The following is a 46,137-nucleotide window of genomic DNA, read 5'->3' as shown; positions in this document are numbered from 1 at the left end:
CCTTCGCCAGTTCTTCAACCGCAGAAGAAGATATGACTTCTTTAATAGCCTCCGAAAAAGCAGCTAATTCTCGATGTAAATTCTTCATAAATAAATACTCCTTACTCTAAAATTCTGCATGGCAGAACTTTAGAGTAAGGAGAAAATTTACTTTCGTCGACTAATTTGCCTTAAGTTGATGGCTATGGTGACAGGCACTGCCTGTTTCACCAACCCGGTTTTTTGTTTGGTCTTATTTTTGGTTTTGGATGGAAGCGTTGATGAATTCACGGAACAACGGCTGCGGCCTTGTTGGTCTTGATGTGAATTCTGGGTGGAATTGAGATGCAACGAACCAAGGATGGTCTGCAAGCTCAATGACCTCTACAAGACGTCCGTCAGGGCTTGTCCCTGAGAATAGGAAGCCTGCATCTTCCATTTGCTGACGATAGTGGTTATTGAACTCATAGCGATGGCGGTGGCGCTCATAGACCACTTCTTCGTTGTACGCTTCAAATGCTTTTGTTCCTGGAGTCAGTTTGCATGGATACAAACCAAGTCTCAATGTTCCGCCCATATCCTCGATGTCCTTTTGTTCAGGAAGCAAATCGATCATTGGGTATGGAGTATCCGGCTGGATTTCTGCAGAATGTGCGCCCTCAAGGCCAAGTGCATGGCGTGCAAATTCAACTGTCGCCAGCTGCATGCCCAAGCAGATTCCAAGGAACGGAACTTTGTTCTCACGTGCATATTTAGTCGCAAGGATCTTCCCTTCGATTCCGCGGTCTCCGAATCCACCAGGAACAAGGATTCCGTCTGCATCACTCAAGTAATCTTGTACATTCTCAGCGGTCACATGCTCAGAGTTGATCCAGTTGATTTCAATATCGGCATCAAATGCATATCCTGCATGTTTCAATGCTTCAACGACAGAAATGTAGGCATCTTGAAGCTCTACATATTTCCCAACTAGCGCGATTGTTGTTTTGCCTTTAAGGTTTGTCACTTTCTCAACTAGCGCTTTCCACTCTGTCATGTCCGCTTCATGCGTTTCTAGCTTCAAATGATCGACAGTCAGCTGATCAAGGTGCTGCTCTTGAAGGGCAAGAGGGATGGAATATAGCGTATCCGCATCTTGGCACTCGATAACAGCATTCTTATCGATGTCGCAGAATAGAGCAATTTTATCCTTCATATCTTGGGATATCGGCATTTCTGTACGCACCACGATTACAGTTGGCTGGATGCCAAGACTGCGAAGTTCTTTAACACTGTGCTGAGTAGGCTTCGTTTTCATTTCCCCTGCCGCTTTGATGTAAGGAACGAGTGTACAGTGGATGTACATGACATTGTCGCGTCCAACATCGCTCTTGATTTGACGGATTGCTTCCAAGAAAGGAAGGGATTCGATATCTCCCACTGTTCCGCCGATTTCCGTGATAACTACATCTGCATTTGTTTCACGGCCTGCACGGAAAACGCGCTCCTTGATTTCATTGGTGATATGAGGAATGACTTGAACAGTTCCTCCCAAATAATCGCCGCGGCGCTCTTTCTTCAATACTGTGGAATAAATTTTACCAGTCGTTACACTGCTGTATTTCGTTAAGTTGATATCAACGAAACGCTCATAATGGCCAAGGTCAAGATCCGTTTCCGCACCATCATCTGTTACGAAAACTTCCCCATGCTGGTATGGGCTCATTGTCCCTGGATCCACGTTGATGTATGGATCGAATTTTTGGATTGTCACGCTCAAGCCGCGGTTTTTCAAAAGGCGCCCCAATGAAGCTGCGGTAATCCCTTTTCCTAGTGATGAAACTACACCGCCGGTTACGAAAATATATTTTGTCACGTCTGTTTCCCCTTCCTGTTGAGTCTTTCTGTTCTACATATAGAATCAGCAAAACTGATAATTCATAATCAATTTTTTGTTATAGGGGGTTAAAAAAAACAAAAACGCCCCACTGACAAAATGTAGTGGGAGCGTTATAGTCATCTCATTGTCCCTTTTTAGGGAGCCCAAATAAAATAGTAACTGCGTCTTGATTAGAAGTCAAGAGGATTATAAATCTTCCTTATCCTCTTCTTCGATCTCATCTTCAAGCTCTTCCTCTTCTTCTTCATCATCGCCAAGATCGAAGTCGTCGTCTTCAATTAAATCTTCTTCGATTTCTTCCTCTTCATCAATATCATCGAAGTCCTCATCGTCGTCGTCATCGTCATCTTCGTCGTCTTCGACAAGATCTTCTTCTTCGAAATCATCCAGATCATCGTAATCGAAATCTTCTTCTTCGATTTCTTCAATATCCTCTTCTTCGACTTTCTTCGCCTTTTTCTTACGAGGCTTGATTGTTGGAGCTGTTTCTTCTTCCTGCTGGTCAATCGGGTACCATTCACGAAGACCCCAGCGATTTTCACCAAGGGTAATGAAACTGCCTTCAACGTTCAAATCCGTATAAAATTGGACTAAACGTCCACGTGCAGCTTTTTTGTCTATTTCTAAAATGCTTGAAATTTCTTCAACCAAATCACTGAAAGCTACAGGTTGCTTTCTCTCTTTTAAAATTTCAAATGCCAATTCAATAAATGACATTTCTTTCTTTTCATCTTTGGACATTCCTTTCAAACTCAAATCCGGCACTTCCTTTCTCTATTTCACACTCTATTAATCAAAGGCTGTTTTCGATCGAAAAATCCCTAATCATAAGAGTAAAAGGGCATAATTCCGCAAATTCTTAGTAGAATACACATAATCCATTATAAACAAATGTAAAACATTTATGCTAGATTTATGTAGCATTTCCCATAAATTTTTCCTCGCGCCTTGGTTCAGGAAATTTGCTAGAAAAAACGATAGCCTTTGCTGCCGTTATGGAAAAGATGCCTTAGATGAAGGGAAAAGCGAAGAAACCGGTGTGGTTCTTCGCTTTCCTTCTTATCACATTTCTTCTTACATATTCCGTCTATACTGCCCGCCTACTTGGTAGAGTGCCTGCGTGATTTGGCCGAGGCTGGCTACTTTTACGGTTTCCATGAGTTCGGCGAAGATGTTGCCGCCTGTCATGGCTGTCTGTTTTAGTTTGTCGATGGCTGCCTGGGTTTCGTCCTTGTTGGCATCCTGGAAGGAACGAAGGTTTTGGATTTGTGTTTCTTTTTCTTCTTTGGTTGCACGTGCGAGTTCGATGTTGTTCATTTCTTCCTCGGACGGCGGGTTCGGGTTCAGGTATGTGTTGACGCCGATGATTGGAAGTTCGCCAGTGTGTTTCTTCATTTCATAGAACATGGATTCTTCCTGGATCTTTCCGCGCTGGTACTGTGTTTCCATCGCACCGAGGACGCCGCCGCGGTCGTTGATTCTTTCGAATTCCTGAAGGACCATTTCTTCTACGAGGTCTGTCAGTTCTTCTACGATGAAAGAGCCTTGCATCGGATTTTCGTTTTTGGACAATCCGTGCTCTTTTGTGATGATCATCTGGATGGCCATTGCACGGCGCACGGATTCTTCCGTCGGTGTTGTGATGGCTTCGTCATATGCATTTGTATGAAGGGAGTTGCAGTTATCCTGCAATGCCATCAATGCTTGAAGCGTTGTACGGATATCGTTGAAATCGATTTCCTGTGCATGCAGCGAGCGGCCGGATGTCTGGATGTGGTACTTCAGCTTTTGGCTGCGTTCGTTGGCGCCGTATTTGTTTTTCATGACAGTCGCCCAGATTCTGCGTGCGACGCGGCCGATTACAGTGTACTCCGGATCTAATCCATTCGAGAAGAAGAAGGATAGATTCGGCGCGAAGTCATCGATGTTCATGCCGCGGCTCAAGTAGTATTCCACGTATGTGAATCCATTGGCAAGCGTGAAGGCCAGCTGTGAAATCGGGTTGGCGCCAGCTTCTGCAATGTGATAGCCGGAAATGGACACGGAATAATAGTTTCGGACGCTGTTATGGATGAAGTAATCCTGGATATCACCCATCATGCGAAGGGCGAATTCAGTTGAGAAGATGCAAGTGTTCTGTCCTTGATCTTCTTTCAGGATATCGGCCTGCACCGTACCTCGGACTGTTTTCAGCGTCAATGCCTTCACTTCTTCGTATTCTTCAGCTGTCAATGAACGGCCGAGCTCTTCTTCCTTCTTTTCCACCTGCTGTTTGATGGCGGTATTCATGAACATGGCCAGGATGATCGGCGCCGGTCCATTAATGGTCATCGAAACGGATGTAGATGGATGGCAAAGGTCGAATCCGGCATAAAGCTTGTTCATATCTTCAAGGGTACAGATGCTGACGCCGCTCTCGCCGACTTTTCCGTAGATGTCCGGGCGGTAGTCAGGATCTTCACCGTAAAGCGTGACAGAGTCGAATGCGGTGCTCAAACGTTTCGCATCATCATCCTTCGATAGATAATGGAAGCGGCGGTTTGTTCTTTCCGGCGTTCCTTCTCCAGCAAATTGGCGCTTCGGATCTTCGCCTTGGCGTTTGAACGGGAATACCCCTGCTGTATATGGGAAGGATCCCGGCACGTTCTCTTTATAGACCCATTTCAGGATTTCGCCGTAGTCTTCATATTTCGGCAGCGCCACTTTTGGAATATCCAGTCCTGACAAGCTTTTGACAGTCAGTTCTGTGACGATTTCCTTGTCGCGGATTTTTGTAACGAATTGGGTGCCGCTGTATTTCTCGCGAAGCTCGCTCCATCCGCTCAAAACCTTTTTCGATTGAGGGGATAGTTTCTCTTCCACGTCTTTTTTCAATGCTTCAAGTGAAGTTAGAACCTCTTCATTTCTTTCTTTTTCAGTGACTGCAGCAATGGCGCCTTCCAATTGGAACAAGCGGCGTGCCAATCGCACCTGCTCTTCTGCTTCCTTATGATAGTTGCGGACAGTATCAGAGATTTCACGGAGGTAGTAGCGTCTATTGTTCGGAATGATGACATTCTGTTTTTCTACTTTGACGTTTTTCGAGAACGGAACATTCCAGTCCAGATTCATTTTTTCATTGATTTTTTCAACCAATGCAGCGAATAATGCGTTTGTTCCAGGATCGTTGAATTGGCTCGCAATTGTTCCGTAGACAGGCATTTCTGAAAGGTTTTTGTCAAAGAGTGTACGGCTGCGCTGATATTGCTTTTGCACTTGGCTCTTTGCATCCTCGGACCCTTTGCGCTCAAATTTATTGATGACGATCAAATCGGCAAAGTCGATCATATCGATTTTTTCAAGCTGGGAAGGTGCCCCGAATTCACTTGTCATAACGTACATGGAAAGATCGCAGATTTCTGTAATCTCTGCATCCCCCTGGCCGATTCCGCTTGTTTCAACGATGACCAGGTCATAGTTTGCGGCCTTTACTACATTGATAGCGTCTTTGATTGCCAAAGAAAGCTCTGACTTCGATCCGCGTGTCGCCAAGCTTCTCATGTAGATGCGCGGCGAGGAGATGGCATTCATGCGGATGCGGTCTCCAAGCAGGGCTCCGCCAGTTTTTTGCTTTGTTGGATCGACGGAAAGAACAGCGATTTTCTTTTCCGGAATTTCATTGATGAAGCGTCTGATCAGTTCATCCGTCAATGAACTTTTTCCTGCTCCGCCTGTTCCTGTGATTCCGACAACAGGAACGGAATTGGCCAGTGCACGGACCTTTGCGAAAATGCTCTCAGCAGTTGCTGCCGCTTCCTTGTTCTCGCCAATTTGATATTCTGCAAGAGTGATAAGCTTAGAAACGGTCGGGACATGGCCATCCTTCAATTTTTCGATGTCTTGGCGGATGGATTCTGTCACAGTCGGGTGGTCGCATTCTTCAAGCATTCTGTTGATCATCCCTTGAAGACCTAGACTCCGGCCGTCATCAGGTGAAAAGATGCCTGCGATTCCGTAGTCATGAAGCTCCTTAATTTCCCGAGGAATGATGACTCCGCCGCCGCCTCCGTAAATCTTGATATGGTCTGCGCCTTTTTCCTTCAGCAGGTCATACATATATTTGAAATATTCCACATGGCCGCCTTGGTATGAAGATATCGCAATCCCCTGCACATCTTCGTGGATCGCTGCCTGCACGACTTCTTCTACTGAACGATTGTGCCCTAAGTGAATGACTTCCGCTCCGCTGGACTGCAGGATCCTCCTCATGATATTAATTGAGGCATCATGGCCGTCGAATAAACTGGATGCTGTAACAAAGCGAATATGGTGCTTCGGTTTATAAACTTCTGTTTGATTCATCGTTCTCCCCCTGTTCCCACTGTTGTTTTGTACCCTTTGATTCCTGAGAATAATAGATCGGTTTGAATCGAGATGTATTCCTCGATGGTCCATTGCTTCCTGAGCGCCCATCTTCTGAAGCCCCACATCTGGCCTTGGACGAATATGTTATGGGCAAGCATGTGGACGTGATGTGAATCGATGTCGAGCTCGCCGTTTTCCTGGCATCTCATGATCAGCGTTTCGAACATTCCGACCATTTCCAATTCCTTTTTCAACACGTATGGAAGGGCGTCTTTTGTCAAAGACTTGACCTCCTGATACATGACGAGCACTTCATCCTGCATTTCGTCCATTATTTTAAAATAGTACGCGATGCCGAGTCGGAGGCTTTCAAGCGTCCCCTGGCTCGTATCCATTCCTTGAAGGCGGTCGCGCACCTGATCGTAGATGCTGTCGCACACCAGATAGAGGATATCTTCCTTCGTCCGGATATATTCGTAGAGCGTCCCGATGCTGAAGCCGGCCGCACTGGCTATTTCCCTTGTGGTGGTCCGGTGAAAGCCTTTCTTTTTAAAAAGGGCAACAGCTCCCCTGATCATCTGGTCCCTTCTTTTCATTACCAGCCGTTCATCCTTGACTGATGCATGGACTTCACGTTTTTTATTCAAAAACCTCCACCTCCCCTTTCGTTCGTTTTCCCCTTTGTTGAAGAAGACGAAGCTATGTTCACTCTTCGTCTTCCTTCTTTCTCTATTGGTCGATTCTCAATTATTTTGTCAGCATGCGGCTGATGACCAGACGCTGGATTTCCTGCGTTCCTTCATAGATTTGCGTGATTTTCGCATCTCTCATGTAGCGCTCCACCGGGTAGTCTTTTGTATAGCCGTAGCCTCCGAAGATTTGAACCGCTTCTGTCGTCACTTTCATCGCTGTGTCGCCTGCCATGAGTTTAGACATTGCAGATTCCTTTCCATATGGAAGGCCTTCGGATTCAAGCCATGCCGCTTGATACGTCAATAATCTGGATGCTTCGATGCCTGTTGCCATATCCGCAAGTTTGAAGGAAATCCCTTGGTTGGCTGCAATCGGCTTGCCGAATTGCTGGCGCTCTTTCGCGTAGTTGACAGATGCATCAAGAGCACCTTGGGCAATCCCAACTGCCTGTGCAGCGATTCCGTTTCGTCCTCCATCAAGCGTCATCATGGCAATCTTGAAGCCTTCGCCAACTTCACCCAAGATGTTTTCTTTTGGTACACGGCAGTCCTCAAAGATAATCTCAGTTGTTGGGGATGAACGGATCCCGAGTTTTTTCTCCTTCTTCCCTACGGAGAATCCAGGGAAGTCCTTCTCGATGATGAATGCCGTTGTTCCGCGTTGTTTTTGAGTCGGGTCTGTCAAAGCAAACACGACATAGATGTCAGCGATGCCGCCGTTTGTAATGAAGATCTTGGATCCGTTCAAAATATAATCGCCGCCGTCTTCACGCGCAGTCGTCCTCATGCCGCCGGCGTCGGAACCTGAACCAGGCTCAGTCAATCCGTAGGCGCCGATTTTCTCTCCTTGCGCCATTGGTCTTAAATACTTTTGCTTCTGCTCTTCTGAACCGAACTTGTAGATCGGCCATCCAGCCAATGAAGTATGAGCGGAAAGCGTTACTCCTGTTGATGCACAGACGCGGGAAAGCTCCTCAACAGCGATGCAGTAGGCCAAATAGTCAAACCCGATGCCGCCGTACTCTTCCGGCCAAGGAATGCCCGTCAATCCAAGCTCCGCCATTTTATCGAAGATTTCGCGGTCAAAGCGCTCTTCTTCATCTCTTTCTGCAGCAGTAGGCGCCACTTCATTCAGGGCAAAATCGCGCACCATTTTTCTTAGCATTTCATGTTCTTCTGTCAATTTAAAATTCATGTTCGTTTCCTCCGTTCGTTATGTTCTATTTCATTAGGTGTTTGCTGATTACAATATGTTGGATCTCACTTGTACCTTCATAGATTTCCGTGATTTTTGCATCACGGAAATAGCGCTCCACAGGGTAGTCTTCTGTATAGCCGTAGCCTCCAAATACCTGGATGGCTTCTGTTGCCGTTTCGACTGCTGCTTTAGATGCAAACAGCTTCGCGATGGATGCTTCTTTTCCACAAGGCTCATCTTCTGCCCTGAGGCTGGCCGCACGGTACACAAGAAGCTTTGCTGCTTCTACATTAGTGGCCATATCTGCGAGCTTAAAGCCAATTCCCTGCTGGGCTGCAATCGGCTTGCCGAATTGAACGCGTTCTTTTGCATACTCGACTGCTTTTTCTAAAGCTGCCTCTGCAATCCCGAGCGCCTGGGCGGCGATGCCTATCCTGCCGACATCGAGGTTTGCCAAAGCAATTTTAAAACCGTCGCCTTCTTCTCCAAGCATGTTTTCTTCCGGCACCATCATATCTTCAAACGTCAGCTGGACTGTACGGGATCCATGAAGGCCCATCTTATGTTCATCCTTGCCGATGATGAGGCCCGGCGTCCCTTTTTCTACGATGAACGCTGAGATTCCGCGGCTTCCTTTTGATGGATCTGTGGAGGCGAATATGATGTAGACATCCGCTTCCCCGCCATTGGTGATGAATACTTTGGAGCCGTTGATGACATAGTGTCCATCCTTTTTCACCGCTTTTGACTTGAGGCTGCCAGCGTCCGAACCGGCACTCGGTTCTGTAAGGCAGAAAGCACCCAAGTATTCCCCTGATGCCAGCTTTGTGACATACTTTTGCTTCTGCTCTTCATTTCCGAAATAAAGGATCGGGTTCGTCCCTACCGAAGTATGTACGGACAGGATGACCCCTACTGTCGCACTGACTTTGGAAAGTTCATTGATGGCAATGATATAAGAGGTGAAATCCATTTCGGATCCGCCGTATTTTTCAGGGGTGGTAATCCCCATCAGGCCAAGTTCAGCCATTTTCTTCAATATTTCACGCGGAAACTCCCCTGCTTCCATTCTTTCGATGAATGGAGTGATTTCTGCCTCAGCGAAGTCGCGGACCATCTTCCGCATCATTTCCTGTTCTTCTGTAAACCGTAATTCCATCTTTCTCCCCTCCGCGCCGTTGATCGTGTTGATTCTTTAATCAGCTATACGTATAGAAGCCTCTGCCGGATTTCTTGCCGAGCCAGCCAGCCTTCACATACTTGCGGAGAAGCGGGCATGGACGATATTTGTCGTCACCAAATCCTTCGTGCAGCGTCTCCATGATATAAAGGCATGTATCAAGGCCGATAAAGTCTGCCAATGTGAGCGGACCCATTGGGTGGTTCATCCCAAGCTTCATGACTTCATCGATCGCCTCGACTGTCGCCACACCTTCATAAAGGGTATAGATGGCTTCGTTGATCATTGGCATCAAGATCCTGTTGGATACAAATCCCGGGAAGTCATTCACTTCAACAGGCACTTTATTCAAGGATTTCGTCATATCTTCGATTGCTTGATACACTTCGTCTGCCGTTGCAAGGCCGCGGATGATTTCCACCAGCTTCATGACCGGAACCGGGTTCATGAAATGCATGCCGATGACTTTTTCCGGGCGTTTCGTTGCTGCGGCAATCTCTGTGATCGGCAAGGAGGATGTATTGGAAGCCAAAATCGCATGCTCTGGCGCAATCTCATCGAGCTGTGCAAAAATCTTTGTTTTGATGTCCATGTTCTCTACTGCCGCTTCGATCACGATGTCTACATTTTGAGCATCTTGAAGATTAGTAGATTGCTTGATATTTCCCAAAACGGAAGTCTTCTCATCTTCAGTCATGCGGCCTTTCTCTACATTGCGGGTAAGGTTCTTCGTAATGACGCCAATGCCACGCTCCACAAATTCCGGCTTTAAGTCGTTCAAATAGACTTCAAAGCCTGCCTGTGCACAAACCTGTGCAATCCCTGATCCCATTTGGCCTGCTCCAATTATCATCACTTTTTTAATGTTCATCTATGTTTCCTCCCCTTTGTTTTGGGCTCTTTTCTCAAAGTATTGTTGCTTTACGCATTAAAACAGGATAACTTATGCAATCTTTGATGAAGATTTAGCTCGAAAAGAGCCTGGATACTCCAACTCAACGCACTAGACAGCTAGTTTTACGTTAAAATCGGCATTAAGATTTTAACAACATAGTTTTCGAAAACAGCCTTTCTTTAAAAACGAATTAGTTTTTCGGTACTTCGATCATTACGGCATCACCTTGGCCGCCGCCAGAGCAGATAGCAGCAATCCCGATTCCGCCGCCGCGTCTTTTCAGTTCATACGCTAGTGTCAGGATGATGCGGGCACCGGAAGCTCCGATTGGATGTCCAAGTGCGATCGCACCGCCGTTGACGTTCACTTTTTCCGGATCAAGTCCGGCAATTTTGCTGCTTGCCAGTGAAACGGCAGCAAATGCTTCGTTGATTTCGAATAAGTCGATTTCCTCAAGCGATTTTCCTGTCTTTTTGAGCAGTTCATTGATTACGAGCCCTGGCGTCTGCGGGAAATCTTTTGCTTCCACTGCGATGGCAGCATGGCCGATGATTGCAGCTAGCGGGGTCTTCCCTTCTTTTTCCGCACGCTCTTCACTCATCAACAGCATCGCAGCTGCACCGTCATTCACGCCCGGTGCATTTCCGGCCGTGATCGTACCATCGTGGCCAAAGACCGGACCCAGCTTTTGCAGCTTCTCGATTGATGTATCTTTCCGCGGCGCTTCATCCGTGCTTACGATGATTGGATCGCCTTTTCTCTGTTTGATGGATACAGGCACGATTTCCTCTGCAAAGAGTCCATCTTCCATCGCTTTGACGGCACGCTGATGGCTTCTCAATGCCCATTCATCCTGCTGCTCTCTCGTAAGCTCGAATTCTCTCGCCGTTGAATTTCCGTATGTTCCCATGTGCACTCCATTGAAAGAGCATGTCAGCCCGTCGTGGACCATCAAATCTTTGACCGTGGAATCGCCCATCCTGAATCCCCAGCGTGCTTTCGGCAGGATATACGGCGCGTTTGACATGGATTCCATTCCGCCTGCGAGGATGACCTCGCCGTCCCCCGCACGGATGATTTGGTCCGCGAGTGTCACGCTTCTCATTCCGGAAGCACATACTTTATTGATCGTCTCTGTTTTCACTTCCCATGGGAGGCCGGCGTGGCGTGCAGCCTGTCTTGAAGGGATCTGGCCCTGGCCGCCTTGAAGGACGGATCCCAAGATGACTTCTTCTACCTTTTCTGCTTGAACGTCTGCGCGCTTCAACGTTTCAGCGAGCGCAATGCCGCCTAATTCTGAAGCTGTCAAGGAACTGAGCGCCCCTCCCATTTTTCCGAAAGGTGTACGGGCACCACTGATAATCACTGTTTTTGCCATGAAGAATCTCTCCTTTTCGTTTCATTTCAAGAGCGGGTAAACGCTTACAATTTTTCGACTGAACGCTCGCTCGGAGCTTCCCAATAAGGAAAGGGACAAGATTGCCCCTTCATGAAAACGCTTCATATGTTTTTATTTTACAAGAAAAATAGCCGGAATAAAAACATTTTATAAATAATTCGAAAAATTATTTATTTCATATCAATTCCGTCTATTGTATTCACTTTACTTTACTTTTGGCTCATCAAGATACAAGCGTGGAAGGACCGATTGATCCGCATACCGCTTTTTCAAGCAGCTCCGCCACGTCGTAAGTGCTGACGTTTTCTTCGACTTCCTTCGCTTTTGTTCCATCGGACAGCATCGTCAAGCAGTATGGGCATCCAGAACTGATGACAGATGGATTCACAGCAAGCGCCTGCTCCGTACGCGCGACGTTGACGCGGTGGCCAGTGTCTTCTTCCATCCACATCAATCCGCCTCCAGCACCGCAGCACATTCCCTTCTCGCGGTTTCTTTCCATTTCGATGAGCTTGACGCCCGGAATGGATTTTAAGATTTCTCGAGGAGGATCGTACACTTCATTGTAGCGGCCAAGGTAGCAGGAATCATGGAATGTGATCGTTTCATTCACTTCAAATTTAGGCTTCAAGCGCCCTTCCTCAACGAGCTTCGCAAGCACTTCTGTATGATGGTATACTTCCGCCTGCAATCCAAAGTCAGGATATTCGTTTTTGAAAATATTGTAGGCATGCGGGTCGATCGTGACGATTTTCTTCACTTCGTTCTTTTCGAATTCCGCAATGTTCGCCTGTGCAAGCTCCTGGAACAAAAACTCGTTTCCTAAGCGGCGCGGCGTATCTCCTGAGTTCTTTTCCTTGTTTCCTAAAATCGCGAACTTCACGCCTGCTTCGTTCATCAGCTTCGCGAAGGATAAAGCGATTTTTTGGCTTCGGTTGTCAAAAGACCCCATGGATCCGACCCAGAATAAATATTCGAATTCTTCATCGGCTTTTTTCATTTCTTTTACCGTTGGAACGACGACATCTTCGCGTGCTTCACGCCAGTTCTCGCGCTCTTTCCGGTTCAATCCCCAAGGGTTTCCTTGGCGTTCGATGTTTTGCATCGCTCTTTGCGCATCCGCGTCCATCTTACCTTCCGTCAAAACAAGGTAGCGGCGCATATCGATGATTTTATCCACGTGTTCATTCATGACCGGACATTGATCTTCACAGTTGCGGCAAGTCGTACATGCCCAGATTTCTTCTTCTGTGATGACTTCCCCGATCATGCTTGCACTGTATGCCAATCCTGCTGCCGCTTCTTCTGCTCCCTGCCCGGCTGCTGCCATGGCAATCTGGTTGCCTTTCGTGTTAGAGAAAGCAAATGTCGGCACCCATGGCTGTTTCGATGTCACTGCTGCACCGTGGTTTGTCAGGTGGTCACGCAGCTTCACAATCAAATCCATCGGAGAAAGCATTTTTCCCGTACCTGTAGCCGGACACATATTCGTGCATCGTCCGCATTCTACACAGGCATATAAATCGATCAGCTGGAGCTGGTTAAAGTCCTCGATTTTTCCGACCCCGAAGGATTCCTGGGATTCATCTTCAAAATCGATCGCTTTCAGCTTCCCTGCATTTTCTAAACGGTTGAAATAAACGTTGGCCGGTCCTGCAATCAAGTGAGCATGCTTGGACTGCGGCACATATACTAGGAACCCAAGCAGGAATGTCAGATGGATCCACCAAGCGATATAGAAAATCGTGATGGATGCTGTCTTCCCGATTGCACCAAGCGCCATGGCGATAAGCGATGCCACCGGCTCTGTCCAGGACAGCTCTTCTCCATGCCAGATGATGCCCATTCCGTTTCCGATCAAGACTGAAAGCATCAGTCCACCGATAAAAATAAGGACAAGCCCTGATTTAAATCCTCTCTTCAAACGGACCAATTTCTCCACATATCTGCGGTAGAAAGCCCATACAACCGCTACTAGAATGACAAGCGTAACGATTTCCTGGAAAAATGTGAACCCTGCATAAAGCGGTCCAAGCGGCAAATGCGAATCAGGATTGATTCCTTTCCAAATGAAATCAATCGCACCGAATTGGACAAGAAGGAAGCCATAGAAAAACATGACGTGGATAGCCCCACTCTTTTTGTCCTTCAAAAGCTTCTTCTGTCCGAATACGTTGACCCAGATCTTTCGCATCCGTTCTTTTACGTTGTTATCAAACTCAGCTTTTTTGCCAAGTTTAATGTATTCGATTCTTGTCTTTACCACGTAGACGAACAAGCTGATCGCGTAAGCGGTTACAAGAAGAAATGCAATAAGGTTTACCCAAAGTAATCCATTCATCTCTGCTGACCTCTCCCTTCAAATATCTGTCTGCAATCCCCATTGTTGAAACTTTTAAAAAGAAGTTAATTTTCTGAAAAACTATATAGTTCCATTATATAATGAATGAGCATTCAGTCAACAACTTTTCAAAATGTTTTCTTCCACCTGCACAATTTTTTCTTTTCCCCTCTTCAGCACATTTCTTAGTTTGCTTACGATTAATTAGGGGATTCTAATAAAAAAAGTCTTTAAGCAGAAGTGAGGTTCAGCCTATGGTTTTCGTTTGGTTCGCTGCAGCAGCAGGCATCATCGTTTTGCTGGTATTCCTGCTTGTCCTAGATTTTAAGCTGGGCAAAAAAGCTTATGCCAAAAAGGCAGAGTGGCGTGATTACCCTATCAGGTCCAGCTCCATTGAAATGATTGCCGACGGAACGGAATTATTTGATCAAATGTTCGAGGATATCAAACAAGCACAAAAACAAATCTACATCCTTTTTTATATCATTAAAAATGATGACTTCAGCAAGTCCTTCCTGGATCTCCTAGGGCAGAAGGCAAAAGAGGGCCTTGAGGTAAGGCTGCTCACAGATTTCCTCGGAGGATATAAAATTGATAAAAAAGCATTAAAAAAGGCTAAAGAAGCAGGCGTCCTTTTCGAATTTTGCAATAAGCCTTATTTCCCCTACACCTTTTTTTCGCTTCAGCAGCGGAACCACCGAAAAATCGCTGTCATCGACGGAAAAATCGGGTACCTTGGGGGCTACAACATCGGAAAAGAATACATCAACGAAAAAACCGGCTTTTCCCCGTGGCGTGACTACCACATCCGGATTACCGGAGAAGGAGTTGTTGATTTGCATAAGGAATTCATTGTGGATTGGAACCGCTCGTCGAAAAAGACTATCCCTTCTCAAAACTTGAACCCGGAGGAACTGCCAAAAGGACAAATCTCTCATAAGTTTTTCCCTTCGCAAGGATTCCGCATGGAAAAGGAAATCGGCAAGATGCTGAAAAAAGCCCAATCTGAAATCTATATCGGGACGCCTTATTTCATCCCGACAGATGATACGTTCCGGGAGCTTTTACGAGCCATGGAAAGAGGGGTAACGGTAAAAGTGATTGTTCCGGAAACGGCCGACCATCCTTTTGTGAAGGAAGCCTCGTTCCCATACTTATTTGAAATCATTAAGCGCGGCGCACTGGTCCATCAATTTACCCAAGGTTTCTACCATGCAAAAGTACTGATCATCGACCGGAAAGTCTGCGACATCGGGACAGCTAATTTTGATAGGCGCAGCTTTCTTCTGAATAACGAAATGAACTGCTTTATCTACACGCCGCAAATGATTGAGGAAATTCTTTCAGTAATGGACAAAGATATGGCAGAATCGCATCATCTAACGTTACACGAAATCAAAAAGCTCAGGAAGAAGAATGCCGTCAAGGAACTGGTCGGGAAATCTATCGAGCCGCTTCTTTAGGCGGCCAGGGAAGGAGATTCATCATGCAGATCCGATTTGGTTTTGTGGCAAATGCACTTGGCTTGTGGAATGCCAGTCCTTCAAAGACGTTGACATTTGCCCGCTATCAGAAGCTGACAAAATTGGAGCGTGAAGAGAAATTGCTGGAGGTGACGGCTCAGAACCTCGCGAATACAAAACGGATTCTCTACTATAACGCGGCCCATGAAGTTTCTTTGTACCGTTTATCCAGTTCCCTCGTTCCCCTGGCTACACACCCTGAGGTCATGTGGGACTTCGTTTCTCCCTTTCAAAAGGAATGGAAGAAGCTTGGCGATCTTATAAAAAAGTTTAATCTGCGGGTAAGCTTTCATCCTAATCAATTCACCTTGTTCACGAGCCCTCGCGAGGAAGTGACGGAAAACGCGGTTAAAGACATGGACTATCATTATCGGATGTTTGAGGCCATGGATGTGCAGGATCAAGGGCTCATCAACATCCATATTGGCGGTACATATGGGGATAAAGAATCGGCACTTGAAGGATTCCATCAAAATCTGAAAAAGCTCCCTCCTCACATCAAACAGGTCATGACCCTTGAAAACGATGATAAAACCTACACAGCCGAAGAAACGCTTGAAGTTTGCGAAAAAGAAGGAGTGCCGATGATCCTCGACTATCACCACCATTTGGCCAATTTATCCGAAGAGGACATCAGCCGGCTATGGCCAAGGATTTATCAGACATGGAGCAGCTTCCCCCTCATCCCTAAAGTGCACCTTTCCTCCCCCAAGTCTGAAAGTGCATTCCGCTCACATGCAGACAATGTGTCCATGGAGTTCGTTTTGCCTTTTTTAAAGATGGCCAAAGCGTATGATCAGGATTTTGATATCATGATCGAAGCAAAAAATAAAGACCTTGCAATGTTTCAGCTGATTGAAGATGTTTCATCCATCCGGGGCGTCAAGCGTCTAACCGGAAGCGTTCTTAGGTGGTAAATAATTTTTATAGTGGCGCAAATCCCCTCCTGCCGAATGTGCTACACTTTCGGTAAAGGGGGCTTTTTTATGGACAAGAAAAAGGTTTGTGTTTCCTGGAGCGGCGGCCGCGACAGCTCGTTGATGCTTTATCGTTTATTGAATGATCCCGGCTTTGAGGTGTCCTGTCTCATGACGACAGTGAATGAGGATACCGGAAAAGTCATGATGCATGACATTCCTTATGAATTGCTTAAGGATCAAGCGAAATCGCTTGGTATTCCGCTCCGCCCGATTTGGCTTGGCAGCGATCCGGCAAATGAAGAATATGAGAGCCGGATGCAGCAGGCAGTGGAAGAATTGATTGAAGACGGAATTGCCTTAATGGCATTCGGTGATTTATTTCTGGAGGATATCCGGAAGTACCGTGAAAAAAATCTTGAAGGAACAGGCCTCTCTCCTATTTTTCCACTATGGGGTCTTACCAGTGCTGATAGCAGCCAAGCCTTTTTAGATGCAGGCTTTAATGCAGCAGTGGTCTGCGTGGATGGGAGCCAGCTTGACCCTTCTTTCACTGGCGCATCTTATACGGCAGAATTTCTTGATAGTCTCCCAGAAGGTGTAGATCCTTGCGGAGAGAATGGGGAATTTCACACGTTTGTGTATGATGGACCCATTTTTAAAGAGCCGGTGGATTTCCGATTCGGGAGCAGCTATGTAAAAGACGGACGATTTTGGTATGCAGACATTCTTCCTTCGATGGAAGGCTGACGGATTTTGAGAGAACAGTCATTTCCACCAGCCCTGCATGATTGGCAGCAGCCACTCATACGCTTTGAATCCTAAATAAATCCCGACGATTCCCATGATGCCTGCGAGTGCCGGAGGGGCCGGGATGGGCAAGCGAAAAACAGCAAAAATGAAACCGACGATAAATCCTGTTATGACAGCTAAAACAACGACTTTCATCTCAATGAACCGCTCCTTGTATAGAGAGTTGAAGAACAATATTGCTTCATCCATATGTTTCCTATGAACATATTATCAGCTTTTTCGTCCCCATAAGCAACCACATCATCAATCGACAAAAGCCGGGCACCTGCTGAAGGTGTCCGGCTTTGTTTGTCGTGATATGGATTACATTTTTTCTGGAGCGCCTACTCCGATGATGGCCAGCGCATTTTTCATTGTCAGCTGTACAGCTTTGATGAGTGCCAAACGCGCTTTTGTCAATTCAGGCTGTTCTGGATCAAGCACTTTTTCCGCATTGTAGAAGCTGTGGAAAGCTGCTGCCAGATCATTGATGTAGTTGGTGACTCTATGCGGGATGCGCTTCTCTGCCGATTCTGCCACCACTTGAGGGAATTCGCCGACTTTTTTCAATACGTCGATTTCCTTCTCTGCACCGATTTTGCTCAAATCAGCTGAAGGATCCACTGTGAAGCCAGCTTCTTCTCCTTGGCGCAGGATGCTGCAGATGCGTGCATGTGCGTACTGTGCATAATATACCGGGTTTTCATTGGATTGCGATACAGCCAAATCCAAGTCAAAGTCCAAATGAGTATCTCCGCTTCTCATTGCGAAGAAATAGCGTACCGCATCCAAGCCGACTTCTTCCACAAGCTCGCGGAGTGTGACAGCCTTTCCTGTACGTTTACTCATTTTCATTTTTTCGCCGTCTTTATAAAGCTGAACCATCTGGATGATTTCAACTTCCAAGTTATCAGGATTGAAGCCAAGCGCTTCAATCGCCGCTTTCATACGAGGAATGTATCCGTGGTGGTCTGCACCCCAGATGTTGATGACTTTATCAAATCCACGGTTGAACTTGTTCTTATGGTAAGCAACATCCGGTGTTAAGTATGTGTAAGATCCATCGTTTTTGATCAATACACGGTCTTTATCGTCGCCGAATGTAGTGGAACGGAACCAAGTCGCTCCGCCATCTTCAAAGATGTGGCCATTTTCGCGAAGTGCTGCAAGAGCATCATCGATTTTGTTGTCCTGGTACAGGGAAGTCTCTGAGAACCACACATCAAAATCGACGCGGAAATCTGCCAGGTCTTTTTGAAGCTTTGCCAATTCGTATTTCAATCCGTAGTCACGGAAGAAATCATAGCGTTCTTTTTCATCAGCTTTCACGAAGCGGTCACCGTGTTCTTCAGCAAGCGTTTTGCCGATTTCAATGATATCTGCCCCGTGGTAGCCGTCCTCCGGCATTTCTTTTTCCATGCCAAGAGCCTGGAAGTAGCGGGCTTCTACGGAAATCGCCAAGTTATGAATCTGGTTTCCGGCATCATTGATGTAATATTCGCGTGTGACATCATAGCCTGCTTTTTCAAGAACGTTGCACAGGGAATCGCCGACAGCTGCTCCGCGGGCATGGCCTAAATGAAGGTCCCCGGTCGGATTCGCAGAAACGAACTCCACTTGGATCTTTTCGCCTTTTCCTGCATCTGACTTGCCGTAGTCATCGCCAGCTTCTAGGACAGTCGGGATCAAATCAGTCAAATAGCTGTTGTTCATGTAAAAATTGATAAAGCCTGGTCCTGCGATCTCAATTTTTTCAATAGACGCTTTTGTGCTGTCAAAGTTTTCGATGATCGCTTCTGCAATCATCTTTGGTGCTTTTCGTGCAATTCTTGTCAATTGCATTGCCATATTTGTTGAGTAGTCGCCATGTGCTTTATCTTTCGGCGTTTCTAAAATGGCTTCAGGCACCTGGTCTTCCGCCGCTAATTCTGCTTTGATCACTGCCGCTTTAATTTCCGCTTTTAAACGTTCCTGGATTTGTTCCACTATGTTCATAACCGTTTTTACTCCTCCTTGAATTTGATATTCATTTCATATACGCCAACTGAAGAACCTTGCATTAAGAGCTGGTAGCGCAAGTCAAAATGGCCGTCGATCTTCCCTTCGCTGGACTGGTCCAGTTGAAGCTCTTTTGTCCTCGTCGTAAGGAGCAATGTCCCATATGGGCTGTCATAGGAGCCATTCATTTCGTTTCCTTTTATAAAACTCAGCCTCATCTTCAAGGCGCCGCTCCGGAGAATGACTGCTTCACCCTCCGTGATTTTCACGATCGTGTTGACCGTGCCTTCTTCTTGTATTTCATCGTATTTTATATAAATGGATTTACCTTTTTGATAGTATCGTCCAAATGCAACCAATTCATAGGTTTCCTGCTGTTCATCGTGCTTAATTTTTGTCTTGAGCTCGATTTTTACAGGGATTTGTTCTGCTCTCGCTGTAGCCAAAGCATTCACATCCTTCTAAAACTGTATAACTTAATTAGTATAAAAATAATCGGGAGAAATTGCAATGGCAAGATTGGGCATGGGGGTTGGGTTTTGGGGTTGGTGTGTGGTTGGGAGCCTTGAAGGTGACTGTCACGCCCCCGTTTTCGTCGGATTGCGCCGAATGAGTGGGCCGCTTTGGGAAGATGGCTGATCTGGGGTCTGGTGATTTGGCCGCTGGCGCATAAGAGGGTGGTTTTCGCGCAAAGGCGCCTCTGCCCGGCGCATAGCGGAAAGTTTTTCGCGCATAGCCAACGAGGCGTGGCGCATAAGCAAGCTTTTCTCGCGCATAGGGCACGTGGCGGGGGCTGCCCACCCCCATTTTCCATGCTATTTCCTTAGACTTTGCCCATCTTGTAAATCCAACTGGACAAATTTCGCCCTTTCCACCCATGTTTGACCACTCCGCCCCCTGTTTTCCATGCTATTTCCTCAGATATTACTCACCTTGTAAATCCAAATGGACAAATTTCACGCTTTTCACTCGAGTTTGACCACTCCGCCCCCAGTTTTCAGTGCGATTCCCTCAAATTTCACCCATCTCGTAAATCCAAATGGACAAATTTCACGCATCCCACTCACGTTTAACCACTCCGCCCCTGATAATGGACAAATCCCCGGTTTTCCACCCAATTTTTCTCCCCTCAATCCCCCCACTTACACAAAAAACCGCCCCCATCATAGGAGCGGCTTCATCATTATGATTATTTCACCCATCCAAGGATCATTTCGCGGATGAGCTTGCTTGCTGTGTTGGCTGTTTGTTCTGATGGATCGTAGATTGGCGCGACTTCCACTAAGTCTGCTCCAACGACATTGACACTTGAGCGTGCGATTTCGTGAATGGACGCAAGAAGTTCTTTTGACGTGATGCCGCCGCAGTCGACTGTTCCTGTACCAGGTGCATGGGCAGGATCCAATACGTCGATGTCGATTGTTACATATACCGGGCGTCCTGCTAGCTTCGGCAAAATTTCCTTCAATGGCTCAAGCACTTCGAATTTGGAGATGTGCATGCCGTTTTCTTTAGCCCATTGGAATTCTTCCTTCATGCCGGAGCGGATTCCGAAGGAGAAGACGTTCTCAGGTCCGATCAATTCCGCGATTTTGCGGATTGGCGTGGAGTGGGACAATGGCTCCCCTTCGTACTCTTCGCGAAGGTCTGTGTGTGCATCCATATGGATGATGGCCAAATCCTTGTATTTCTTAGCAACGGTTTTCATAACCGGCCAGGAAACAAGATGCTCGCCGCCCATTCCTAGCGGGAACTTGTTGTCTGCCATTAATTTTTCAACAAACTCTTCGATCATGTCCAGGCTGCGCTGCGCATTTCCAAATGGAAGAGGGATATCTCCGGCGTCAAAATAGCGGACATCTTCAAGTTCACGGTCAAGATACGCACTGTATTCTTCCAAACCGATGGATACTTCACGGATGCGGGTTGGGCCGAAACGTGAACCTGGACGGTAGCTGACAGTCCAATCCATTGGCATACCATAAAGGACGGCCTGGCTGTCTTCATAATTTTGGTGGCTGCGAATAAACACATTGCCGGAATAAGCTTCATCAAAACGCATATGAATCACCCTTTTTTACTTATTTAATTATTGTTTTCGAAAGAATTTCGTTAAAATCTCACTGCCGATTTTAACGTGAAAATAGCTATTTAGCGCGTTGGAATATAGTATCCAGCTCTTTTCTCGCTAGATATGCAATTTGGAAGTTAGAACATTTATAGCCTACCTATTTTAACAGCTAAAGCAATACTGATTGAGAAAAGAGCCTAAAGCAAAGAACAGGCGGGTTTCCCCGCCCGCTTCATTTATTCATCTTCATTAATTATTCTGTAAGGTCTTTAACGAACTTAGGCAAAGCAAATGCTGCTTTATGAAGTTCTTTTGTGTAGTACTTCGTATCGATTTCATGGAAGCGCTCTTCGCTTACTTCAATAGGATCATGCTTCTTGGATCCTACAGTGAATGTCCACATGCCGCTTGGGTATGTCGGGATGTTCGCGATATACAAGCGAGTGATCGGGAAGATTTCCTTAACGTCGCGTTGAACATCGCGGATTAGATCCGCCTTGAACCAAGGGTTGTCCGTTTGGGCAACAAAGATGCCGTCTTCTTTCAATGCTTTAGAAATGCCGGCATAGAAGCCTTTCGTGAAAAGGTTGACTGCAGGTCCAACCGGTTCAGTTGAATCCACCATGATGACATCATAGACATTTTCACTTTGTGCAATGTGAAGGAAGCCGTCGTCCACTTGTACGTCAACTCTAGGATCTTCCAGTGTCCCTGCAATTTCAGGCAAGAACTTTTTAGAGTACTCGATGACTTTTCCATCGATTTCTACAAGCGTCGCTTTCTTCACGCTTGGGTGCTTCAACACTTCGCGGATGACTCCGCCGTCGCCGCCGCCTACGACCAATACGTTCTCTGGATTTGGATGCGTGAACAATGGAACGTGCGCCACCATTTCGTGGTAAACGAACTCATCCACTTTTGAAGTCATAACCATATCGTCAAGTAGAAGCATGTTGCCCCACTCTTCTGTCTCTACCATATCAAGCTTTTGGAAATCGGTCTGTTCTGTATGTAAAGTGCGATTCACTTTCATCGTGATCCCGAAGTTTTCTGTCTGCTTCTCTGTAAACCAAATACCGCTCATTTTTCAACTTCCCTTCATAAAAGATTTTGTTTTATCATTCAAAAAACGGTCATGTCCTAGACATAGGCCGCTTCCGCTTTTGTAATTATGGTTCCCTAACACTAAAAATACAAACATCACAAAAAGTATAGTTGAATCTAGCAAAATTGCAAGGGGATTTTTAATTTTTCATAGATAGCGTGTTTAAAACTTCTTCCATTTTCTCATACTGTTAAAAAACGACTCGGAAATGTCTCCGGCCATTCGCTTGGCGCCGGAGCAAAATAGATAGTTTTCAACAAAACGGGGGTGAGGAAAATGGAAGTTGTACGGCCTCGGCTGAAAAGAACCATTAAATATGTACGTGCCTTTTTATTCATCGGCGGATTTTTCACTATCCTGTTCATGCTCTTTTTGGCAGGCATGCTTATTTATATAAAAATCCAGGGGCCTCCTCCCCTATCCGTTCAGCAATCCTCATTGATGTATGCCAACGATGGGACGATCATAGGCGAGAGCAACAATGGCCAAAAGAGATATTGGGTGGACCTCGACGAAATCTCTCCTTATCTAACTGAGGCTACGGTCGCCATCGAGGACCGGAACTTTTATGAACATCACGGGTTCGACTATAAGCGGATTGCCGGTGCACTTCTGGCAGATGTAAAAGCAATGGCAAAAGTCGAGGGGGCCAGCACGATCTCCCAGCAGTACGCAAAGAACTTATATCTGACACGGGATAAAACGTGGAACCGGAAGATCAGCGAAGCCCTCTATACGATCAGATTGGAATGGAACTACTCCAAAAATCAGATCCTGGAAGGCTATTTGAATACGATTTACTATGGCCATGGTGCCTACGGCGTCGAGGCAGCCAGCCGCTACTACTTCAATAAAGAGGCGAAAGACCTCTCGCTTGGCGAAGCGGCCATGCTTGCAGGGATCCCAAAAGGGCCGAGCATCTATTCGCCGTTCGTTTCCTATGAAAGGGCGAAAGAACGCCAGAAAACTATTCTTTCTGAAATGGCCAGCCAGCATTTGATTTCAAAGAAGCAGGCACAAACCGCCATGAGTGAAAAGCTCGTTTTCACAGGAAAATTCCCGATTCAACATGCTGAGATCGCTCCTTATTTCTATGATGCAGTCAAGCAGGAACTGAAAAATAAAGTTGGACTTGATGAGAGGACCATTGAATTCGGCGGACTGCGCATCTATACCACTTTGGACATCAAGCAGCAAAAGATTGCCGAGGAAGTAGTAAAAGAAACGGTTTCCGACCATTCCGATATCCAGGTCGGATTTGCTGCGATGAATCCGAAGAATGGATATGTCACAGCTCTCATCGGCGGAAGGGACTACGTAAAAAGCTCCTACAACCGGGCCGTTCAGGCATTGCGCCAGCCAGGGTCTACGATGAAGCCGATTTTGTATTATGCGGCGCTCGAAAAAGGCTTTACCCCTTCAACAACGATGAGAAGTGAAATGACCACGTTCCATTTTGATGAAAAGCGGCCTGACTACACACCGCATAATTTCAATAACAATTATGCAAACGGCGAGATCACGCTTGCCCAGGCACTTGCCCTTTCGGATAACGTTGTAGCCGTCAAAACGCACTTATTCCTTGGAATCGATACACTTGTCAATGAAGCGAGGCAATTCGGACTCACATCCAAATTGGCCAGGGTTCCTTCCCTTGCACTCGGCACATCCGGTGTCCATGTGACGGAAATGGTCAATGCCTACAGCATGATTGCCAACGGAGGCAAAAAAATTGAGCCGACCTTCATTACCAAGGTTGAAGATTACGAGGGAAATGTCATTTATGAAAATGATAGTTCCCATGATCAAGTCCTTGATAAGGATACGGATTTCGTCCTTACCCATATGATGGAGGGCATGTTCGATCCGAAATTGAATGGGTATGCGAGCGTAACCGGGACCACGATCCTGAATAAAATCACCCGTCCCTATGCAGGCAAATCCGGCACCACTGATTCGGATTCCTGGATGATTGGTTTCGCCCCGCAACTGACTGCCGGGGTTTGGACTGGATATGACAACGGCCAGCCCATCACACTGACGGCAGACAAATTGTATGCGAAGAATATTTGGATTCGTTTTATGGAAAGCGCATTGAAGGATGAACCGATCAAGGCATTCAAGCCAACGAAAGGTGTTGTAGGGGTCAAAGTGGATCCGGAGAATGGCAAGTTGGCGACTGAAGACTGTCCGAGAGCGAGGCTGACTTACTTCAAGGAAGGGAAGGAGCCTACGGAATATTGCCAGTTGCACCTTTCCAATCCGATTGAAAAACCTGATGAGCCGCAAGCGGAGAAAAAGGCTCAGGAAAAGAAAGAACCTTGGTATAAGAAGATATTTCCTTGGTAATTAGAAAAGCGGAAGCGGCTGCATAGAGGCGCCGAGGTTGGACTGAAGCGCTGCGAGATAAAGGAAACACGATGAGCATCTGCGAATCGATGTTGACTTATCGTAAGCGCGCTGAGGGAAACCTCCCAGCCTCTAGCCGCTGTAGCTGGACAAATTGCCAAATAAAAAACCTCGAGGTGTGCGGCCTCGAGGTTTTTCGCGTCCTAGTTTCACATGTGCAAAACCGTAATTAAAATTTTACTTTTTTTCCAGTCTTAGGGCAAGACGTCCTTATAAAATTCAAACAACTGTCATATTTTGTACACATTTATGGGATTTATTTCAATTTAACCATTCAGGCTATTTTTCAGCTCATCGCTGGAATTGTACCAAAGCTGTTCATTGTGCCCTTTAAGGAATTCTTTCAGGATTCGTTTGGACTTGTCATCCATTTGATCCACAATGATCTGGCGCTTCAAAGATTTATCCATATTATTCACATGCTCAGGCAGGGATTTGTACCCTCTCCTGATTTCACGGTTAATCGTCATTTCACAGGCAGTCACCCCTGCATAATATGGGCCATCCTCTTTATGGTCGATGGTTACCCACACGAGCCAAAAGGGCTTTCCACCTTTTGAATCTTCACGGTTCGGCGTAAACTTGATCCCGCGTTCAACCGCACTGCGGGCATGCATCGCTCCGATATCTACATGTGCGCTTTCTTCATCGACGTCGATGATGACCGGTGATACATTTTCAAGGCTGAGCGCCCCAATTCCATATCCTTTATGGCCGTCTGTCGGATCATTTTTAATAATATTAAAGCCTACTTTTTTCTTCTTATTTTCTTGTTCCATTTAAAAATCCTCCTCTCAACTTCTATCAAATTCTATTGAAATAACGAAAACAACGTTTGGAAGCTTCTTAAGAAAAGTTCGGGCACATAGCCGATAATTGGACTGATCGTTACGCTGTTCAACGGCGGAATGATGACCAGCACTAAAAATATCAGCGCTCCATATTGTTCGTAATGGGAAAGTTTCGCCCTTGTCCTCGGCGGCACGAGGTCTTCAATGATGCGGTAACCGTCAAGCGGCGGGAACGGCAGCAGATTGAAGACAAACAGCACGAGGTTGATCCAGACAAAATAATTTAGAAACTGCAGGATGAAGCCTGGAAAATCAGCTGATGTCCCTGTCACAACGTAAAAATACAGAATCGCATACCCAATCAGTGCCAAGAGGAAGTTGCTGACCGGCCCCATCAAGGAGACTATCACCCCTGCAAGCCTTGGGTTTTTAAAATGAAAACGATTGACCGGCACCGGCCTCGCCCATCCAAATCCTGCAACGAACATAAAGATCGTCCCCAACGGATCGAGATGCTGCGCGGGATTCAGTGTCAGCCTGCCTTGGTCCTTAGCTGTTGAATCCCCAAATTTATAGGCAGTGTAGGCATGGGCAAACTCATGAACCGAAAAGGCAATGATCAATACCGCCGCAATGATCGGTATTTCCTTTAATGGAAACGCTAAAAAATTATTTAACACAAATTTAACTCCTTTTATTCGCCGTAGCATTCGCTCTCTTCGGCGACTCAATTTCTCTTCATATCTTCTAGTATACAAAAAACAGCTTCAATCATCATCTATTCTGCAATCCTTATAAAATAAGTATGTCTAAAATTCTTGGTGTATACACTCTGCTGCACCGGATTGGAACTGCTTTCTTCTTGCCTGTCCTGAAAAAAAGGAATACACTTTTGATGTAAATGACGAAAGGAGACTCCCCTATGCCATATGTAACTGTAAAAATGCTTGAAGGCCGTTCTGAGGATCAGAAGAAAGCCTTGGTGGCTAAAGTAACGGATGCTGTCAGCGAAACGACTGGCGCACCGAAAGAAAACGTAACAGTGTTCATCGAAGAAATGAGCAAGAACCACTACGGAGTGGCCGGCAAAAGAATGAGCGATAACGACTGATTGGCTGCCATACACCGATGAGAACCTTCCCACTATGTGGAAGGTTCTTTTTTCTTCACTCTCCATAAAAAAAGACCACAGCATCAGGGACTGTGGCATGATCTGACTGGGAAACCGCTACTGGAGCGGTTTGGCCATCTTGTTCAGGTTTTCGATATATTGATAGGCTTCCTCAATTTCTTCCTCTGTGTAGCGCTGCTTTTCTTTCAGCGTGAACACCTTTTCTTTCACTTCTTCTTTTGGAAGATTGTCAAAATAAAGGACGGTCGACACAAGTTCAAGAAAACGGGAGCTTTGATCATTCATAAACGTGAGGCATTCATCAAGCTGAGGCATTTCGTGGGTGTAATGCTTTAAGAAATCCTCTCCTGCTTCTGTCATGCTGTAGCGGTATTGGTAGTATCCGCCTTTTTTCTCTTTGACTTCATTTATAAATCCCATATTGCACAGTTCCTCGATGCGCAGGGTCAATTCTTCGGAATAAGGACCGTAAAAATGGAACTGGAATTTTTCCTGGAAAGGAAATGCCAACTTTTTAGAAATGAATATCATTTTCTGTAATTTCTTGCGTCCGATAATCTCTCCAGAGGCAGCAAAGGCACTCATCAATTTCGCGTGATCTTTCAACAAGGCTACGTCATCTCCTACTCCTATTTAATGCTTTGTAAGTTCCGTCCTGTTGCCAATGAATTTTTTATTATAACTCCAATATGGTACGGATTTGTTTCTTGGTTGCGCGCTTCGTTGAATCATCCATTAATAAATCAGCCGGATAATATAATTTATGGTCCGTCCTGCGCTTTCCTGAGATGGCATCCACTACGGCGGATTCCCTTGAAAGCTCGCGCAGCTCATTGTTTTTCATCAATAAGTGGATCGGCAGCCTTTCTTCCTCTTCGCCTGGACGGTAAAAGTCATACGGCAGGTCTGATGAAGAGTCAACCACCAGGTAGTATTCCGGATCGATGCCTGCTTTTTTAAACAAGGCTTCGAGTTCACTGTGTTTCTTATATTCTTTCGCAGGGTCGAACTCTGCATATTTAAATAGATTACGATTCATGAATCTTTCACTTAGATCCTTTAGTATCGGATCCTCTTCTTCCTGCCAGATCTGGAAGTAGAACAGGATGACCGCTTCATCCAATTTCAAATAATCTTCAAGGGTCACTTTTTCTTCAAACAAAGAATAGAAATGAATCGGGTCCTGCTTGAATTTATAGCCTGTCTTGTAAAGATCCTTGGCTCTGTGGAGGATTTTCGTCAAGATGACCTCGGCACTTCTCGTAACCGGATGGAAGTATATCTGCCAGTACATCTGATAGCGGCTCATGATATAGTCCTCCACCGCATGCATCCCGCTGTATTTAATGACAGCCTGGTCTTCCCTCGGCCTCATGACCCTAAGGATCCTCTCCATGTCAAAATGGCCGTAGCTTACACCTGTAAAATAGGCGTCGCGCTGAAGGTAGTCCATGCGGTCAGCATCGATTTGGCTTGAAATCAAGCTGACGACAAGCTTATTCTCATAGGTTTTGGCAATGACTTCTGCCACTTTTTTCGGGAAGCTTTTGTGGATCTTGCTAAGGACCTTATTGATTTCTGTATTTCCCAATATGATTTCCTGAGTGAATTCTTCATGATCCAAGTGGAAAACTTTTTCAAACGAATGGGAAAATGGCCCGTGTCCCAAATCATGAAGCAATGCCGCGCATAATGATAAAAGGCGTTCGTCTTCATTCCATTCCGGACGGCCGTCAAAAACATCATCCACAATGCGGCGGATGATCTCATAAACTCCCAAGGAATGATTGAATCGACTGTGCTCTGCCCCATGAAACGTCAGGTAGGTCGTTCCAAGCTGCTTGATGCGGCGCAGTCTTTGAAACTCTTTCGTCCCGATCAAATCCCAGATGACTTGATCCTTTACATGTATGTATCTATGGACAGGGTCCTTGAACACTTTTTCCTCTTTTAATTTTTGTCTGGCATAATCCATTTCGTTATCCTCTTCTCTAATCAACATGTCTCCATTATAACGAGTTTTCCCCAAGAGAACATCTCCAAATCTGGCAAAAAATGACCAGATGCGACAAAACCCAGCGACGGCGCGATTTGTCAGAATAAAAAAATTTTTTGCCAAAAAAAAACGAATGCCTGTTCGGGTTTTCATATTGACAGCGTAACTATCGGACAAAAAAATCACCTTTCCGTTTTGGATAGGCGATTTATGCTACTTTTTCAACTTCGTACAGATTTTTACCATCAATTCTTCTTCCGAGAGGGCCGCTAACGGACGATTATTGACAAACGCAAATGTCTTTTTACGGCCGGGTCCGCAATATGATTGGCAGCCGATTTGTATCTCTGCTTCAGAATCTATTTCTTTCAGTTTCGGAATGAGGGTTTTCAAGTTTACAGCGTCGCAATCGTCGCAAATCCTGAATTCGTTAGCCATGAATCCGACAATCCTTTCGTCCATTAAATCTAATAGCTAAAGGGTATTTTACAATTTCTTACCCCTCAATGCAAGGACAACTCCTTTCCAGTATACTGCGTATTCCCGGTGATAAATCCATGCAAAAACCTTATTCCACAGGCGTTGCCGGTGAAAAAAACGCTCTATTTTACAAAAATACTATTTAGATATTGGCAAACTATCATCTTTTTTCACATATTGGTATAAAACTCACCGATTTTGTCCAAGCTTTTAGTAAGAAAGCAAGTTTGATATGGATTAAAGGGGTTGAGAAAATGAAAACAAGACAAGATGCATGGACAGAAGAAAATGATTTATTATTGGCTGAAACGGTACTAAGGCACGTAAGAGAAGGAAGCACGCAGTTAAACGCGTTTGAAGAGGTCGGGGACAAACTGAACCGGACTTCTGCCGCCTGTGGATTTCGCTGGAATGCCGTCGTCAGGCACCAATACGAAAAGGCATTGCAATTAGCCAAGAAACAACGGAAGCAGCGCAACCGTCTGCTTGGCAAAGAACAGAGCGGCAAGAAAAAGCTTCTCTATCAGCCGCCTACACCGCCTATCGAGATTTTAGATCCGGTAGACTACATGGCAGAGGAAGCAGAAGAGTTTTTCGAATCCGTCCCAGTGGAAGAACACGTGGAGAGCACGACTGAAGAAAAGACTGAAGAAGCTGCACCTGCAGCAAAGGCACCAGCCTATAATGAAGCACCACCTGCTCCACAGGCGCCGATGATGCCTTCCTATCAGTCGCCGGCACCGTCATCCAATGGAACTATGTCACTCGATAAAGTCATAGCCTATCTTCATACCTTGAAGACGTCTCACTATCAGACAGAAATACTGAAAAATGAGAATGAGAGAATCAAGATGGAGAACAACGAACTAAAGAGGAGAAACCAGGAGCTTGAAAACAAAATAAAACAGCTCGAAAACAATACCGATATCATGCAGGAAGACTACGAAACCCTCATGAAAATCATGAACCGCGCCAGGAAGCTGGTCCTGTTCGAAGAAGAAGAGCGCCCAGCCACCAAATTCAAGATGGACCGAAATGGGAACTTGGAGAAGGTAGCGGAGTAAATAGAAAAGCGGAGCCGGCTTGTTCAAAGGCGTAGAGACTGGAGCGCAGCACCACGAGATAAAGGAATCACGATGAGCTTTAGCGAATCGATGATGACTTATCGTAAGTGTGCTGAGCGAAGTCTCCTAGCCTTTAGCCGGCGGAGCTGGATCATAGAAAAGCGGAAGCGCCCTGAACAGCCCCGACCAGCATAAGACGGAACTCGAAGGAAATCCTGATTTCCGTAGAGGGACGGCTTATGACTCGAGGGGCTGGGCGCTGGAGCTGGATCGCGGAAATTCCGGGAACTTATGGGGAACAGCAAAGGGAAGGCGCCAAATACGCCTTCCCTTTTTAACGTTTATAGATCCCCTAATATCTTATCGTTCCGTGCGACAACTCTTAAGTAATAGCCCTCGTACCACTCCAGCTCTTTTCCTGCCAGCTGGCTCGCATAGATCTTGCCGCTTCTTTCCTTCAGCGTATTCAAGAATCTGAGCATCACGTCCTGCACAGTCAACGGGGTATCGAACAGCTCCGAAAGAGAAGCCATTACCTCAGGCTGCACGTCCGGATAGTCAAATTTGGTCTGCTCGCCTTTTTTGGCAATTTCATAAAAACGGCGGATCAGTTCAGCCCTTTCCTTCCCGCTGCCATCCACGCATAAATAAATCTGGACAGCTACCCCATTGCGGAGGCGGCGCTGGGAAATGCCCGCAAACTTTTTGCCGCTGATGCTGAGGTCGTAGCTTCCCGGGCAATAGGATCCAACAATCTCCTTGGCCTCGATGACGTGTGGAAAGTCGGAGAACATCTCTTTCACCATTTCCCACATCGCATCGTAGCCTCTATTAATATCAATTCCTTTTTCCGTATCCTTGAAGATGAGTGACAGGTTCAAAACTCCCTGGTCAAGAACAACGGCAAGCCCTCCGGAATTCCTTACAATATGGCGGAAGCCGGCTTTTTCGAGCAGCTGGAGACCTTCCTGCAGATATGGCAGCTTCGTATCCTGGATTCCGAGCACGACTGTCTGATGATGGACCCATGAACGAGCCACCGACGGGGAATTCCCCGATCCTGCGGATGTACACAAAGTATCATCCATGGCAAAGGACTGCAGCGCCCCAAATAACGGTCCGAGGCTGGATTGATCAATGATTCTCCATTCTTCTTGCTGTAAAAGTGATATCGCATTCATCCCGTTGTTCTCCTTTAATGACCTGGTCACAAATTCTTCTTTCGTCCCATTATCATATCATAATTGCATTGCTGAACTTAAGCTTCATCGATACTAAAAAACCGGACTCCTTTAGGAATCCGGCCGTCGTACAAATTATAAGGATTGTCCTGCCGTGATCAATGCCAGTTTATAGACGTCTTCCTCGTTGCATCCACGGGAAAGGTCGTTTACAGGGGCATTCAAGCCTTGAAGGATTGGGCCGACTGCCTCGAATCCGCCTAGGCGCTGAGCGATTTTGTATCCGATGTTTCCTGCTTCAAGGCTTGGGAATACAAATACGTTTGCATCTCCTTGAAGAACGGAATTCGGAGCTTTTTTCTTGCCGACTGATGGAACGAATGCTGCATCGAATTGAAGCTCGCCGTCAACCACAAGTGTAGGGTTGTTTTCTTTTACGATCTTGACTGCTTCCACTACTTTTTCCGTTTCAGGGGACTTTGCAGAACCCATTGTAGAGAAGCTCAACATCGCAACGCGTGGTTCGATATCGAACATTTCTGCTGTTTTTGCGCTCTCCGCTGCAATTTCAGCGAGGTCTTGGCTGTCAGGTGTAATGTTGATGGCACAGTCAGCGAACACGTACTTCTCATCTTCGCGCACCATGATGAACACACCGGAAGTTTTGCGTACGCCTTCTTTTGTTTTGATGATTTGAAGAGCTGGACGCACTGTGTCGGCTGTAGAGTGTGCTGCACCGCTCACAAGTCCATCTGCAAGCTTCAAGTACACAAGCATTGTCCCGAAGTAGTTTCCGTCCAATAGGATTTTGCGTGCATCTTCTTCTGTTGCTTTACCTTTACGGCGTTCAACGAAAGCAGCTACCAGCTCGTCCATTTTTTCGTACGTCTTTGGATCGAATACTTCGATGCCATTCAATGATACGTTCAGTTCGCCTGCTTTTTCTTCGATTTGGCTTTTATCCCCTACGAGAATCGGCTGAAGGATGTTTTCAGATGCAAGACGTCCTGCTGCTGCCAAGATGCGTTCATCCAATCCTTCCGGGAAAACGATTTTCACGTTTTGACCTGATACTTTTTCTTTTAAACCTGTAAATAAGTCGCTCATTCTGGTTCCTCCTTGGTTGCCTTTACCCATTAGCATACTCCACTACTATCAAATTTCAAGAAAAAGGATGAATGGTATCGTTTACATCCTAAAAGTCTTTGTTTTCGGAATTTTGGTCCATATTTTTATGTATCACTCCCCTATCTTTCCCCTTTCAGGAAGCTCTATACTTTTTTCCATTCATATGAAACATTCAGGTTTTGTACACAATATCATTGGCGAAACTATGATATAGTTAGGATGAAATTGGAATAATAGACTGGAGTGATTTCAATGGCTGAAGCAGCTCAAACATTGGATGGTTGGTATTCTTTGCATGATTTTCGCACAATGGACTGGTCTACTTGGAAAACGCTCTCAAGCGATGAGCGCCAAGCGGCAATTGTCGAATTTCACCGCTACTTGGATAAGTTGAATGATACACAGGCAAATCAAAACGGCAGTCATGCCCTTTATACAATTGTCGGCCAAAAAGCCGATTTCATGTTGATGATTCTTCGCCCTACCATGGAAGAATTGAATCAATTGGAAAACGAATTCAATAAATTAAAGATTGCGGAATATACGATTCCTGCATACTCTTATGTTTCTGTCGTAGAATTGAGCAACTACTTGCCTTCTGACGAAGATCCTTATGAGAACCCGCATGTGCGTGCACGTTTGTACCCGACACTGCCGCAGGCGAAGCATGTCTGCTTCTATCCTATGGATAAGCGCCGCGAAGGAAACGACAACTGGTACATGCTTCCAATGGAGGAAAGAAGAAGCCTCATGAGAAGCCACGGCATGATCGGGCGCCAATATGCAGGCAAAGTCAAGCAGATCATCACAGGCTCTGTCGGTTTCGATGACTACGAATGGGGCGTCACACTATTTGCAGATGACATTCTTCAATTCAAAAAGCTTGTTTATGAAATGCGCTTCGATGAAGTCAGTGCACGCTACGGCGAGTTCGGTGCATTCTTCGTCGGCAACTTCCTTTCAGAAGATAAAATCGCATCCTTCCTGCACGTGTAATTTACAATTTGATACCAAAGTATAAGAGTCCGACAGTTTGCCGGGCTCTTTCTTTTTGTCATAACATCCTTACCCGGCTCATACATATGAAATAGTGAAAAATAAGCAACCATTCATAGTTTCGCCCGAAAGAAGAGGTGAAATAATGGCTGTCATTCCTTATAACGAGGCAGAGGTTAAACTTTTGGCAAGATTGTTAAGAGCTGAAGCTGAGGGGGAAGGCGGGCTCGGCATGCTGATGGTGGGAAATGTGGGAGTGAACCGCGTCAGAGCTGATTGCCTGGACTTCAAAGATATCACCAGCCTTCAAAAGATGATTTATCAGAGTCCAGGAGGGTTTGAAGCTGTCCAGAAAGGATACTTTTATCAGCGGGCACGGGATAAAGAAATCAGTCTGGCAAGAAAGTCCATCAATGGGGCAAGGTATGATCCGGCTACTTTCTCCTTGTGGTATTTCAGACCCGCAGGCGATTGTCCTGCACAATGGTATAACCAGCCCAACTCCGGCAGGTATAAATCCCATTGCTTCTTCCAGCCTACAAAGGCAAGCTGTTCAAGTGTCTATTAATTCCGTTCAGGAGGGATCGAAGTGAGCCAGCAATACAATCCAAAGATGTATGGTTATGACGGGTCATGGCAGCAAGGATATGGCCAGCAGCAGCAACCTTATTATGGAGGGGGATATCCTCAAACAGGCGGCCAAAGCCAGGGGCAAGGGCAGGTTCCTTTTCCGGCGAATGCTCCAATGAAAGGGACAAATGTGCCCGGGATGCTGCCTGCTGAAGAATCTTATATTGAAAACATTCTAAGGCTGAACAAAGGAAAATTAGCTACAGTATACATGACGTTTGAAAACAAAAAGGAAAAAACGTTCAAAGGAATCATCGAGGCTGCCGGAAGGGATCATCTTATCATCAGTGATCCGCAGACCGGAACTCGCTATTTGCTTCCGATGATCTACTTGGATTACATCACGTTTGATGAAGAAATTGAGTATCAATATCCATTTGGAGGCGGTGGCGGTCTGTCCCACTATTCTCCAAGGTGATACAGCAAAAACCCGGCTTCTGCGAAGAAACCGGGTTTTTTCATGCATTTCTTATAAAGCTTTAGCTGCAAAGACGATCAATAGAATCCATGCCGCAAGAAATCCTAAACCGCCTATCGGTGTAATGGCACCGAGGACGCTGATTTTCGTCAGGCTAAGTACATATAGACTTCCTGAGAACAGGATGATCCCGATCAGCATCAGCCACCCTGACCATGATAACAGCTGGCTTGATGCGTAGTTCCCTGCAAGAATTCCAATCGCAATGATTCCCAGCGCATGGAACATTTGATATTGGACGGCCGTATGCCATGTGTCCATATATTTCTGAGGCAGCCTTCCTTCCAGACCGTGCGCCCCGAATGCTCCCAATGCGACAGAAAGGAAAGCATTGATGGCTCCTATAATAATGAATGCCTTCACCCTTCATCCACTCCTCTTCCTAAATATCTTTCAATTACAAAATTACTTTTTCCGTTTAAAAATCAAAGATGGAATCCCCGTTGGCGCCGTCATCCGTATTCATCGGTTTGGACTGCTCGACCTGCACATTCCTGACAGGCTCCTGCTGCGGCCTAAAGCTCTGCATCCCTGCTTGTGAAGGAATGATTTTTGCACTTTGTGAAGCCGGCCTCTCTTCAAGTCCATCCCCGCTTTCAAGGATCAACTCGCAGAGCGTCTTCATCGATGCAACGTATTCCCTCATTTGACTCGTACTTCCTGCATTCTTGGCAGACGCCAATTCCTGCTCCAGTTTTTTCAACAGAACTGGATATGTAATGCTCATATCAATACACCCCATTATTATACATTTTCACAATCTATTATTAATAGGTCATCCTGCCAGATGACATGAATTGTTCACAACCCATTCAATGATTGACCTCTACGCCTCCATTGTACCCCATCTTCCATGCTTCCTATCCTTCCCTCACAAGCTTATTTAGGCATGAATTTCAGACATTCCTGCCCTGAAGCCTGCTTGACCACTTTTGAAGGAACAAGGGCGCTTTTAAATCCATAGGCTTTGCACCCTCTTGGACTTTTTGCATCCCATGTGACGAAGAAATAGCGGCACTTAAAACAATTAATCTGGTTTCCTGCATCATTCATCTTCATATCCCCTCATCCGACATGTTCCACGTGAAACAAGTAAAATTTTGTCATTTTTCATCAGTTTTTGGAATTCCCCACTGAATCGGCTCCTCCCCTTGTTCCATAAGAAGATGATTGATTTTGGAGAACGGGCGGCTGCCAAAAAATCCTTTTCTCGCTGACAATGGACTTGGGTGAGGCGAGGTCAGTACCACGTGCTTCTCGCAATCTATTAAATCCATTTTCTTCTGGGCAGGCTTCCCCCAAAGTAAAAAGATGACAGGCTTTTCCCGCTCATTCAGTATGGAAATGATTTGATCCGTGAAGGTCTCCCACCCCTTTTTCTGATGGGAATGGGCCTGTCCTTTCCTTACCGTCAAAACGGTATTCAGCAGCAGGACCCCTTGTTCACTCCAGCTCTTAAGAAAGCCGTGGGCAGGGATTTCCGCACCTGTATCTGCATTCAGTTCTTTAAATATATTTCTTAAAGAAGGCGGGGTTGCCACTCCGGGGAGGACGGAAAAACTCAACCCATGCGCCTGCCCTTCCCCATGATATGGGTCCTGGCCAAGGATGACGACTTTGACATTATGATAGGGAGTATATTTTAAGGCGTTAAACACGTCTTTTTTTGCCGGAAAAATGTTCTGAGTTTCATATTCTTCACCAAGGAACTGTTCCAATCTCCTGAAATAGTCCTTTTCAAATTCCTGGGACAATAGGCTATCCCAGTCATTATTCAATCGAGGTATCATTCTTTCGCCTCCTTAATAAGGAATGCTTGAATTTCTTCTTCTACCATACCACGTTTCGCTTGTTGATGGGGAAGCTTAAGGGTGCTGGAAATGACGGCCAGGTTTTAAAGTCAAAATGATTGGGTTATATATGTAATACGTTTTTTAAATTCCTGACAATAAATGAAAACGATAATACGAGGAGGAAATTATTCATGTATAAAGTTGAGGTCGTACAAAATGGTGTAGAAGCGGTCAATACGGTAGAGGCACTGAAAAGCCAGGGCTACGGCGAGGAAGAAATCTATATTTTCGCCCATAATCGTGATCGTTCAGAGGATTTGACGGAAGCTACGGATACAGGTGATGTTAGTTTCAAGGAGCAGGGCCTTTTTGAATCTTTCGGGAATCTTTTCCGCTCCCGCGGGGATGAACTCCGCTCTAAGATGCGTTCATTGGGTGTGACAGAGGTGGAAGCGGATCGCTACGAATCTGAACTCGATAAGGGTAAGCTAGTGCTGGTTGCTTCAAAGGAAGCGCATGAGATGAACAATACACACACTTATTAAGAAAGCAGTAAAGGATGCAGCTTGGAGGCTGCATCCTTTTTTGTGATTTATCCGATCAACGATTGATATAGTTTTTTTGCCTGGGCCTCATCTGAGGTTCCGTGCACGAGTGCTCTTCCGTCATGGAACACGACGATTCGGTTCTCTCCTGTTTCTATTGACAGCAGGTATGGGTTCCCACTTATCTCGTATCCTGCTTTTCTCGCTTGCAGCGCCATTGTCTGCAGGTTCAGTTCCTTCGGTGCAGCCGGCCTCACTTGCACCGTGCTCCTTCCGCAAAGGACCGTTGTTTTCATGGCATTTTCCTTTTCTAAAAACGGGTAGGACGGGGATTCGCCGCACGTGAGACAGGCCTCATCATGGATGGAGTCTGTTTTGACTGATATGTACTGGTTGTGCCACAAATCAAAGGAGCGGTACTGCCCTGCCACGGCATCCTGATTCCCTGTCAACAATTTCAGAGCTTCTGCTGTTTGATGAGCAGCGACCATCTGAACGATCGGGGCGATGACCCCCGCCGTTTCACACGTCTCTGTCTGGACGGGAACCCGCTTCAACAGGCAATGAAGGCATGGAGATTTTCCGGGAAGCATCGTATAGGCCATGCCGAAGCTCCCGACGCACCCTCCGTAAATCCATGGAATCCCGTGTTTGTAAGCACAGTCATTGATGATGAATCTTGTTTCAAAATTGTCTGTTCCATCAATGATGAGATCTGCTTCTGCTGCGAGTTTATCAAGCGTCTGCGGATCTGCTTCCCCTACAATCGATTGAATATCGATCCATCCATTGATCTGTCCGAGTCTTTTTTCTGCGGCTGCAGCTTTTGGCCATTTCATCTCTGCATCCTCTTCGGCGTACAGCTGCTGGCGCTGCAAATTGCTTTCCTCCACGTAGTCCCTGTCGATGATTGTGAGCCTGCCGACGCCGCTTCTGGCAAGCATCTCTGCCGCACTTGATCCGAGGGCACCAGCTCCCACTATCAGCACATGACTGTCAGCAAGTTGTTTCTGGCCGTTTTCTCCAATCGAGGCAAATCTTATCTGTCTCGAGTACCGTTCCATGCTGCAATCCCTTCCTTTCAACTGCGGATTTCCTTCTATTTTAAATCCCTATTGTTTATCTCATCCACCGCTGACCGGGGGCAGAATGGCAACGGAATCTCCTTCTTTTAACACCGTCTCTTCATCTGCAAATTCTTCATTGACTGCAATCATGGCCTGTGGGAGTCTTGTTAGCCGATACTCCTTTTCCATGACGGCCATCAATTCCTTGACTGTATCTCCTTGAAGCTCTAACTCTACTTCGCCTTTTCCCGCTTCTTCCTGCAGGTGGGCAAATAACAGCACTTTAATTTTCAATTTCCGTCACCTCAGGCTTTCCGGTTTTATATTCTTGTGTTCCTTTTTGGTTTCCGATCCACTCTTCCCCGTCTTCCCAATGTTCCTTTTTCCAGATGGGGACGATTTCTTTAATTCTTTCAATGGCATAGCGGTTGGCTTCATAGGCGCTGTCACGGTGAGGAGTGGATACCGCAATCGCAACGGCAATATCCGTAATTTCCAAACGGCCGATCCTATGTACGATGACAACTTGAGCATCCGGCCACCTTTCCCCGATTTCCGTCCTTATCTGCTCCAATTTTTTCACAGCCATTGCTTCATAGGCTTGATATTCTAGATAAAGGGTCCGTTTATCCCCCGTCAATTCTCTGACCGTACCGATGAAAAGAGCAACGGCTCCTGCCTCTGGACGGGTGACACGTGAAGCGATTTCCTCCACTTTGATTGGTTCCCTTGTAATACTGCAGCTATTCACAATATATCCCCTTCCTCGATCTTTCTGCGTACTGTCTCGTAGTCTTCCGGTGTATTCATATTGAAAAGAATCCATTCGAGCTTCTCTGCATCCCATTCAGGCGCTTCGCTTTCCTGTACTTCTCTCGCAGCTATACGGTCAATCATATCCTGCATTTTTCTTTTACCCAAAATAAGCTGTTCTTCAACAATCGGTAAAATCCTCTTATGATAGCAGGCGAAAAGTGGATGACTGCGCCCCTTCAAACGAGGGATGACAGCATCATATCCTTCATCCAGCACTTCTGACAGCCAGCTTGCCATCTTTACAGAAGCAAAAGGCATATCACAAGCGATCAAGCAAACTGCATCTGATCGGCTGTTTTTCAATCCTGTGTATAGGCCAGCAAGAGGCCCGTCCCCTTTGAAACGTTCAATATCGGGCATGACTTTGACATGCTCATCGCTGATTTCCAAGCCGTCATTGGCAACGACAAGGATTTCCTCGCAATGATTGGCAAACCGGTCAATCTGCCTATCGATCATAGGGCGTCCTTCCAGCTGCATCATGTGTTTCTTTTGCCCCATTCTCGACGATTGACCGCCAGCCAGCAGCAGAGCCGACCATTTCATCGCTTCACGCCCTTTCACTTCATATGTTATAGTCAAAAAAATTTGTCATTAGGTTGGGAATGATTTATTCTAAAAAAAGAGTTTATATCAAGGCTGTTTTCGTAAACTATGTTGTTAAAATCTTAATGCCGATTTTAACGTTAAACTAGCTGACTGGTGCGCTGAGTTGGAGTATCCAGGCTCTTTTCGAGCTAAATCTTCAGCAAAAATTGCATAAGTTATCCTGTTTTAATGCTAAAGCAACAATCTTTAAGAAAATAGCCTATATCAATGATAATCAATTGCCGATAGATGTTTCAAATATAAAGGGGGATTTTTCATGACAATGAAAAAAGTTTTAACAATCGCAGGTTCTGATTCCAGCGGCGGTGCAGGGATCCAGGCAGATTTAAAGACATTCCAGGAGCATGGCGTATACGGCATGTCCGCTTTGACGACAATTGTCGCAATGGACCCTAAAAACCACTGGCACCACAACGTTTTCCCACAGGCTGTCAGCACAGTTGAGGCACAATTGGAAACCATTCTTTCCGTTGGCATCGACTCTATGAAAACAGGGATGCTCGGTTCTGTGGAAATCATCGAACTGGCTGCTCGCAAAATCGATGAACACGGCCTGGCTAAAGTAGTCATCGATCCTGTTATGATCTGCAAAGGGGAAGATGAGGTCCTGCACCCGGAAACAACGGATGCCATGAGGGAACTTCTCTTGCCTAGAGCCCTTGTTGTCACGCCAAATCTGTTCGAAGCTGGACAATTGGCTCAAAACGGACCATTGAAATCCATCGATGATATGAAAGAAGCGGCCCGCAAGATCCATGAACTTGGCGCTAAGAACGTTGTCATCAAAGGCGGAAAGCAGCTGCAGCATGATAACGCGGTCGATTTATTCTTTGATGGATCCGAGTTTACAGTGTTAGAAGCTGACAAAGTGGATACTTCCTACAACCATGGTGCAGGCTGTACATTCGCTGCTGCCATCACGGCCAACCTGGCAAACGGCTTGACTGTTGAAGCTGCTGTAAGAGAAGCGAAAAAATTCGTGACAGCTGCAATCCAACATGGCTTTAAATTAAACGAATACGTTGGACCTGTCATGCACGGCGCCTACAACCGTATCCAAGAATAGTTCAGACTGTTGACAAGCGCTCGCATTCTTCGTTGCGGGTCCTCTTCGGATGCTCATTGCCCTTTAAGGCAACTCCGCTCCTCATCGGACCCGCGCCTCGACTGACAAACGCTTTCAATCAGTCTGAACAGAGTAATAAACCTTAATAGCACATATATTAAAAAGGTTCGGTTCCTCCGGGCCTTTTTTTTGATTAAGAAAAAAACTGAAACAGGGTTTTAGCATTCATAAAGGAATTTTAGTAAGATGGTAATAGATATTGACGTTTAGTCAGAAGAAGGAGGACCTGGAATGGAACCTATCACAATTGGGAATGTTCAGCCTTTGATTGATCAATTCGCCGGGAAGCCGGTCTATATACATTTAGAAACGACAAATGGCGCATACGCCTCGCATTTTAACGAGGGATTTTTCTCCGCAGGCGCTTATATCCGGAATGCCAAAGTGACTTATGAACACGGCAAAATCGTCGGCGACGGCCCGTTCAGAACAGGATTGAAGCTTGAAATCGGTTGGATTTATGCTGAAGGATTGACTCACTTTGAAATGGATGAAGAAGGACGTCTTCTGATGGCTGGCCACGGTTTTGACGGCAAGCTTGCAGTTGCATTGGAAATCAGCGAAACGCCATTTGAGTGATCAGAAAGGAGCGAAAATCAATGGAAAAAGAACGACAAGTATTAGTGGTCTTCCCCCATCCCGATGATGAGGCATTTGGGGTTTCCGGGACCATTGCAACCCATATCCAAAACGGCACTCCCGTGACCTATGCTTGCCTCACATTAGGTCAAATGGGAAGAAATCTGGGGAATCCTCCTTTTGCAACGAGGGAATCCCTGCCGAAAATCAGGAAGAGAGAACTACAAAAAGCCGCCGAAGTCATGGGCATCCAGGATTTGCGCATGATGGGGCTGCGCGATAAGACGGTTGAATTTGAAGATGATAAAAAAATGACAAAAATGATCAGCGATATGATTGAAGAGCTGAACCCATCCTTGATCATCACATTCTACCCTGACTTTTCCGTCCATCCGGACCATGAAGCGACTGCTCGTGCTGTTGTAAGGGCAGTACGACAAATGCCAGAGAAGGAACGGACGAAGCTCCACTGCGTTGCCTTTTCCAATGGATGCGAAGAAATCCTCGGAGCACCCGATATCCGCAATGACATCAGCCATGTGCTGGATATCAAACTCGGTGCCATGAAGGCTCACAACTCCCAGACAGCTTGGATGCTTGCCGAAATGGAAGAGAAGTGGAACAACAAAGACCCAGAAGTCATGAACCGCTTCCAATTTGAACGCTTTTGGAGCTATCAATGGGATAAAGATAACGTCAAATAAGTAAATTAAAGCACCATCCTGACTCTTGTTAAGGATGGTGCTTTTTTTGTCGAAGAAATTTTTCGAGAAATGAGTGATTACTCACTTTACAAATGCAAGTCGATGATTTACCATAAAAGTGAGTAATCACTCACTATCATTATTCATACAAAATCTGAGGTGGTAAATCATGAACACAATCGTGAACGTAGACCACGTTTCCAAATCGTTCGGATCCCATGAAGTGCTGAAGGACATTACACTTTCAGTTCAAGAGGGAGAAATCTACGGTCTTCTTGGGCCATCGGGTTCAGGAAAAACAACCCTAGTAAAAATGATGATGGGGCTTGAAAAAGCAACATCCGGTGAAATAACAGTTCACCAAACAACGATGCCCTCTCTTTCCCAATTAGTAAACATCGGGTATATGGCCCAATCAGATGCGCTTTATACGGACCTGACAGCCAAAGAAAACCTGGAATTCTTCGCTGCATTATATGGGCTTGGAGGCAAAAGAAAAAAAGAACGGATACAGACAGTCATGGAAATTGTCGGACTGCAAAATGACCTTTCCAAGACAATCCATCAATATTCCGGCGGCATGAAGAGGCGTCTTTCCTTAGCCATCTCCCTTCTTCACGAACCAAAGCTATTGATCCTGGATGAACCGACCGTTGGAATCGATCCAGTGCTCCGCAAAAGCATATGGGAGCAGTTTCAGGCTTTGAAGAATGCAGGGACTGCCATTTTTGTCACGACACATGTGATGGATGAAGCTGAACGCTGCGACAAGCTGGGCTTGATCCGAGATGGACTTCTGATTGCCAATGATTCACCTGAAGCCGTGAAACAATCCAATGGAGTAGGTTCCATTGAAGAAGTCTTTCTTCTATCCGGAGGTGTCCACCATGCGAATTAGTGCATTTGTCTTGCGGATTATCCGCCAAATCCTACGCGACAAACGAACGCTTGCCTTGATTCTTTTTGCCCCGCTCCTTATTTTGACGATGTTGTGGCTCGTATTTGACAACAGCGATTATAAACCTAAAGTAGGAGTGGTTTATGAACAAAGTGCGCAAAAAAGCGACTCCCTCAGTTCAGAATTCAAAGATTTCAAGAATCAAAATGATGCTGATAAGTCCTTGAAAGATGGAGATTTGGATGGCTATTTACTTTCCGGCCCACACCCGAAAATCGTCCTGGAGGGCAGCGATCCATCACGCAACCGCGCCGTCCTTAAAGAAATCCAGGATGCTATGCCTGTTTTTCAACCAATGAGTGCTTCTAAATTACCCGTAGAATATGTATATGGCAGCAAGGATATGGGGCAATTTGATTCATTCGGTCCTGTATTACTCGGATTCTTCTGCTTTTTCTTTGTCTTTCTGATCAGCGGCGTTTCTTTCCTAAGAGAACGCACATCCGGTACATTGGAAAGACTGCTTGCCAGCCCGATTAAAATTTGGGAGATGGTCATCAGCTATGTCATTGGTTTTGGGATTTTCATGATCATTCAGGCATCACTTCTTTCCTTATATGCCATCTATGTTTTGGATATGATGATGACAGGAAGCTTCTTTAATGTACTCATCATCATTCTCCTGCTATCTTTGACAGCATTGACGCTTGGCATCCTCCTATCTGCATTTGCACGCAATGAGCTTCAGATGATGCAATTCATTCCGCTAGTCATCGTGCCGCAGATCTTTTTCTCGGGATTGTTCAATTTGGATGCCATCTCTGACTGGCTCAGCTGGATCGGTCCGATCACTCCGCTCTATTATGCGGCACAAGCGCTGAAGGACGTGATGATCAAAGGATACTCCTTCACGGATATCCTTACACCTGTTCTTGTATTGACCGGCTTTTCATTGGTATTCATCCTGCTTAACATCTTTGCCTTGAATAAATATAGAAAAACATCATAACCCTTTCCTATTGTGCTGATTCCTGCCAATTATTGTACAATGAAGGAAGTAAATGAATTCAACGAGGAGATCGACATGTCTGAAGAAAACCAGATGCTTAATTTGCTGATTGAAAACCAGGATGGCGTGACGGAAAAACAAAAAAAGATACTGGAAGCGGCCGTCGAGATTTTTTCCGAAAAAGGCTATGCCGCAAGTTCCACCAGTGAAATTGCCAAAAAAGCAGGCGTAGCGGAAGGCACCATCTTCCGTCATTATAAAACGAAAAAAGATTTACTATTTTCCATTGTTGCACCGACCATGACTAAACTGATTGCGCCTTTCATCATCCGCGACCTTAATAAGGTGCTGGATAAGGATTATGAGGAATTTGAGGATTTTCTCAGAGCCATCATTGCGAACAGGCAGGCGTTTGCCAAGGAAAATACGAACATGATTAAAATCCTGGTTCAGGAAATCCCCTTTCATCCTGAGCTGAAGGAGCAATTCACAAAGAATATTGCCCTTAAGGTTTTTGAAAGGCTGAAAGAAGTCGTCGTTCATTACCAGAAGAATGGCCAAATTATCGAATTGCCGCCAGAATCCGTCGTTCGGATGCTGGGCTCGACCATCATCGGCTACTTATTGGCGAGGCACATCATGGCCCCGGAAGCCGATTGGAACGATGAAAAGGAAATCGAAAACATGATATCTTTTATCTTAAACGGTATAAAAAAGTAGGAAATGCCCCGGAGCTCGAATGGCTGCCGGGGCATTTTTACGTATGGGTTATACAGTTGCTTTCATTGCTTCAAAAATAGCTTTGGCTACGCCGTCTTCTTCGTTGGTTGCTGTATGGAATTCACAGTAATCTTTGATTCCCTGTGCGGCATTTCCCATCGCAACGGGTCTTCCTGCCTTTTTCATCATGGATAGATCATTGAAGTTATCCCCAATGGCCATTGTCTTGGAAAGGTCGAGACCATGCTCTTCCACAAATTTCTCCAAGGCGATTCCCTTTTGCGCATGGACATTGGTGATTTCCAAGTTCTCTTTCCCTGAAGAACTGACTGCAATCCCCTCTATCTCCTTCAATGGCCCTTCTGCATTTTCAAGTGCCTGATCGTCGAAAGAGAATGCAAGAAATTTATAAATGATATAAGAGGGATCATCAAAGATCTCCTGGTAGTGGTCAATCACTGAAATATGCCCTTCAGAAAAGCGCTTTTTGGCAGCATCCCTGATCTGCTGTTCACTGACATGGGGATTCGCTGATTGAAAGATATCAATGATGATATCGATTCCCTTTTCATAGTCTTCAGTATACGTCCCTTTATTGGTGTAGATTTCAAAATAGATGCCATGATCTTTCAACTGGCGTGAAACTTCAGCTGCAGCCTTTGCATCCATCCCGCTGACATGGATGACTTCACCTTTTCGATTGCGGGTTTCAGCTCCATTGACACAAATGATCGGACATTCAATCCCTGCTTCATCAAGGGCAAACCTTGCTTCTGTATAAGATCTTCCTGTGGCAACGACCACTTTTATCCCTTTTTCCTGCGCCTCCATTATCGCGCGGCGGTTTGCTTCGCTGACTTGCTGCTTCGAATTCAATAATGTTCCGTCCATATCCGTTGCAATACATTCTATCATGCTGTACACACCTTCTCTTTAGTATTCGTTCAAGATATCCCCCGTCATTTTAACAGACTGGCAGGTATTTCAAAAAAGATACGATTATCAGACTGACGGAAAACACATAGACGCTCGCCATGCCTTCGTCAGCACTTACAGATATTTGCTTCCTTCCCGGATGCTGAGTTTCGCCAGTGGATGACTCTCAATGAATGACCGTACCGAATCCGGATTCGTTTTCGAGTATTCCCTCAACGCCCATCCGATGGCTTTTTGGATAAAAAATTCTTTGGAATCATTATTCTGCAAGATGATTTCATAAAGCAACTTCTCATCCGTTGATGCTTTGTATTTAAGCTGGAATAGAATCGCCGTCCTGCGCAGCCACATATTTTCATGGGTGCCCCAGCTCCTCAGCACTTCTTCCTTCAATTCCGGGTAACTCCTGGCAAGAACTCCAGCGAGGTTAGAAGCAATGCTATCTACAGTATCCCACCAAGATTTGTGTGTTATTAAATATTCGATCAAGCTGATATCTTCTTTAGGACGCTTCTTTATGTATTTTCCATAATAATCGAGAGCCATATACTGATATTCCCTCTCAGGCTTTTTCCAAAGCTGAAGGAGAAACTCTTGGTCAAACGGCTTTTTATGGATGCCCGTGTCAGAAAAAAATGTTTTCGCCAACTCCTTCCTTAGTGGACTTTTGATGCCCAAAAAGGGAAAATGCCCTTTCATATAAGCTTCCATTGCCGGAGCCTGATCCTTATTGGCAT

General features: G+C 45.7%; 47 protein-coding genes (1 of these 47 cut by a window edge). 16 read left to right on the top strand and 31 right to left on the bottom strand.

The window, feature by feature from the left end; genetic code table 11:
- Nucleotides 1–232: 232 nt before the first annotated feature.
- The 9 genes from DFR59_RS11985 to DFR59_RS11945 all read right to left on the bottom strand — a co-directional run bounded on the left by DFR59_RS11985 (nt 233) and on the right by DFR59_RS11945 (nt 13,907).
- Nucleotides 233–1,834 carry a CTP synthase gene (locus tag DFR59_RS11985; RefSeq protein ID WP_114745878.1) on the bottom strand — a complete coding sequence of 534 codons (1,602 nt, stop codon included), beginning with the start codon at nt 1,832–1,834 and terminating at the stop codon, nt 233–235.
- A 210-nt stretch (nt 1,835–2,044) separates the two neighbouring features.
- Complete coding sequence (gene rpoE / locus DFR59_RS11980) at nt 2,045–2,623, bottom strand: DNA-directed RNA polymerase subunit delta (RefSeq protein ID WP_342768316.1); 579 nt, start codon at nt 2,621–2,623, stop codon at nt 2,045–2,047.
- 309 nt (nt 2,624–2,932) lie between these two features.
- Nucleotides 2,933–6,199 (bottom strand): fused isobutyryl-CoA mutase/GTPase IcmF, encoded by a 3,267-nt coding sequence (gene icmF / locus DFR59_RS11975; protein ID WP_114745876.1) that lies wholly within the window; start codon nt 6,197–6,199, stop codon nt 2,933–2,935.
- Nucleotides 6,196–6,798: a TetR/AcrR family transcriptional regulator gene (locus tag DFR59_RS11970; RefSeq protein WP_114745893.1), complete on the bottom strand. Its 603-nt coding sequence runs from the start codon at nt 6,796–6,798 to the stop codon at nt 6,196–6,198. Before DFR59_RS11970 ends, icmF begins: the two co-directional genes overlap by 4 nt.
- Before the next feature lie 151 nt (nt 6,799–6,949).
- A complete protein-coding gene (locus DFR59_RS11965; protein WP_114745875.1) occupies nt 6,950–8,089 on the bottom strand; it encodes an acyl-CoA dehydrogenase in 1,140 nt (379 codons plus the stop codon).
- A gap of 25 nt (nt 8,090–8,114) precedes the next feature.
- Nucleotides 8,115–9,251 (bottom strand): acyl-CoA dehydrogenase, encoded by a 1,137-nt coding sequence (locus DFR59_RS11960; RefSeq protein WP_114745874.1) that lies wholly within the window; start codon nt 9,249–9,251, stop codon nt 8,115–8,117.
- A gap of 40 nt (nt 9,252–9,291) precedes the next feature.
- A complete protein-coding gene (locus DFR59_RS11955) occupies nt 9,292–10,143 on the bottom strand; it encodes a 3-hydroxybutyryl-CoA dehydrogenase (protein ID WP_114745873.1) in 852 nt (283 codons plus the stop codon).
- Between the two features lie 214 nt (nt 10,144–10,357).
- Nucleotides 10,358–11,545, bottom strand: a complete 1,188-nt coding sequence (locus DFR59_RS11950; protein WP_114745872.1) for an acetyl-CoA C-acetyltransferase — start codon at nt 11,543–11,545, stop codon at nt 10,358–10,360.
- A gap of 244 nt (nt 11,546–11,789) precedes the next feature.
- The gene (locus tag DFR59_RS11945) at nt 11,790–13,907 is read right to left on the bottom strand and encodes a (Fe-S)-binding protein (protein ID WP_114745871.1); all 2,118 of its coding nucleotides are present in this window, start codon (nt 13,905–13,907) and stop codon (nt 11,790–11,792) included.
- 254 nt (nt 13,908–14,161) lie between these two features.
- Between DFR59_RS11945 and DFR59_RS11940 the strand changes: the two genes are divergently transcribed.
- From DFR59_RS11940 to DFR59_RS11930, 3 genes are all read left to right on the top strand, one after another.
- The gene (locus tag DFR59_RS11940) at nt 14,162–15,370 is read left to right on the top strand and encodes a phospholipase D-like domain-containing protein (protein ID WP_114745870.1); all 1,209 of its coding nucleotides are present in this window, start codon (nt 14,162–14,164) and stop codon (nt 15,368–15,370) included.
- 23 nt (nt 15,371–15,393) lie between these two features.
- On the top strand, nt 15,394–16,347 hold the full coding sequence (gene uvsE / locus DFR59_RS11935) for a UV DNA damage repair endonuclease UvsE (RefSeq protein WP_114745869.1): 954 nt from the start codon (nt 15,394–15,396) through the stop codon (nt 16,345–16,347).
- Nucleotides 16,348–16,416: 69 nt separating this feature from the next.
- On the top strand, nt 16,417–17,097 hold the full coding sequence (locus DFR59_RS11930; RefSeq protein WP_114745868.1) for a Dph6-related ATP pyrophosphatase: 681 nt from the start codon (nt 16,417–16,419) through the stop codon (nt 17,095–17,097).
- Nucleotides 17,098–17,115: 18 nt separating this feature from the next.
- Here the strand turns inward: DFR59_RS11930 and DFR59_RS11925 are convergent, their stop codons facing one another.
- The 5 genes from DFR59_RS11925 to speE form a co-directional block, all read right to left on the bottom strand.
- Complete coding sequence (locus DFR59_RS11925; RefSeq protein WP_114745867.1) at nt 17,116–17,295, bottom strand: XapX domain-containing protein; 180 nt, start codon at nt 17,293–17,295, stop codon at nt 17,116–17,118.
- 168 nt (nt 17,296–17,463) lie between these two features.
- Nucleotides 17,464–19,134 carry an arginine--tRNA ligase gene (gene argS, locus DFR59_RS11920; RefSeq protein ID WP_114745866.1) on the bottom strand — a complete coding sequence of 557 codons (1,671 nt, stop codon included), beginning with the start codon at nt 19,132–19,134 and terminating at the stop codon, nt 17,464–17,466.
- Between the two features lie 8 nt (nt 19,135–19,142).
- Entirely contained in the window at nt 19,143–19,592 is a 450-nt protein-coding gene (locus tag DFR59_RS11915; protein ID WP_425454708.1) for a YwiB family protein, read from the bottom strand.
- 734 nt (nt 19,593–20,326) lie between these two features.
- Nucleotides 20,327–21,199 carry an agmatinase gene (speB, locus tag DFR59_RS11905; protein WP_114745863.1) on the bottom strand — a complete coding sequence of 291 codons (873 nt, stop codon included), beginning with the start codon at nt 21,197–21,199 and terminating at the stop codon, nt 20,327–20,329.
- A 262-nt stretch (nt 21,200–21,461) separates the two neighbouring features.
- Entirely contained in the window at nt 21,462–22,292 is an 831-nt protein-coding gene (gene speE, locus DFR59_RS11900; RefSeq protein WP_114745862.1) for a spermidine synthase, read from the bottom strand.
- 297 nt (nt 22,293–22,589) lie between these two features.
- On the opposite strand from speE, the gene DFR59_RS11895 reads away from it, so the two are divergent.
- Nucleotides 22,590–24,662 (top strand): transglycosylase domain-containing protein, encoded by a 2,073-nt coding sequence (locus DFR59_RS11895; protein ID WP_114745861.1) that lies wholly within the window; start codon nt 22,590–22,592, stop codon nt 24,660–24,662.
- 326 nt (nt 24,663–24,988) lie between these two features.
- On the opposite strand, the gene DFR59_RS11890 is transcribed toward DFR59_RS11895, so the two are convergent.
- Nucleotides 24,989–25,501 carry a YwhD family protein gene (locus DFR59_RS11890; RefSeq protein WP_114745860.1) on the bottom strand — a complete coding sequence of 171 codons (513 nt, stop codon included), beginning with the start codon at nt 25,499–25,501 and terminating at the stop codon, nt 24,989–24,991.
- A gap of 32 nt (nt 25,502–25,533) precedes the next feature.
- The gene (locus DFR59_RS11885; RefSeq protein WP_114745859.1) at nt 25,534–26,223 is read right to left on the bottom strand and encodes a site-2 protease family protein; all 690 of its coding nucleotides are present in this window, start codon (nt 26,221–26,223) and stop codon (nt 25,534–25,536) included.
- Nucleotides 26,224–26,435: 212 nt separating this feature from the next.
- Between DFR59_RS11885 and DFR59_RS11880 the strand changes: the two genes are divergently transcribed.
- Nucleotides 26,436–26,624, top strand: coding sequence for a 2-hydroxymuconate tautomerase (locus DFR59_RS11880; RefSeq protein ID WP_114745858.1), 189 nt, complete (start codon nt 26,436–26,438; stop codon nt 26,622–26,624).
- A 117-nt stretch (nt 26,625–26,741) separates the two neighbouring features.
- On the opposite strand, the gene DFR59_RS11875 is transcribed toward DFR59_RS11880, so the two are convergent.
- The 3 genes from DFR59_RS11875 to DFR59_RS11865 form a co-directional block, all read right to left on the bottom strand.
- Complete coding sequence (locus DFR59_RS11875; protein ID WP_114745857.1) at nt 26,742–27,254, bottom strand: YwgA family protein; 513 nt, start codon at nt 27,252–27,254, stop codon at nt 26,742–26,744.
- A gap of 67 nt (nt 27,255–27,321) precedes the next feature.
- Nucleotides 27,322–28,620 carry an HD domain-containing protein gene (locus tag DFR59_RS11870; protein ID WP_114745892.1) on the bottom strand — a complete coding sequence of 433 codons (1,299 nt, stop codon included), beginning with the start codon at nt 28,618–28,620 and terminating at the stop codon, nt 27,322–27,324.
- A 234-nt stretch (nt 28,621–28,854) separates the two neighbouring features.
- A complete protein-coding gene (locus tag DFR59_RS11865; RefSeq protein WP_114745856.1) occupies nt 28,855–29,079 on the bottom strand; it encodes a YuzB family protein in 225 nt (74 codons plus the stop codon).
- Nucleotides 29,080–29,375: 296 nt separating this feature from the next.
- Between DFR59_RS11865 and DFR59_RS11860 the strand changes: the two genes are divergently transcribed.
- The gene (locus DFR59_RS11860; RefSeq protein ID WP_114745855.1) at nt 29,376–30,185 is read left to right on the top strand and encodes an RsfA family transcriptional regulator; all 810 of its coding nucleotides are present in this window, start codon (nt 29,376–29,378) and stop codon (nt 30,183–30,185) included.
- 341 nt (nt 30,186–30,526) lie between these two features.
- On the opposite strand, the gene lipL is transcribed toward DFR59_RS11860, so the two are convergent.
- Both lipL and pta read right to left on the bottom strand, forming a co-directional pair.
- Nucleotides 30,527–31,366: an octanoyl-[GcvH]:protein N-octanoyltransferase gene (gene lipL, locus DFR59_RS11855; RefSeq protein ID WP_114745854.1), complete on the bottom strand. Its 840-nt coding sequence runs from the start codon at nt 31,364–31,366 to the stop codon at nt 30,527–30,529.
- Between the two features lie 135 nt (nt 31,367–31,501).
- Nucleotides 31,502–32,473 (bottom strand): phosphate acetyltransferase, encoded by a 972-nt coding sequence (gene pta / locus DFR59_RS11850; protein WP_114745853.1) that lies wholly within the window; start codon nt 32,471–32,473, stop codon nt 31,502–31,504.
- Between the two features lie 273 nt (nt 32,474–32,746).
- On the opposite strand from pta, the gene hemQ reads away from it, so the two are divergent.
- The 3 genes from hemQ (at nt 32,747) to gerQ (ending at nt 34,538) form a co-directional block, all read left to right on the top strand.
- Nucleotides 32,747–33,490 carry a hydrogen peroxide-dependent heme synthase gene (gene hemQ / locus DFR59_RS11845; protein WP_114745852.1) on the top strand — a complete coding sequence of 248 codons (744 nt, stop codon included), beginning with the start codon at nt 32,747–32,749 and terminating at the stop codon, nt 33,488–33,490.
- A 145-nt stretch (nt 33,491–33,635) separates the two neighbouring features.
- Nucleotides 33,636–34,058, top strand: a complete 423-nt coding sequence (locus tag DFR59_RS11840) for a cell wall hydrolase (protein ID WP_114745851.1) — start codon at nt 33,636–33,638, stop codon at nt 34,056–34,058.
- A gap of 45 nt (nt 34,059–34,103) precedes the next feature.
- Nucleotides 34,104–34,538, top strand: coding sequence for a spore coat protein GerQ (gene gerQ / locus DFR59_RS11835; RefSeq protein ID WP_114745891.1), 435 nt, complete (start codon nt 34,104–34,106; stop codon nt 34,536–34,538).
- Nucleotides 34,539–34,589: 51 nt separating this feature from the next.
- On the opposite strand, the gene DFR59_RS11830 is transcribed toward gerQ, so the two are convergent.
- The 4 genes from DFR59_RS11830 to DFR59_RS11815 form a co-directional block, all read right to left on the bottom strand.
- A complete protein-coding gene (locus DFR59_RS11830) occupies nt 34,590–34,961 on the bottom strand; it encodes a DUF423 domain-containing protein (protein WP_114745850.1) in 372 nt (123 codons plus the stop codon).
- Between the two features lie 55 nt (nt 34,962–35,016).
- The gene (locus DFR59_RS11825) at nt 35,017–35,325 is read right to left on the bottom strand and encodes a YwdI family protein (RefSeq protein WP_114745849.1); all 309 of its coding nucleotides are present in this window, start codon (nt 35,323–35,325) and stop codon (nt 35,017–35,019) included.
- Nucleotides 35,326–35,477: 152 nt separating this feature from the next.
- Nucleotides 35,478–35,651, bottom strand: coding sequence for a uracil-DNA glycosylase (locus DFR59_RS11820; RefSeq protein ID WP_114745848.1), 174 nt, complete (start codon nt 35,649–35,651; stop codon nt 35,478–35,480).
- 50 nt (nt 35,652–35,701) lie between these two features.
- On the bottom strand, nt 35,702–36,388 hold the full coding sequence (locus DFR59_RS11815; RefSeq protein ID WP_114745847.1) for a uracil-DNA glycosylase: 687 nt from the start codon (nt 36,386–36,388) through the stop codon (nt 35,702–35,704).
- A gap of 194 nt (nt 36,389–36,582) precedes the next feature.
- On the opposite strand from DFR59_RS11815, the gene DFR59_RS11810 reads away from it, so the two are divergent.
- Nucleotides 36,583–36,936, top strand: a complete 354-nt coding sequence (locus DFR59_RS11810) for a YflT domain-containing protein (protein WP_114745846.1) — start codon at nt 36,583–36,585, stop codon at nt 36,934–36,936.
- A 47-nt stretch (nt 36,937–36,983) separates the two neighbouring features.
- Here the strand turns inward: DFR59_RS11810 and DFR59_RS11805 are convergent, their stop codons facing one another.
- From DFR59_RS11805 to mobA, 4 genes are read right to left on the bottom strand one after another with little or no spacing between them, the layout of a single operon-like run.
- On the bottom strand, nt 36,984–38,000 hold the full coding sequence (locus DFR59_RS11805; protein WP_114745845.1) for a ThiF family adenylyltransferase: 1,017 nt from the start codon (nt 37,998–38,000) through the stop codon (nt 36,984–36,986).
- A 60-nt stretch (nt 38,001–38,060) separates the two neighbouring features.
- The gene (gene moaD, locus DFR59_RS11800) at nt 38,061–38,297 is read right to left on the bottom strand and encodes a molybdopterin converting factor subunit 1 (RefSeq protein WP_245948471.1); all 237 of its coding nucleotides are present in this window, start codon (nt 38,295–38,297) and stop codon (nt 38,061–38,063) included.
- Nucleotides 38,287–38,754: a molybdenum cofactor biosynthesis protein MoaE gene (locus DFR59_RS11795; protein WP_245948470.1), complete on the bottom strand. Its 468-nt coding sequence runs from the start codon at nt 38,752–38,754 to the stop codon at nt 38,287–38,289. The genes moaD and DFR59_RS11795 overlap by 11 nt, the downstream gene beginning before the upstream one ends.
- Nucleotides 38,751–39,365 carry a molybdenum cofactor guanylyltransferase gene (gene mobA / locus DFR59_RS11790; protein WP_114745843.1) on the bottom strand — a complete coding sequence of 205 codons (615 nt, stop codon included), beginning with the start codon at nt 39,363–39,365 and terminating at the stop codon, nt 38,751–38,753. Before mobA ends, DFR59_RS11795 begins: the two co-directional genes overlap by 4 nt.
- A 319-nt stretch (nt 39,366–39,684) precedes the next feature.
- Between mobA and pdxK the strand changes: the two genes are divergently transcribed.
- From pdxK to DFR59_RS11760, 6 genes are all read left to right on the top strand, one after another.
- A complete protein-coding gene (gene pdxK / locus DFR59_RS11785) occupies nt 39,685–40,494 on the top strand; it encodes a pyridoxine/pyridoxal/pyridoxamine kinase (RefSeq protein WP_114745842.1) in 810 nt (269 codons plus the stop codon).
- A 291-nt stretch (nt 40,495–40,785) separates the two neighbouring features.
- Nucleotides 40,786–41,133: a YojF family protein gene (locus DFR59_RS11780; RefSeq protein ID WP_114745841.1), complete on the top strand. Its 348-nt coding sequence runs from the start codon at nt 40,786–40,788 to the stop codon at nt 41,131–41,133.
- Nucleotides 41,134–41,153: 20 nt separating this feature from the next.
- Entirely contained in the window at nt 41,154–41,837 is a 684-nt protein-coding gene (gene bshB2, locus DFR59_RS11775; protein WP_114745840.1) for a bacillithiol biosynthesis deacetylase BshB2, read from the top strand.
- Nucleotides 41,838–42,006: 169 nt separating this feature from the next.
- A complete protein-coding gene (locus tag DFR59_RS11770) occupies nt 42,007–42,735 on the top strand; it encodes an ABC transporter ATP-binding protein (RefSeq protein WP_211318553.1) in 729 nt (242 codons plus the stop codon).
- Complete coding sequence (locus DFR59_RS11765) at nt 42,725–43,744, top strand: ABC transporter permease (RefSeq protein WP_114745838.1); 1,020 nt, start codon at nt 42,725–42,727, stop codon at nt 43,742–43,744. The genes DFR59_RS11770 and DFR59_RS11765 overlap by 11 nt, the downstream gene beginning before the upstream one ends.
- 75 nt (nt 43,745–43,819) lie before the next feature.
- On the top strand, nt 43,820–44,464 hold the full coding sequence (locus DFR59_RS11760; RefSeq protein ID WP_114745837.1) for a TetR/AcrR family transcriptional regulator: 645 nt from the start codon (nt 43,820–43,822) through the stop codon (nt 44,462–44,464).
- Between the two features lie 48 nt (nt 44,465–44,512).
- Here the strand turns inward: DFR59_RS11760 and DFR59_RS11755 are convergent, their stop codons facing one another.
- On the bottom strand, nt 44,513–45,379 hold the full coding sequence (locus DFR59_RS11755) for a Cof-type HAD-IIB family hydrolase (RefSeq protein ID WP_114745836.1): 867 nt from the start codon (nt 45,377–45,379) through the stop codon (nt 44,513–44,515).
- A 135-nt stretch (nt 45,380–45,514) separates the two neighbouring features.
- On the bottom strand, nt 45,515–46,137 hold the 3' portion of the coding sequence (locus DFR59_RS11750) for a DNA alkylation repair protein (protein ID WP_114745835.1). Its footprint extends 37 nt past the window's final position; only the last 623 of its 660 coding nucleotides appear in the window; its start codon lies beyond the right edge, outside the window; its stop codon occupies nt 45,515–45,517.

The organism is Falsibacillus pallidus, from assembly GCF_003350505.1.
Taxonomy (GTDB): domain Bacteria; phylum Bacillota; class Bacilli; order Bacillales; family DSM-25281; genus Falsibacillus; species Falsibacillus pallidus.
Note: the sequence above shows the minus strand (reverse complement) of the source record. Positions and strands in the feature narration are given on the sequence as shown.

What these genes read in the sequence shown, in the direction of transcription:
- icmF (WP_114745876.1), bottom strand. Translation starts at nt 6,199, where the DNA reads ATGAATCAAACAGAAGTTTATAAACCGAAGCACCATATTCGCTTTGTT.
- DFR59_RS11970 (WP_114745893.1), bottom strand. Translation starts at nt 6,798, where the DNA reads ATGAAAAGAAGGGACCAGATGATCAGGGGAGCTGTTGCCCTTTTTAAA.
- DFR59_RS11965 (WP_114745875.1), bottom strand. Translation starts at nt 8,089, where the DNA reads ATGAATTTTAAATTGACAGAAGAACATGAAATGCTAAGAAAAATGGTG.
- DFR59_RS11960 (WP_114745874.1), bottom strand. Translation starts at nt 9,251, where the DNA reads ATGGAATTACGGTTTACAGAAGAACAGGAAATGATGCGGAAGATGGTC.
- DFR59_RS11955 (WP_114745873.1), bottom strand. Translation starts at nt 10,143, where the DNA reads ATGAACATTAAAAAAGTGATGATAATTGGAGCAGGCCAAATGGGATCA.
- DFR59_RS11950 (WP_114745872.1), bottom strand. Translation starts at nt 11,545, where the DNA reads ATGGCAAAAACAGTGATTATCAGTGGTGCCCGTACACCTTTCGGAAAA.
- DFR59_RS11945 (WP_114745871.1), bottom strand. Translation starts at nt 13,907, where the DNA reads ATGAATGGATTACTTTGGGTAAACCTTATTGCATTTCTTCTTGTAACC.
- DFR59_RS11940 (WP_114745870.1), top strand. Translation starts at nt 14,162, where the DNA reads ATGGTTTTCGTTTGGTTCGCTGCAGCAGCAGGCATCATCGTTTTGCTG.
- uvsE (WP_114745869.1), top strand. Translation starts at nt 15,394, where the DNA reads ATGCAGATCCGATTTGGTTTTGTGGCAAATGCACTTGGCTTGTGGAAT.
- DFR59_RS11930 (WP_114745868.1), top strand. Translation starts at nt 16,417, where the DNA reads ATGGACAAGAAAAAGGTTTGTGTTTCCTGGAGCGGCGGCCGCGACAGC.
- DFR59_RS11925 (WP_114745867.1), bottom strand. Translation starts at nt 17,295, where the DNA reads ATGAAAGTCGTTGTTTTAGCTGTCATAACAGGATTTATCGTCGGTTTC.
- argS (WP_114745866.1), bottom strand. Translation starts at nt 19,134, where the DNA reads ATGAACATAGTGGAACAAATCCAGGAACGTTTAAAAGCGGAAATTAAA.
- speB (WP_114745863.1), bottom strand. Translation starts at nt 21,199, where the DNA reads ATGCGTTTTGATGAAGCTTATTCCGGCAATGTGTTTATTCGCAGCCAC.
- speE (WP_114745862.1), bottom strand. Translation starts at nt 22,292, where the DNA reads ATGAGCGGTATTTGGTTTACAGAGAAGCAGACAGAAAACTTCGGGATC.
- DFR59_RS11895 (WP_114745861.1), top strand. Translation starts at nt 22,590, where the DNA reads ATGGAAGTTGTACGGCCTCGGCTGAAAAGAACCATTAAATATGTACGT.
- DFR59_RS11890 (WP_114745860.1), bottom strand. Translation starts at nt 25,501, where the DNA reads ATGGAACAAGAAAATAAGAAGAAAAAAGTAGGCTTTAATATTATTAAA.
- DFR59_RS11885 (WP_114745859.1), bottom strand. Translation starts at nt 26,223, where the DNA reads ATGCTACGGCGAATAAAAGGAGTTAAATTTGTGTTAAATAATTTTTTA.
- DFR59_RS11880 (WP_114745858.1), top strand. Translation starts at nt 26,436, where the DNA reads ATGCCATATGTAACTGTAAAAATGCTTGAAGGCCGTTCTGAGGATCAG.
- DFR59_RS11870 (WP_114745892.1), bottom strand. Translation starts at nt 28,620, where the DNA reads ATGGATTATGCCAGACAAAAATTAAAAGAGGAAAAAGTGTTCAAGGAC.
- DFR59_RS11865 (WP_114745856.1), bottom strand. Translation starts at nt 29,079, where the DNA reads ATGGCTAACGAATTCAGGATTTGCGACGATTGCGACGCTGTAAACTTG.
- DFR59_RS11860 (WP_114745855.1), top strand. Translation starts at nt 29,376, where the DNA reads ATGAAAACAAGACAAGATGCATGGACAGAAGAAAATGATTTATTATTG.
- lipL (WP_114745854.1), bottom strand. Translation starts at nt 31,366, where the DNA reads ATGAATGCGATATCACTTTTACAGCAAGAAGAATGGAGAATCATTGAT.
- pta (WP_114745853.1), bottom strand. Translation starts at nt 32,473, where the DNA reads ATGAGCGACTTATTTACAGGTTTAAAAGAAAAAGTATCAGGTCAAAAC.
- hemQ (WP_114745852.1), top strand. Translation starts at nt 32,747, where the DNA reads ATGGCTGAAGCAGCTCAAACATTGGATGGTTGGTATTCTTTGCATGAT.
- DFR59_RS11840 (WP_114745851.1), top strand. Translation starts at nt 33,636, where the DNA reads ATGGCTGTCATTCCTTATAACGAGGCAGAGGTTAAACTTTTGGCAAGA.
- gerQ (WP_114745891.1), top strand. Translation starts at nt 34,104, where the DNA reads ATGTATGGTTATGACGGGTCATGGCAGCAAGGATATGGCCAGCAGCAG.
- DFR59_RS11825 (WP_114745849.1), bottom strand. Translation starts at nt 35,325, where the DNA reads ATGAGCATTACATATCCAGTTCTGTTGAAAAAACTGGAGCAGGAATTG.
- DFR59_RS11820 (WP_114745848.1), bottom strand. Translation starts at nt 35,651, where the DNA reads ATGAATGATGCAGGAAACCAGATTAATTGTTTTAAGTGCCGCTATTTC.
- DFR59_RS11815 (WP_114745847.1), bottom strand. Translation starts at nt 36,388, where the DNA reads ATGATACCTCGATTGAATAATGACTGGGATAGCCTATTGTCCCAGGAA.
- DFR59_RS11810 (WP_114745846.1), top strand. Translation starts at nt 36,583, where the DNA reads ATGTATAAAGTTGAGGTCGTACAAAATGGTGTAGAAGCGGTCAATACG.
- DFR59_RS11805 (WP_114745845.1), bottom strand. Translation starts at nt 38,000, where the DNA reads ATGGAACGGTACTCGAGACAGATAAGATTTGCCTCGATTGGAGAAAAC.
- mobA (WP_114745843.1), bottom strand. Translation starts at nt 39,365, where the DNA reads ATGAAATGGTCGGCTCTGCTGCTGGCTGGCGGTCAATCGTCGAGAATG.
- pdxK (WP_114745842.1), top strand. Translation starts at nt 39,685, where the DNA reads ATGACAATGAAAAAAGTTTTAACAATCGCAGGTTCTGATTCCAGCGGC.
- DFR59_RS11780 (WP_114745841.1), top strand. Translation starts at nt 40,786, where the DNA reads ATGGAACCTATCACAATTGGGAATGTTCAGCCTTTGATTGATCAATTC.
- bshB2 (WP_114745840.1), top strand. Translation starts at nt 41,154, where the DNA reads ATGGAAAAAGAACGACAAGTATTAGTGGTCTTCCCCCATCCCGATGAT.
- DFR59_RS11770 (WP_211318553.1), top strand. Translation starts at nt 42,007, where the DNA reads ATGAACACAATCGTGAACGTAGACCACGTTTCCAAATCGTTCGGATCC.
- DFR59_RS11765 (WP_114745838.1), top strand. Translation starts at nt 42,725, where the DNA reads ATGCGAATTAGTGCATTTGTCTTGCGGATTATCCGCCAAATCCTACGC.
- DFR59_RS11760 (WP_114745837.1), top strand. Translation starts at nt 43,820, where the DNA reads ATGTCTGAAGAAAACCAGATGCTTAATTTGCTGATTGAAAACCAGGAT.
- DFR59_RS11755 (WP_114745836.1), bottom strand. Translation starts at nt 45,379, where the DNA reads ATGATAGAATGTATTGCAACGGATATGGACGGAACATTATTGAATTCG.